The 57,671-nt window shown below is 45.8% G+C and carries 46 protein-coding genes, 1 tRNA gene and 2 pseudogenes (1 of these 49 cut by a window edge); 41 read left to right on the top strand and 8 right to left on the bottom strand.

Features of this window, described 5'->3' with window-relative positions:
• A pseudogene (locus HMPREF0240_RS24960) lies at window positions 1-163 on the bottom strand (ISNCY family transposase); the annotation flags it as partial.
• A 182-nt stretch (window positions 164-345) separates the two neighbouring features.
• Between HMPREF0240_RS24960 and HMPREF0240_RS08555 the strand changes: the two are divergent.
• The 12 genes from HMPREF0240_RS08555 (at window position 346) to HMPREF0240_RS08610 (ending at window position 15,302) form a co-directional block, all read left to right on the top strand.
• Entirely contained in the window at window positions 346-1,371 is a 1,026-nt protein-coding gene (locus HMPREF0240_RS08555; RefSeq protein WP_009003042.1) for an aldo/keto reductase, read from the top strand.
• 70 nt (window positions 1,372-1,441) lie between these two features.
• Window positions 1,442-2,125, top strand: coding sequence for a response regulator transcription factor (locus HMPREF0240_RS08560; RefSeq protein WP_009003043.1), 684 nt, complete (start codon window positions 1,442-1,444; stop codon window positions 2,123-2,125).
• On the top strand, window positions 2,122-3,162 hold the full coding sequence (locus HMPREF0240_RS08565) for a HAMP domain-containing sensor histidine kinase (RefSeq protein WP_009003044.1): 1,041 nt from the start codon (window positions 2,122-2,124) through the stop codon (window positions 3,160-3,162). The genes HMPREF0240_RS08560 and HMPREF0240_RS08565 overlap by 4 nt, the downstream gene beginning before the upstream one ends.
• 133 nt (window positions 3,163-3,295) lie before the next feature.
• Window positions 3,296-3,961, top strand: coding sequence for an ABC transporter ATP-binding protein (locus tag HMPREF0240_RS08570; RefSeq protein ID WP_009003045.1), 666 nt, complete (start codon window positions 3,296-3,298; stop codon window positions 3,959-3,961).
• Between the two features lie 13 nt (window positions 3,962-3,974).
• Window positions 3,975-6,602 carry an ABC transporter permease gene (locus HMPREF0240_RS08575; protein ID WP_009003046.1) on the top strand — a complete coding sequence of 876 codons (2,628 nt, stop codon included), beginning with the start codon at window positions 3,975-3,977 and terminating at the stop codon, window positions 6,600-6,602.
• A 97-nt stretch (window positions 6,603-6,699) separates the two neighbouring features.
• Window positions 6,700-7,494, top strand: coding sequence for an SseB family protein (locus tag HMPREF0240_RS08580; RefSeq protein ID WP_009003047.1), 795 nt, complete (start codon window positions 6,700-6,702; stop codon window positions 7,492-7,494).
• Between the two features lie 427 nt (window positions 7,495-7,921).
• Window positions 7,922-8,881 (top strand): AraC family transcriptional regulator, encoded by a 960-nt coding sequence (locus tag HMPREF0240_RS08585; protein WP_009003048.1) that lies wholly within the window; start codon window positions 7,922-7,924, stop codon window positions 8,879-8,881.
• Between the two features lie 153 nt (window positions 8,882-9,034).
• Window positions 9,035-9,625 carry an MptD family putative ECF transporter S component gene (locus HMPREF0240_RS08590; RefSeq protein WP_035312925.1) on the top strand — a complete coding sequence of 197 codons (591 nt, stop codon included), beginning with the start codon at window positions 9,035-9,037 and terminating at the stop codon, window positions 9,623-9,625.
• A complete protein-coding gene (locus tag HMPREF0240_RS08595) occupies window positions 9,625-10,368 on the top strand; it encodes an energy-coupling factor transporter transmembrane component T (protein ID WP_009003050.1) in 744 nt (247 codons plus the stop codon). Before HMPREF0240_RS08590 ends, HMPREF0240_RS08595 begins: the two co-directional genes overlap by 1 nt.
• The gene (locus HMPREF0240_RS08600; protein ID WP_009003051.1) at window positions 10,365-11,825 is read left to right on the top strand and encodes an energy-coupling factor ABC transporter ATP-binding protein; all 1,461 of its coding nucleotides are present in this window, start codon (window positions 10,365-10,367) and stop codon (window positions 11,823-11,825) included. The genes HMPREF0240_RS08595 and HMPREF0240_RS08600 overlap by 4 nt, the downstream gene beginning before the upstream one ends.
• The gene (locus tag HMPREF0240_RS08605) at window positions 11,791-13,572 is read left to right on the top strand and encodes an ABC transporter ATP-binding protein (RefSeq protein WP_009003052.1); all 1,782 of its coding nucleotides are present in this window, start codon (window positions 11,791-11,793) and stop codon (window positions 13,570-13,572) included. The genes HMPREF0240_RS08600 and HMPREF0240_RS08605 overlap by 35 nt, the downstream gene beginning before the upstream one ends.
• A 2-nt stretch (window positions 13,573-13,574) precedes the next feature.
• Entirely contained in the window at window positions 13,575-15,302 is a 1,728-nt protein-coding gene (locus HMPREF0240_RS08610; RefSeq protein WP_035312928.1) for an ABC transporter ATP-binding protein, read from the top strand.
• 253 nt (window positions 15,303-15,555) lie between these two features.
• On the opposite strand, the gene HMPREF0240_RS08620 is transcribed toward HMPREF0240_RS08610, so the two are convergent.
• Both HMPREF0240_RS08620 and HMPREF0240_RS08625 read right to left on the bottom strand, forming a co-directional pair.
• A tRNA-Ser gene (locus HMPREF0240_RS08620) sits at window positions 15,556-15,641 on the bottom strand.
• Between the two features lie 176 nt (window positions 15,642-15,817).
• Window positions 15,818-17,176, bottom strand: coding sequence for an MATE family efflux transporter (locus tag HMPREF0240_RS08625; protein WP_035312782.1), 1,359 nt, complete (start codon window positions 17,174-17,176; stop codon window positions 15,818-15,820).
• 440 nt (window positions 17,177-17,616) lie between these two features.
• Between HMPREF0240_RS08625 and HMPREF0240_RS08630 the strand changes: the two genes are divergently transcribed.
• The 16 genes and pseudogenes from HMPREF0240_RS08630 to HMPREF0240_RS08700 all read left to right on the top strand — a co-directional run bounded on the left by HMPREF0240_RS08630 (window position 17,617) and on the right by HMPREF0240_RS08700 (window position 36,962).
• The gene (locus HMPREF0240_RS08630) at window positions 17,617-18,171 is read left to right on the top strand and encodes a carbonic anhydrase (RefSeq protein WP_009003055.1); all 555 of its coding nucleotides are present in this window, start codon (window positions 17,617-17,619) and stop codon (window positions 18,169-18,171) included.
• 321 nt (window positions 18,172-18,492) lie between these two features.
• Window positions 18,493-18,837 (top strand): helix-turn-helix transcriptional regulator, encoded by a 345-nt coding sequence (locus HMPREF0240_RS08635; protein ID WP_009003056.1) that lies wholly within the window; start codon window positions 18,493-18,495, stop codon window positions 18,835-18,837.
• Complete coding sequence (locus tag HMPREF0240_RS08640; RefSeq protein WP_009003057.1) at window positions 18,834-19,838, top strand: hypothetical protein; 1,005 nt, start codon at window positions 18,834-18,836, stop codon at window positions 19,836-19,838. The genes HMPREF0240_RS08635 and HMPREF0240_RS08640 overlap by 4 nt, the downstream gene beginning before the upstream one ends.
• Window positions 19,839-19,983: 145 nt before the next feature.
• Window positions 19,984-21,102, top strand: coding sequence for an ROK family transcriptional regulator (locus HMPREF0240_RS08645; protein WP_009003058.1), 1,119 nt, complete (start codon window positions 19,984-19,986; stop codon window positions 21,100-21,102).
• A 25-nt stretch (window positions 21,103-21,127) separates the two neighbouring features.
• A complete protein-coding gene (locus HMPREF0240_RS08650) occupies window positions 21,128-23,809 on the top strand; it encodes a TetM/TetW/TetO/TetS family tetracycline resistance ribosomal protection protein (protein WP_035312791.1) in 2,682 nt (893 codons plus the stop codon).
• 143 nt (window positions 23,810-23,952) lie between these two features.
• Window positions 23,953-24,738 (top strand): annotated as a pseudogene (locus tag HMPREF0240_RS08655) (zinc-binding dehydrogenase); the annotation flags it as partial.
• Window positions 24,739-24,833: 95 nt separating this feature from the next.
• Entirely contained in the window at window positions 24,834-26,285 is a 1,452-nt protein-coding gene (locus HMPREF0240_RS08660; protein ID WP_009003061.1) for an MFS transporter, read from the top strand.
• Between the two features lie 533 nt (window positions 26,286-26,818).
• Complete coding sequence (locus HMPREF0240_RS08665) at window positions 26,819-28,720, top strand: DNA mismatch repair protein MutS (protein ID WP_009003062.1); 1,902 nt, start codon at window positions 26,819-26,821, stop codon at window positions 28,718-28,720.
• Window positions 28,721-28,850: 130 nt separating this feature from the next.
• Window positions 28,851-29,576: a MurR/RpiR family transcriptional regulator gene (locus HMPREF0240_RS08670; RefSeq protein ID WP_009003063.1), complete on the top strand. Its 726-nt coding sequence runs from the start codon at window positions 28,851-28,853 to the stop codon at window positions 29,574-29,576.
• A gap of 270 nt (window positions 29,577-29,846) precedes the next feature.
• Window positions 29,847-31,052, top strand: coding sequence for a PTS transporter subunit EIIC (locus HMPREF0240_RS24965; RefSeq protein WP_242833317.1), 1,206 nt, complete (start codon window positions 29,847-29,849; stop codon window positions 31,050-31,052).
• Between the two features lie 9 nt (window positions 31,053-31,061).
• Window positions 31,062-31,223, top strand: a complete 162-nt coding sequence (locus HMPREF0240_RS24970; RefSeq protein WP_242833318.1) for a hypothetical protein — start codon at window positions 31,062-31,064, stop codon at window positions 31,221-31,223.
• An 87-nt stretch (window positions 31,224-31,310) separates the two neighbouring features.
• Window positions 31,311-31,763: a PTS glucose transporter subunit IIA gene (locus HMPREF0240_RS24975; RefSeq protein WP_083806151.1), complete on the top strand. Its 453-nt coding sequence runs from the start codon at window positions 31,311-31,313 to the stop codon at window positions 31,761-31,763.
• Between the two features lies 1 nt (window position 31,764).
• Window positions 31,765-33,195 (top strand): 6-phospho-beta-glucosidase, encoded by a 1,431-nt coding sequence (locus tag HMPREF0240_RS08685; protein ID WP_009003064.1) that lies wholly within the window; start codon window positions 31,765-31,767, stop codon window positions 33,193-33,195.
• A gap of 216 nt (window positions 33,196-33,411) precedes the next feature.
• Window positions 33,412-34,227 carry an FAD binding domain-containing protein gene (locus HMPREF0240_RS08690; protein WP_009003065.1) on the top strand — a complete coding sequence of 272 codons (816 nt, stop codon included), beginning with the start codon at window positions 33,412-33,414 and terminating at the stop codon, window positions 34,225-34,227.
• Window positions 34,228-34,695, top strand: a complete 468-nt coding sequence (locus tag HMPREF0240_RS08695) for a 2Fe-2S iron-sulfur cluster-binding protein (protein ID WP_009003066.1) — start codon at window positions 34,228-34,230, stop codon at window positions 34,693-34,695. It begins immediately after the preceding gene.
• Complete coding sequence (locus HMPREF0240_RS08700) at window positions 34,692-36,962, top strand: molybdopterin cofactor-binding domain-containing protein (RefSeq protein WP_035312795.1); 2,271 nt, start codon at window positions 34,692-34,694, stop codon at window positions 36,960-36,962. Before HMPREF0240_RS08695 ends, HMPREF0240_RS08700 begins: the two co-directional genes overlap by 4 nt.
• A 172-nt stretch (window positions 36,963-37,134) precedes the next feature.
• Here HMPREF0240_RS08700 and HMPREF0240_RS08705 read toward each other — a convergent pair whose 3' ends face one another.
• Window positions 37,135-38,235, bottom strand: a complete 1,101-nt coding sequence (locus HMPREF0240_RS08705) for a glycerol dehydrogenase (RefSeq protein WP_009003068.1) — start codon at window positions 38,233-38,235, stop codon at window positions 37,135-37,137.
• Window positions 38,236-38,448: 213 nt separating this feature from the next.
• Window positions 38,449-38,937, bottom strand: a complete 489-nt coding sequence (locus HMPREF0240_RS08710; protein ID WP_009003069.1) for an acetyltransferase — start codon at window positions 38,935-38,937, stop codon at window positions 38,449-38,451.
• Between the two features lie 377 nt (window positions 38,938-39,314).
• Between HMPREF0240_RS08710 and HMPREF0240_RS08715 the strand changes: the two genes are divergently transcribed.
• From HMPREF0240_RS08715 to HMPREF0240_RS08730, 4 genes are all read left to right on the top strand, one after another.
• Window positions 39,315-40,712: a peptidoglycan binding domain-containing protein gene (locus HMPREF0240_RS08715; protein ID WP_009003070.1), complete on the top strand. Its 1,398-nt coding sequence runs from the start codon at window positions 39,315-39,317 to the stop codon at window positions 40,710-40,712.
• Between the two features lie 162 nt (window positions 40,713-40,874).
• Entirely contained in the window at window positions 40,875-43,127 is a 2,253-nt protein-coding gene (pflB, locus tag HMPREF0240_RS08720) for a formate C-acetyltransferase (RefSeq protein WP_009003071.1), read from the top strand.
• A 103-nt stretch (window positions 43,128-43,230) separates the two neighbouring features.
• Window positions 43,231-44,004, top strand: a complete 774-nt coding sequence (gene pflA, locus HMPREF0240_RS08725) for a pyruvate formate-lyase-activating protein (protein ID WP_009003072.1) — start codon at window positions 43,231-43,233, stop codon at window positions 44,002-44,004.
• A 357-nt stretch (window positions 44,005-44,361) separates the two neighbouring features.
• Window positions 44,362-44,625, top strand: a complete 264-nt coding sequence (locus HMPREF0240_RS08730) for a CD3324 family protein (RefSeq protein WP_198137778.1) — start codon at window positions 44,362-44,364, stop codon at window positions 44,623-44,625.
• A 238-nt stretch (window positions 44,626-44,863) separates the two neighbouring features.
• Here the strand turns inward: HMPREF0240_RS08730 and HMPREF0240_RS08735 are convergent, their stop codons facing one another.
• The 3 genes from HMPREF0240_RS08735 to HMPREF0240_RS08745 are packed head-to-tail and all read right to left on the bottom strand — an operon-like array spanning window position 44,864 to window position 46,799.
• Window positions 44,864-45,580: an alpha/beta fold hydrolase gene (locus tag HMPREF0240_RS08735; RefSeq protein WP_009003074.1), complete on the bottom strand. Its 717-nt coding sequence runs from the start codon at window positions 45,578-45,580 to the stop codon at window positions 44,864-44,866.
• A 30-nt stretch (window positions 45,581-45,610) separates the two neighbouring features.
• Window positions 45,611-45,781 carry a DUF6440 family protein gene (locus HMPREF0240_RS08740; RefSeq protein WP_035312800.1) on the bottom strand — a complete coding sequence of 57 codons (171 nt, stop codon included), beginning with the start codon at window positions 45,779-45,781 and terminating at the stop codon, window positions 45,611-45,613.
• 52 nt (window positions 45,782-45,833) lie between these two features.
• Entirely contained in the window at window positions 45,834-46,799 is a 966-nt protein-coding gene (locus HMPREF0240_RS08745; RefSeq protein ID WP_009003075.1) for a response regulator transcription factor, read from the bottom strand.
• Window positions 46,800-47,370: 571 nt separating this feature from the next.
• Between HMPREF0240_RS08745 and HMPREF0240_RS08750 the strand changes: the two genes are divergently transcribed.
• The 9 genes from HMPREF0240_RS08750 to HMPREF0240_RS08790 form a co-directional block, all read left to right on the top strand.
• Entirely contained in the window at window positions 47,371-47,997 is a 627-nt protein-coding gene (locus HMPREF0240_RS08750; protein WP_009003076.1) for a CatB-related O-acetyltransferase, read from the top strand.
• A 196-nt stretch (window positions 47,998-48,193) separates the two neighbouring features.
• On the top strand, window positions 48,194-49,654 hold the full coding sequence (locus HMPREF0240_RS08755; RefSeq protein ID WP_009003077.1) for an FAD-dependent oxidoreductase: 1,461 nt from the start codon (window positions 48,194-48,196) through the stop codon (window positions 49,652-49,654).
• Window positions 49,655-50,755, top strand: a complete 1,101-nt coding sequence (locus tag HMPREF0240_RS23400; protein WP_009003078.1) for a hypothetical protein — start codon at window positions 49,655-49,657, stop codon at window positions 50,753-50,755. It begins immediately after the preceding gene.
• Window positions 50,756-50,877: 122 nt separating this feature from the next.
• On the top strand, window positions 50,878-51,543 hold the full coding sequence (locus tag HMPREF0240_RS08765; protein WP_035312802.1) for a response regulator transcription factor: 666 nt from the start codon (window positions 50,878-50,880) through the stop codon (window positions 51,541-51,543).
• Complete coding sequence (locus HMPREF0240_RS08770; RefSeq protein ID WP_009003080.1) at window positions 51,540-52,565, top strand: HAMP domain-containing sensor histidine kinase; 1,026 nt, start codon at window positions 51,540-51,542, stop codon at window positions 52,563-52,565. The genes HMPREF0240_RS08765 and HMPREF0240_RS08770 overlap by 4 nt, the downstream gene beginning before the upstream one ends.
• A 169-nt stretch (window positions 52,566-52,734) precedes the next feature.
• Entirely contained in the window at window positions 52,735-53,487 is a 753-nt protein-coding gene (locus HMPREF0240_RS08775; RefSeq protein WP_009003081.1) for an ABC transporter ATP-binding protein, read from the top strand.
• Entirely contained in the window at window positions 53,488-55,404 is a 1,917-nt protein-coding gene (locus HMPREF0240_RS08780; protein WP_009003082.1) for an ABC transporter permease, read from the top strand. It abuts the gene before it with no gap.
• Between the two features lie 264 nt (window positions 55,405-55,668).
• Complete coding sequence (locus tag HMPREF0240_RS08785; RefSeq protein ID WP_035312937.1) at window positions 55,669-56,340, top strand: vitamin B12 dependent-methionine synthase activation domain-containing protein; 672 nt, start codon at window positions 55,669-55,671, stop codon at window positions 56,338-56,340.
• Window positions 56,341-57,006: 666 nt separating this feature from the next.
• Window positions 57,007-57,671: the 5' portion of an Rpn family recombination-promoting nuclease/putative transposase gene (locus tag HMPREF0240_RS08790; protein ID WP_050794513.1), read on the top strand. It continues 304 nt past the right edge of the window; only the first 665 of its 969 coding nucleotides appear in the window; it begins with the start codon at window positions 57,007-57,009; its stop codon lies off the right edge, out of view.

The following is a 57,671-nucleotide window of genomic DNA, read 5'->3' on the forward strand; positions in this document are numbered from 1 at the left end:
TGCCGGTGACAGCGTGGAAATGAGTAATGAAAGACACCGGGACAATTTCATCAAGGTCAATGGTTTGTGAGAGGGTTTCAAGGAACGCATATTTGTCGTTATCAAATTTATTTTGGCAATCGATAAAAATATCTGCCAAAGAAAGCTGTTTGTGTGGTATCATAAAAGCACAACTCCTTTACTGGTGGATATGGTTAATTGTTATTCGACATCTCAATTTTACCATAAACCAGTGAGGAGTTGTTTTATTTTGTAGTAAATAATTTCCCGCATTTATGCGGGGTGTAGAGTTTCGCAATTACCTAATAACATTATGAGAAAGTAAGGAGTGAACAGAGAATGAAGATGAAAGAAATCACGTTAGGTACAACAGGTATAACTGTCCCGCAGAATGCTTTTGGGGCGCTGCCGATTCAGAGAGTGGACATGGAAACTGCTGTGAAGATTCTGAGAAGAGCTTACGAAGGCGGCATGACATTCTTTGATACAGCCCGTGCATACAGCGACAGTGAGGAAAAGATGGGGGACGCTTTTGCTGGAATTCGCGGGAAAATATACATAGCAAGCAAGACAATGGCACATACGCCGGAAGAATTTGTAAAGCAGCTGGATCAGTCTCTGGAACTGCTTCAGACCGATTATATAGATATTTACCAGTTTCACTGTGTGGATGTCTGTTACCGTCCCGGAGATGGTACAGGTATGTATGAATGCATGTTAAAAGCAAAGGAACAGGGGAAAATCCGCCACATCGGTGTAACATCACATAAGATGGACGTGGCGCGGGAATGTATTGAATCAGGGCTTTATGAGACGCTGCAATATCCATTCAGCTATCTGTCCTCCGAAAAAGAGCTGGAACTGGTGGAGATGTGCAGAGAGAGAAATATGGGCTTTATTGCAATGAAAGGGCTGGCAGGCGGTCTGCTTAATAACTCCCGCGCTGCATCTGCCTTTATGTCAGGATTCGATAATGTGCTTCCGATCTGGGGCGTCCAGAGGATGGAAGAGCTGGAGGAGTGGCTCGCATACATGGAAGATGCCCCGGTTCTGGACGAAGAGATGTCTGCATTTATTGAGAAGGAGAAAAAGGAACTGACCGGAAATTTCTGCCGCGGCTGCGGTTACTGCATGCCATGTCCGGCAGGGATTGTGATTAACAATTGTGCCAGAATGTCTTTGATGGTCAGACGTGCGCCATCCTCAGGCTGGCTGAGTGAGGAGTGGCAGGAGAAGATGAAGAAAATTGAGGGATGCCTGCAGTGCGGACAGTGCAGGAAGAAATGTCCCTATGAACTGGACACACCGAATCTTTTGAAAAGGAATTACGAAGATTATAAAAAAATACTGGCGGGCGAAGTGACGGTCTGACAGGAAAGGTTCTGTCGGGCAACAGGGCGGAGGAAAAAAGGAATGCAGTTATTGAAGGAGTAAGGTTAGAATGGATAGAATATTGGTCGTAGAGGATGACAGGATCTTAAACATGACCCTGACATATAATCTGAAGAGTGCCGGCTATGAAGTGGAATCGGTGACGAATGCAGCGGATGCGAAGGCAATAATAGAGAAAAAGAAATATGAACTGGTTGTGCTGGATGTCAACCTGCCGGACGGGAACGGGTACGAGATATGCAGGGCCGTTAAGGCGAAACAGGACGCGGCCATTATATTTGTAACGGCGCAGGATATGGAGAGCGACATGCTCAAAGGCTACGAATGCGGGGCTGACGATTACGTGACAAAGCCATTTTCTGTGGCAGTATTTCAGAAAAAGGTGGCAGCAATCCTGAGCCGCATCGAGAAAAAAAGTGTATCGGATGTGTTCGAGGACGGGTATTTGGCGATTGATTTTGGAGAGAACAGCTGCACGGCGGGACAGGCAGTGGTGGCGCTTACCCCGAAGGAATGGAAGCTTTTGAAAATTTTTGCCAAAAGCAAAAAGCAGGTTCTTACAAGACAGATCCTGCTGGACAGACTGTGGGATATAGACGGCAATTTCGTAGATGACCATACGCTGACAACAACATTGAGTGCACTGAGGAAGAAGATTGAGAATAAAGAACATTCCTATATACAGACTATTTACGGGATGGGATATATGTGGACGGGCGGTGAGGCACGATGAATTATCACAGTCTGTCGCTTCGAAGAATCCTTCGTCACATCAGCTGCGGCGTGATTCTGACTGATGCGGCCATCGTGGCGGCTGTCTATATTTTAACCGGAAACCGTACCGCTGTTATATGCGGTGCAGTAGTGGCAGCGGGCAGTATATGCTGGGGAATACTGCTGACCGTTATCTTTCAGAAGAAGTTATCTTCATTTACAGTGGAGATCTGTTCTACACTGGAGGAAATGATACAGGATAATGTGCAGGAAAAGCCGTACATGGAAGAAGAAACACTTCTGGCAAGGATCGTGCACAGGCTCAGAGAACTATACCGGGTCATGCTGAGGCAGAAAGAACAGAACGCCAGGGCACGGGAGGCGCTGCAGTCTCTTGTATCAGATATTTCCCACCAGACAAGGACACCGGTCACAAATCTGAAGATGATTCAGGAGACGCTGCAGGAGGAAAATCTCACGGATATTGAGAGAAAAGAATTTCTGAAAGCCCAGGAGTCCCAGATTGACAAGCTGGATTTTCTTGTGGAGGCTATGGTGAAAACTTCCCGTTTGGAGACGGGGGTGATTACGCTCGAAAAGAAAACACAGAATCTGTACGATACACTGGCGGAGGCCCTGGCAGGGATTTTTGCAAAGGCAGATCAGAAGCAGATGGATATCCGGGTGAACTGTCCGGAGACATTTATGATAGCCCATGACAGAAAATGGACCACCGAAGCCATTTTCAATATATTGGATAATGCAGTGAAATATACGCCTCCGGGGGGACGGATCGGTGTGTCGGTGGAACGGTGGGAGGCCTATGCCAAGATAGATATTGCAGATACAGGAAAGGGAATCCCGGAGAACCATTATGCCCTGATTTTCCAGCGTTTTTACCGGGAAAAAGAGGTGCATGACGAGGATGGCGTAGGAATCGGACTGTACCTGGCACGGGAGATTATTTCCCTCCAGGGCGGCTATATCAAGGTCAGTTCAAGTTCGGGAGAGGGCACTGTTTTTTCCATTTTTTTGCCCAACGAATGCGTAATATGATAACAGTTTTATGAAAAGTCCCGAATCCGGGACTTTTTCTATGGGAATTTTTAAATCTGCAGATCCAGCCCGGAGGATTCCCGGACAATTGCCGATTATAATAGGATTCAGAAAGTTGAAGGAGGACAGAGAAATGAACATATTACAAGTGACTGAATTAAAAAAATATTATGGGGAGGAGCCAAACATCACAAAGGCACTGGACGGTGTGGATCTTTGTGTAGAAGAGGGCGAATTCGCGGCAATTGTAGGAACAAGCGGAAGTGGAAAATCCACGCTTTTGAATATGATGGGCGGCCTGGATGTGCCGACATCCGGCAGTGTTACAGTGAGAGGAAAAGAGCTTTCCAAAATGAATGATGAACAGCTTACAGTTTTCCGAAGGAGAAATATCGGATTTATTTTTCAAAATTATAATCTCATTCCGATCCTGAATGCCTATGAAAATATCATAATGCCGGTGGAACTGGACGGGAACCGGGTGAACGTCCGCTATGTGGAGGAAGTGGCAGGGCTGCTGAGCCTCACGGACAGACTGGAATATATGCCGGGCAATCTGTCAGGCGGACAGCAGCAGAGGGTGGCGATTGCACGTGCCCTTGTATCAAAGCCGGCCATCGTCCTGGCCGATGAACCGACCGGGAACCTGGACAGCAAAACAAGCGCCGATGTGATCGGGCTGCTGAAAAGAACCTGTTATGAGCTGAACCAGACGATTGTCATGATTACCCACAATGACCAGATTGCCCAGATGGCGGACAGGATCATACGGATCGAAGACGGCAGAATCACAGCATAGGAGGGCTTGAAAGATGGTATTACCTTTTGAAAATGATAATCTGAAAATTGTAAAGACGCTGGCGAAGAGAAGCTTTCTGGCAAGCCGATTCCGCAATCTGGTGGCAGTACTGGCCATTGCGCTTACGGCGGTTCTGTTTACAACGGTGACTACGATCGGTATGGGGACAATGGAATCCATGCAGATGACACAGCAGATTATGAAAATGAGCAAATCCGATGCAGATATCCGGAATCTGACAAGAGAACAGTATGAGGACTTCAAAGAAAGTGGTATTGCCAGCGAATCAGGACTGCGGATGCCCATCAGTTTTCTGACGAATACAGTGCGGCATTCAATTGAACTGGATCTTGCGGATTCTGTACAGCGTGAGCTGACTTTCTGTCAGCCAAGCCATGGAAAAGAGCCTGTGAAAGCCAATGAAATTGTGGCATCTGATAAAGCGCTGGAGGAGCTTGGCGCATCGCCGGAAGTGGGAGCAGAGGTGACGATAGAGTTTACTGCACACGGAAGGGATTATCAGCTTCCGATGATCGTATCGGGATGGTATGAAAGTTCACACGATGAGTTAAGCGTAATGACTGTATCAGAGGCATTTCAGGAAGAGTATCCGGAAATTTTTGAGTATACTTACCGGGAAGATGCAGAACTGGCAGGAACATACTGGGCCGATTTTATGATGGCAGATAAAACAGATATGGAAGGGCAGCTGGATGAGTTGGTGGAATCCCTGGGCGGTTCCAGAGAAATAGATGCGCCGAACAGCATCCCGGCGATTGTAAACCAGGAGACAAATCCGGGGATGGATGGTAAAATGCTGGCGGCATTTGCAGTATTAGTGATTCTTTTTATCTTCTGCGGTTATCTGCTGATCTATAACGTATTTGATATAGCAGTGATGCAGGAAGTGAGGCGCTACGGGCTGTACAGGACGATTGGAATGTCCAAAAAGCAGGTGAAACAACTGATTAACAGACAGGCGGTGTGGGTGTCCTGCATGGGAATTCCTCTGGGCCTGCTGACAGGATTTTTCGCGGGGAAAATGACGCTGCCGAAAATTATGGATATTCTGTCGACGGAATATAAGAATATTGAGATTTCCGTCTCCCCGAATCCGGTTATCTTTATTGCCGCGGCAGTTCTGACAGCGCTGACCGTATTCATCAGCACAAGAAAACCGGCCAGAGTGGCATCTGATATTTCCCCGATGGAGGCATTTCGGTATGTGGAGGAGAAACGGAAAAAGCGGAAGCATGGAAAAATGAAAAGACGTTCCAGGGGAGTTCATCTGGGACAGATGGCACTTGCCAACCTTGGAAGAAATAAAAGACGTTCGGCATTTATCATAGTCTCTCTGATGCTCAGTGTGGTTATGCTGAATGCGGTGGGCACTGCAGCCGGAAGTGTTGACGTGGAGCGCCAGGTGAACGAAATGGTGCGCACAGATTTCGAAATTGCCCATGTGGATACAGGCAGCAATTTGAAAGGTTATATAAAACGTGATCAGGGTGTTCCTATAGAGGCCGTAGAAGCTATACAGAGAATGCCCGGTGTTACAGGGGGGAGTGTCGTGTATAAAAATACCCTGGAGGACCTGCAGGTTACCTTTGATTACGGAATGAAGATCTCAGATATTGAGGTGTATGATGAGCAGGGAATCGCGCAGAAAGCCGGTGAGGATCCGGACGGACGCCTTGTCTCGGTGGGGGAGGATGACTACCCGATGTGTAATGTATATGGAATGGATAAGGCCGGGCTTGCCCATCTTCAGATTGCAGAAGGCGAGAAGGACTTTGAAAAGCTCTATGAAAAGCTGATGGAAGGCAGCAGCGTGATCCTGGGAATGCAGGCTGACAGAAAAACAAAGGTTTTGGATGAGTACTATAATTACCTGAATGTGGGGGATACCATAACAGCCCGTGTAAACGGGGAAGAAGTTAAGACTTATACAGTCATCGCAAAAGCGGCGCTTACAAGCGATGATGAAGGATTCGGATTCAGTGTGAGCAGTTCCATCCATGTGGGAATCGATGCACCGTACCTCTATTTACCGCAGGAGCAGGTGAAAGAGCTCTATCAGGATCCTGCAATGATGAAATATACTTTCGATGTGGAAGACGGAAACAAAGAAGAGATGCGGGAATTCCTGGACTCGTATATCCAGGAGAATCCATCCATGACTGTTTTGTCAGCGGATAAGGCCAGGGCAAGTGCAGAATCATCCAGGACTATGATTTATGTGGTGGGCGGAATCATTGCCTTTATCTTCGGAATCACAGGTATTCTGAATCTGATCAACATGATGAGTACCAGTATTCTGGCAAGGCGCAGAGAATTTGCCACCATGCAGAGCATCGGAATGACGAAAAAACAGCTTCGTAATCTGCTTATGCTGGAAGGCAGCATGTATGCAGCCGGAGCCGCAGTATTTGGGATCCTGCTGTCGGCAGTCGTAGACCAGACACTGGTAAAAAGTATTCTGTCCAGTCCGTCACTGTGGTCCTTCACTTACCGAATGACTATTGTACCGGCGGTAATCCTCAGTGTCGTGCTGATTGTAATATCCGTACTAATACCGCGGATTGCCATGCGAATGTTCTATAAAGGAAGTGTAGTAGAGCAGCTTAGGATGGCGGAGTAGGCGGGCCTCTCAGGCGGACATCCCCCTCATACTTTTTGATTGCCTTGAGGGGAGTGGTGTAGTATAATTTTAGAAAACGAATGAATCGAGGTCTGACATGGAAAACGAATTTCAAATACAAGTTAAGAAACTGCAGAGGCTGGAAACTACATATGTGATTTTTGGACAGGGTACAAAGATGCCTTATCTGATCTGCGATGAGGAGTCTTTTAATGATCAGATCTGGGTGTTTTCTACTGAGGAGGGGGCCAAGGACTTTGCTCAAAAGCGCAAGGATGAGAATAAGGACTTTATGATGGTAGTGAAACTGGTAAATAAACAGCTTCTGGGATTCTATAGCAGCCTGTATCTTCTGGGCGTGAATGAAGTGGTGTATACGGAGGAGGCTCAGGTATCTAAGATTCCGCTGGAACAGCTGGTGGTACAGAAAGATTATTCCAAGCTTCCCAAGAATAAGCAGCCGCTTTTGAATCCGCAGATGCAGCTGACCGGACTTTATTTTATGCAGGAGGTCCACAGGAGTATCCCCAATAATGAAAAACCGAAACTCCGTGAGCTGGAGGAAGAGATGGCGGTGAACCTGGTGAGGTCCAGATTTTTAATCGGCGTAGAGGTAGAGGGAGAAGAGAGACTGCCTGATGGTTCTAATATCAAGATTCCATGTGTGAAAAATCAGGAGGGTAAGATGTTCCAGCCGATTTTCACGGATTATAACGAGTTTGTAAAGTTCAATGCACAGGGAAAATTCCAGGCGAATATGATCGAATTTGCGAATATTGAAAAGATTCTGGGCAAGAATGTGGAAGGAATTGTGATTAATCCGCAGAGCATGAATATTGTAATATTAAAGAGTAAGATTCCCGGTCTGCTGGGACAGTTTGTGAAAGGGTAATTAAAGTCCTTCTATACATGCAGAACATAGCTATAATACTATCAGCCAATTACTTACATTTCAATTTATAAGTCTTAGAGTTTACTTTAGAGGTCCTTAAGGAAAAGACATAGAATACGGTGACCTGCCATTTTCTATATTTTTTCCTTTAGGGCCTCTTGCTAAACTGAGCGAATTTTTAAAATGAGATATATGCTCCCAGCAAGGGGCAGGCTTCCTAGCTTATAAGTGTCACAGTTCGTCGAAATGTAGAGTGATAAAAATTATCATTTGCCGTGCTTGCCTTATTGGAAAATTATAGATAAACTGTAACTGTTCAGTGGGCTGAACAGTTACAGTAATATATATCAGTTATAATTACATTCATTATGTGTATAAAAACGGCTTGAAATAAAGAAAAGCCGGACCCGTGGAAAGGGGTGGTCTTGTGGTAGCAAGTGAAAGGGAAAAAGAGTATTATGGCAAGCAGGTCATTGTTGCATCCAGGGAAGACGACTGCAGCATATTTCGCCTGGAAGATTCGACAGGATGCGCCATTCTTACAAGATACGAGGTGTTTCCCGGCATCACATTAGTCTACAATGATGTCCATATGCAGGAAATATCAGTTGAAGAAACAGGGAAGTTTCATCAGATATTTGAAATCAATCATTGCAGGGAGGGAAGGATTGAATTTGAAACAATAAAAGGCGAATACATATATGTCAAGAAAGGCGATATGGCAATTAATACAAAGGCCGGTTTGAAAAATTATTCGTATTTTCCGATCTGTCATTATCACGGAGTGACAATTGAAATAGATCTTTCTGCTGCGCAGGAATGTTTGCCAGAGATCATGAAGGATATTAAAATCAGGCTATCTGACATTAAGGACAGATTCTGCACAAAAGACCAATGTTTTGTGTTCAGGGAAAAGGAGCAGTTCGAACATCTTTTTTCTGAACTTTATTGTGTGCCGGAGAAAATCCGCAGAGAATATTATAAAATAAAAATCATAGAGATTCTGCTGTTTCTCTCGGTTGTTGATGCCGAACATGAGTGCATACAAAATAAGTATTATAACAAGAACCAGGTGGCTGTGACGAAAGAAATACGTAATTATATGGTCACGCATCTGGATGAAAAAATTACGATTGATGAGTTATCGCAGCGGTATCATATATCTGCAACCAATTTGAAAAAGCATTTTCGGGAAGTGTATGGAAACAGCGTTTACGCTTATCTGAAAGAATACCGGATGCATTCGGCCGCGGAATTATTACGGAATACGGATATGGAAATCTCCAAAATTGCCGGAATGACAGGGTATGATAATGCAAGTAAATTTGCGCAAAGTTTTAAAAGTATCATTGGAATTAATCCAAATGAATATCGAAAAGGTGTCTGAATGGAGCATTGGCTGCTTTTTGGAGTAGAAAGAGAGGGGAAACTGCACTATAATGATACCTGTGTTTGGCGGGTGCATCATATAAGACCCGCTTTATATTTTACATATAGGTTAGTTAGAACTAACAAAAAGGAAGGAGAATGAAATATGAGTATGGAAAAAAGCGGCAGTATGAAATTACAGGGCAGGGACTTAATGAATATAGGTATTTTTGCTGCAATTTATTTTGTGATTGTATTTGCAATTGCAATGATGGGGTATATACCGGTTATGTTGCCTCTGCTGTGTGTAATTGTCCCGGTGATAGGCGGAATTCCGTTTATGCTGTTTTTGACGAAGGTTAAGAAGTTTGGAATGATCTGGATTATGAGTATCATTATGGGGATTATGATGCTTCTTACCGGTATGGCACATTATGCACTGATTGTTGGCCTGTTTACTGGCTTGATTGCGGAGTTTGTCTATAAAAGCGGCAATTATAAAAGCCAGTCCAAGGCAGTTCTTACCAGCGGGATATTCAGTATGTGGGTATGGGGAAACTTTCTGCCATTGTTCATCGACCGGCAGAATTACTGGTCAAGCAGACAGAGCTTTGGCGAGGAATACATCACAACCCTGAACAGCCTGATGCCGTCCTGGTTATGCCCGATTCTACTGATTGTGGCATTTGCATCTGGTATTGCAGGCGGATTGCTTGGGAAAGCGCTTTTGAAAAAGCACTTCAGGAAAGCGGGAATTGCCTGATGAAGACGGAAATAGTAAGCAGCACGAAGGATAGAAAAGGAATCGGTCTGGATCCAAGAACAAAGATTTTATTACTGCTTATGATTGCCGTATTTGTGCTGGGGGGAGCCGGGGGCAGTGCACTTGTATGGGCGAGAGTTTTGCTTGCATGTGTACCGGTCGGGCTGCTATTTGCCAGCGGAAGAGTAAGAACGTGCGTAATATTTGTATCTGTGTTCGGGGCAGGGTGTTTCCTTCAGTATTTTTTATTGAATAAACTGAATGGTTTTTTAAATTTTATTGTGCTTGCTTCGGCTGGAATGCTGACCCAGTTTCTGCCGGGGCTTGTAATGGGATATTATGCGGTATCAACGACCACGGTCAGCGAATTTGTGGCCGCAATGGAAAGAATGCACGTTCCGGACCAGGTTACCATACCGCTGTCCGTTATGTTCCGGTTTTTCCCCACAGTAGGGGAGGAGGCCGGTAATATCCGGGATGCCATGTCAATGAGGGGAATTTTTTTTAGCGGAAAGCATCCGGGAAAAACGCTGGAATATTGTCTGATACCACTAATGACCTGTTCTGTTAAGATAGGGGAAGAATTATCTGCGGCAGCGCTTACCAGAGGACTTGGAGCACCCGTGAAAAGAACCAATATCTGTAAAATAGGCTTTGGCGTATGGGACATATCATTTTTTGTGATTTGTGCGGTTATTTTGGCATATTGGATTGTGACGATGGGAGGGAATGTGCAGATATGATTGAGCTGAGAAATGTATCCTTTCAATATGGAGAGGAGGACAGCGCAGAAAACAGGGGCGCGCTTTGCAATATCAGCCTTACTATACCAAGAGGCCAGACGGTACTGCTGTGCGGGGAATCGGGATGCGGCAAGACTACTATTACAAGGCTGATAAACGGGCTGGTACCGCATTTTTATGATGGAAAACTGACCGGTGAGGTCAGGATCAACGGGCAGGAAATAAAGGATCAGCCTCTCTATGATACGGCAGAAAATGTGGGGACCGTGTTTCAGAATCCGCGTTCTCAGTTCTTTAATGTAGATACCAGGAGTGAGCTGGCGTTCAGCCTCGAAAACCGTGGAATGAAAGCAGCAGATATTATAGAAAGAGTCCATGATACGGTGGAGGAATATCAGATGGAATATCTGATGAACCGGAGCATCTTTGAACTGTCCGGCGGTGAAAAACAGAAAATAGCGTGCGGCTGTGTTTCTGCCGGTTCACCGGATATTTTTGTCCTGGATGAGCCGTCCGCGAATCTGGATATGAAGTCTATTGCACAGCTTCGCACAATGATAGAAAAATGGAAGCGCCAGGGAAAGACAATCGTCATTGCAGAGCACCGGCTGTTCTACATATGGGAACTGATTGACAGGGCAGTTTACCTGAAAAACGGGAAGATAGAAAAAGACATGAAACCAGACGTTTTCCGCCGGCTTACAGAAAATCAGCTTCATGATATGGGGCTTCGTGCAAGCACAGAGACAAAGCATAATATAAATCATGCGGCTTTTTTGAAATCTGGGGAACCACTTGTATTTAAGGAGTTTGTCTATGGATATAAGAAAAAAGAAAATGTACTGGATATCAGAGAAATGTTGGTTCCGGAAAAAGAAATAACGGCGCTGACCGGCAATAACGGTATTGGAAAAACAACCTTTTTAAGGTGCGTCTGTGGCTTGGAAAAGAAGTGCAAAGGTACCATGGAATATGAAGGGAAGGTCTATAAAAGAAAGAAGCGCCTGGAGGAGATGTTTCTTGTGATGCAGGATGTGAATCACCAGCTCTTTACGGAAAGTGTGCTGGAGGAAGTGCTGATCAGCATGAAGACAGAAGATCAGGAGAAGGCAGAGAAGATTCTGTATGATCTGGATCTTTTGGAATATAAAGACAGACATCCTATTTCACTGTCCGGGGGGCAGAAGCAGAGAGTCGCAGTGGCAACCGCAATTGCTTCAGAGAGAAAGATTCTGTTGTTTGATGAACCCACCAGCGGTCTTGATTACCATCATATGCTGCAGGTAGCCGGGGTGCTGAAACGCCTTAAAAATATGGGGAAAACCATTCTTGTAGTTACCCATGACTGGGAATTCATCCAGGCGATTGATGCACACATAATGAAACTGGATGAACAGACAGCAGAAAGGAGAGTAGAAATCAATGAAAGCGAGAAGTTCCATGCAGCAATTGTTTGAGTATGCGGGAAAATACAAATATCTGACGATCAGTTCCTGGGTATTGTCAGCGCTCAGTGCCTTAGCCGCACTGATTCCATTTTATTATATTTGGAAGATTATACAGGAAGTATTAAGAGTATCACCCGATTTTTCTAAGGCAGAGGGGGTATCACATTACGGATGGATGGCAGTATTGTCTGCAACAGTTTCCATGCTGATTTATATTGGGGCACTGATGTGTTCCCATATTGCGGCATTTCATGTGCAGACAAAGATACGGATCACAGCGATGGAACATATTCTGACACTGCCGCTGGGATTTTTGGACAGTGAAGGAACCGGAAGGATTCGCAAGATCGTCAATGAATCCAGTGAGGCGACAGAAACCTATCTGGCACATCAGCTGCCGGACCGGGCGGGAGCACTGGCGACTCCGTTCGGGCTTTTGGTACTGCTTCTGGTTTTTGACTGGAGGCTGGGGCTTCTGAGCCTGATTCCGGTGATTCTGGCATTTTTGATCATGGGAATGATGACCGGAAACAAGATGAAAAAAAAGATGGAGGAATATCAGAATTCATTAGGGGAAATGTCCAATGAGGCCGTGGAATATGTAAGAGGTATCCCGGTTGTAAAGACTTTTGGACAGTCCGTATTCTCCTTTAAGCGTTTCAAGGCCTCCATTGATAATTATGAAAAATGGGTCATCTCCTATACAAAGGATCTGCGGATACCAATGGTATGCTACACGACAATCATCAATGCAGTCTTTGCCGTACTTATTGGCGCGGCATTTGCTTTTGGCGGCAATGGGGCGGACTCTGCATTTTTACTGAATTTAATGTTTTATATCATCATAACTCCAATCATTACGGTTACCTTGAATAAAATCATGTTTTCCAGTGAAGAGGCCATGATTGTGGAGGATGCCCTGAAAAGAATCAACAGCATTATGGAGCGGAAACCTTTCAGTGTAAGCAGCCGGCCGCAGGAACCGGCGGATTCATCCATTACTTTTAAAAATGTATCATTTTGTTATGAGAATGCCGCAAAGGATGCAGTCCATAATGTAAATCTGGATATCAAGGCCGGTGAGCATGTTGCGTTTGTCGGCCCTTCAGGCGGAGGAAAGACCACACTGGCAAGCCTGGCGGCGAGGTTCTTTGATGTAACAGAGGGGGAGATTACCATTGGGGGAGTTAATGTGAAGGATATCTCCGCCACAAAGCTGATGGATACCGTCTCCTTTGTATTTCAGGACAGTAAGCTCCTTAAAATGTCTATTTTAGAAAATGTGCGGATGGGAAGGCCTGATGCGGACAGGGAGGAAGTTGCACAGGCACTTAAAGATGCACAGTGCTGGGATATTATCGAAAAACTTCCCCAGGGTATGGATACGGTAATCGGTTCAAAAGGCACTTATGTATCGGGCGGTGAAGCCCAGAGAATCTCCATAGCCAGGGCAATGCTGAAAAATGCGCCGATACTGATTCTGGACGAAGCAACTGCCTTTGCCGATCCGGATAATGAATCAAAGGTACAGACTGCCTTTGCGAGACTTTCCGGCAACAAGACGGTCATTATGATTGCCCATAGATTATCAACGATAACGGGGGTCGATACCATTTATGTCTTAAAAGACGGATGTATAGAAGAAGCAGGAAATCATGAACAGCTCCTTGAAAATAAAAAGAGCTATGCACATATGTGGAGTGCATATAACGAGTCTGTTAACTGGAAGATTGGAAAGGAGGCGGTGAAAGCATGAGCATAAAGGAAAAATTGCAGCATAAATACGCGCTCTCTGAACAGGGCGCAAAAGACATGATAAAAGCATTTGTTTCAGTCACCTGTTCTGACCTTGCGTTAATGTTTCCTGTGGGACTTTTATACTCTCTGGTGAAGGATTATATGACTGGAGGAATGGAAGGAAGAATGACATTTTATCTCGCCGGCAGCGTGATATGCCTTCTTCTCATAGCAGCGACTACTTATATACAATATAATACAACCTATTTTGCCACGTATAAAGAAAGCGGAATCAGACGAACAGCCCTGGCAGAAAAACTGCGGAAACTGCCGTTATCTTTCTTTGGAAAAAAGGATTTGTCTGACCTAACCAGCACAATTATGGCAGACTGTGCCAAAATAGAGACTGCGTCTTCACATTGGATTCCGGCACTGGTTGGGTCCATTATCTCAACAGTCATGATTGCAGTCAGCCTGTTCTTCTTTGACTGGCGCATGGCATTGGCAGCGCTCTGGGTGCTCCCGGTATCCTTTGGGATTGTTCTGGCCTCCTCTAAGGTACAGCATAAGCTGGGAAGCCGGCACAATAAATTAAAGATGGAGTGTGCGGATGGAATTCAGGAATGTCTGGAGACGGTAAGAGATCTGAAAGCTAACAATGCACAGGAAACCTATATGCGCGGATTGACCAAAAAAATCGTTGCCATTGAAAAACATGCGATTGTAAATGAACTTGCAACTGCGGTATTTGTATCTTCCGCGCAGATGATACTGAAGCTCGGGATCGCGACTGCTGCGCTTGTAGGCAGTGCGCTTTTGATAGACAAAAGCCTTGATGTGCTGACCTTTTTTATGTTTCTTCTATTAGTGTCCAGATTATATGATCCGATGCAGATGTCACTGCAAAATCTTGCGGCTATCATATCAACGGATGTCCAGTGCAGGCGCATGGATGAAATTCTCTCAAGTGAAGCACAGACCGGTGAAGAAGAATTGGCAAATCAGGGGTGCGATATTGTATTTGAACATGTGAAATTTGCTTACAACAAAAATGAACTTGTCCTTCGGGATGTCTCTTTTACTGCCAGACAGGGGGAAGTTACAGCTTTGATCGGACCCTCCGGGGGCGGAAAGACAACGATTTCCAGACTGGCCGCCAGATTCTGGGATATCAACAGCGGAAAAATTACAGTTGGGGGGATGGAGGTAGGTAAGATTGACCCGGAAACACTGATGTCTTTGTATGCCATTGTTTTTCAGGAGGTCACATTATTCAATAACACGATTATGGAAAATATACGGATCGGCAGAAAAGATGCCAGCGACGAGGAAGTGATCCGCGCTGCAAAGCTTGCGAATTGCGATGAGTTTGTGGAGAAGCTGCCGGACGGCTGGAATACTGTGATTGGTGAAAATGGTTCCGAATTATCGGGCGGGGAGCGGCAGAGGCTGTCCATAGCAAGGGCATTTTTGAAGAATGCGCCAATTATTTTGCTGGATGAGGCAACCGCGTCGCTTGATGTGGACAATGAAACACTGATTCAGGAGTCCCTGTCAGAACTGATCAGAAATAAAACGGTCTTGATTATTGCGCACAGGATGCGTACCGTTGCGAATGCAGATAAAATTGTTGTGTTAAAAGATGGTGTCGTGGCAGAATGCGGAAGCCCGGCAGAACTGAAACAGAGGGCGGGGCTCTATTGCCACATGATGGAAACACAGAAAAAGGCTGAGAAATGGAAATTCTAAGGGAATGAAACTACAAGTACCGGGGCTGTGCGGCAGCACACAGCACCGGTACTTTTAATTGTTTGTGTTTTTTTATATTTACAAGTGTGATGCTGTCCTCTTTTATTGTCAGCGCATACAAAAATAAAACAATGATTCTCAGGTTTTCCTATCCAATTAAACGGCAGAAAATACTGGCTTCCCAGATGCTTGCCGTGTGCATTTTTATCTGTATGCAGTGCAGAGAAAAAAGACTTGTTATGAAATAAGAAAACGCAGCAGGAGGGATTTGAACCCCCGGAGCGTTGCCGCTCTTCTGCTTTCGAGGCAGATGCCATCAGCCAACTCGACCACTGCTGCGTATGGGGTGCGTTATTGATCTGACGCACCTTTGATATTGTAACAAATTTCGTCAGGAAACTCCAGTATTTTTTGAAGGAAATATGTCTTTTTTTAATCATTTTTTTCAAATGTCTGTCTGCACACGTTCACGATATCTCATCCTGGGAGTACACGGGGGCCAGGCGCCCCATGTATCATCTTTCTGGTATACTCCCCCTTTTCTGGAGTCTGGGATACCCCCATTTATAGAACCAGAAGCACAGAATAATCTGGATCACGGTGGAACAGGGCGTTGCCAGTGCAATGTGGAACAAGGATACATCAGCCGCCCGGCTCGCCAGCCAGGATACTGGTATCCGCACACCGAAAGCCCCGATAAGCCCCTGAATCATAACAAAAGTGGTGCAGCCGCAGCCATTAAAATACCCGATGAAGCAGAAAAGGAAGGAAACGAGCAGTGTGTCAATAGCATATCCCTTCAGGTATTCTGCGGAGGCCAGGATAACTGCGCTGTCCTTCGCAAATATCCGTGACAGGGCATCTCCATGGAAGAACGCAAAATAGCTCATGATCAGTCCGAGGAGAAAGGAGGTAAGCATCCCGTAATACATCCCCTTTTTGGCTCTCTGCGGCTGACCTGCACCAATGTTCTGTGCAACATATGCGGACATGGACTGCGTATATGAAGAAGGAACCAGCAGAATGAAGCCGCAGAGTTTTTCTGCTACACCAACACCAGCCGATGCAATAACACCAAGCTGATTAACGATGGCCGTGATTGCCAGAAACGAGATGCTGACAAGCAGATCCTGCAGTGCACAGGGGGCGCCCATTTTACAGATCCTGAGGATTACCTTTTTCTGAAAGCGGATCTGTTTTCTGGAAAACGGAAAAATCAATCCACGTTTTCTAATAATAATAAGCGACAACAGTACGCTGATTGCCTGTGCCGCGACTGTGGCAGCAGCCGCTCCGGCAGCGCCCATATGCAGTACCGCGACAAAGAGCACGTCCAGTACAATATTCGTGACGCAGGCAATTGTCACGGCCAGAAGCGGTGTGCGGGCATCCCCCATCCCGCGGAAGATACTTCCCAGAGTGTTATATGCCGCGATAAACAAGATTCCTCCAGAGCAGACACGGACATACTGAACGGTAAAGTCATAAGCCTCCGGAGGTGCCTGCAAAAGACGTACCAATAACGGTGCAGCCAGCAGCATGACCGCGGTCAGGATTACGGAAAATGCAGCGAAAAGGCAGATTCCGGCCCCTACGGTATTGCCGATTTCATGTTCCTTATGCTGTCCGAACTGCTGTCCTATAATAATCGTCACTCCCATGGAAAGCCCGGTTATAACTACGGTCAGCGTATAAAGAATCTGGCTTCCGGTGGCCACGGCAGATACTGCGGCGGGCGAGGCGAACTGTCCGACAACAAGCAGGTCCACGGCCCCATACAATGTCTGTAGTATCAATGCCGCCATAATGGGCAGCGTAAATTTCATCAGGGGTCCAAGTATCTTCCCCTGTGTCAGATCTGAAGTGTTTTTCATCTCATTCATCCCCTTTAAACTTTAGTAATGTAATATTTTATTCCCGCGGGTAACGAGCCAAAGTCAAGTCTGATTGACCTTGAAGACTGCTGCGAGGGTCAGATTCCCTACAGTCTGCTGTACTGCAAATTTGATGCCTCGCAGCTGATTGCGGGGGCTTTGACTTAACAGGTTAAATTACAGAATTTTCCTGATAAATAAAAAAGGATAAGAAAGCAGACATTTCAGCCTGCCATCTTATCCGGCAAATAATCTTCTTTGAGTATCCGCCCTCCGATGAGCAAGTTTATTTTAGAACAAAAGGCAGGAAATTGTCAACCGATATTTATTTTTATTTTCTTCCATATTTTAAGCCAGGGTATTTACTGGAACAAAATATACGAGTATGATTGAGCAGGACAGGTTACAGAAAAACGTTAGAAAAGAGGCAGAGATAAAAGATGGACATAATAGAAGAAATGCTCAGTTACAACAAAAGTTTTGTAGAAGAGAAAAAGTACGAGGCATACAGTACTGACAAATACCCTGATAAAAAGGTAGCGATACTGACCTGTATGGACACAAGGCTCACAGAACTACTGCCGGCAGCCCTTGGAATTAAAAACGGAGATGCCAAGATCATCAAAAATGCCGGAGGCGTCATAAGCCACCCATACGGAAGCGTAGTTAGAAGTCTCCTGATCGCCATCCTGGAGCTGGGAGTTACAAGCATCATGGTGATCGGCCATACAGACTGCGGCGTGCAGAACATCAGCAGCGCCGAAATGCTGGAAAAACTAAAAGAGTGCGGAATTACCGAAACAGCACTGGAGGCTACTGCCAAATGCGGAGTCAATTACGACAAATGGTTCAAAGGATTCCGCTCCGCAGAAGAGTCCGTCATGGAAACCGTGGATATTTTGAAGAAACATCCGCTCATACCAGCCCAAATCCAAATCCGTGGTTTCGTGATGAATTCTGAGACGGGAGAGGTGGAGGAAGTGAGGACGCGCTGAAATGTAGGTTAAAACCGACAGCGTAATTCCCCTGGCATCCAACTCGATCCGTTTCTCCCGCCGATCCCCACCCAAGTGTCGGCCGTACTTCCGCAAGGATGCACGCAGCCTGCCGAAAGAGGGGGTTCTGCCGGGGGCAGGAAACAGGAAGGGGCCTTTCAGCAAATGGACAGCTTGCAGAAAGGCCCCTTCCTGTTTCCTGCCCCCGGCAGAACCCCCTCTTTCGGCAGGCGGACCTCCTCCAAAACTCCCCCGCCCACTATTATGATATTGACAATAGTGTGCGACATACAGTATAATTTATTTAAAGGAGGATCGACTATGGCAGAAGAGAAAGATTTAATGGCAAACCTGACGTCAGAGCTGCGCAGGGGCACTTTGATTCTGAGTGTTCTGAGCCAGCTGAGTGAAGCCAAGTATGGATATGCACTTGTCCAGAGTCTGGAGGAGAAGGGTGTGGAGATTGATCCGAATACGCTGTATCCTCTGCTGAGACGTCTGGAGAAGCAGGGACTTTTGAGCAGCGAGTGGGATGTGGGAGAGTCGAAACCTAGGAAATATTACAGGAGAACTTTTCTGGGAGATGATATTTACAGAGAGCTGAAAGCTCAGTGGGAGCAGCTTTCGGTTAATATGGAACGGATTTTAAGGGAGGGATCGATATGACAGACAGGGATAGAGAACTGATTAACCGATATGTATATGAAGTTACCAGACGTGTCCCAAAGGAACAGAGGGATGAGATTGAGCTGGAGCTGAGAGAACTGATCGGGGATATGCTGGAAGGGCTGACGCTGGATCAGGTATTTGCAAAACTGGGAGATCCGGCTGTATTTGCCAGAAAGTACAGGGAAGATAAGAACTACGTCATAAGCCCTGAGTATTATGATAATTATGTCTGGGTGATGAAGATTGTGCTAATCTGTGTCTGGGCAGGATTGTTTATATCCATGGTCGTTCAGTGTATTATCGATTACACGAATATATTTTATGAGACAGCGCGTTTTATCAGCGGACTAATGACAGGGTCTGTGGGGGCATTCGGAGCAGTGACACTGGTCTTTGCGTTTATGGAGCGGCAGAAGATAAAGGTGGAATTAAAAAAAGACAAAGCATGGACTCCTGATATGCTGAATCCGATACCGGCTAAGAAGGCCAGGATCAGCAGGGGGGATTGTGTGGCGTCTCTGGTATTTATCATGATTTTCGCCTGCATTCTCATCTTTGTGCCGCAATTTATCGGTGCCTGTTCGACAGACGGTAAGGAAGTTACTTGTATCTCCATCTTTAATATGGACAGATGGGGGATGATACTGCCCGTATTTCTGATTGCCCTGATGGCTGCATTTGTAGATGAGATAATACGTCTGGTTGCAGGATGCTACTGTCGGAGCGTGATGCTGAGCAGCATCATAGCCAATGGGATACAGGTGATACTGTCTGCGCTCGTTTTAAAAGTACTTCCCATCTGGAACCCTGATTTTGTTTTTGAGCTGGAGTTAAACTTAAGCGAGTCATTCCACTGGAAAGAACAGCTGATAAATAGGTGGAATGCGGATTTGGTGTCGGATATTATCCTGGGGATTATCATAATCGCATCGGCCATAGAGGTCGGACTGACTGTTTACAGGACTTTGCGGTACGGGAGAGCGTTAGGGGTACGCTGAGAAAGAGGTGAGTGCATCAAGGCGGAAGAACAATTAGTACTTGCAATATTTGTTGGAAGGGGGTAAGATTCTTTTATAAAACGCTTTATAAAAGCGGTAATTTAGCCCTGATATACGTGCAAGGGCTGTTACAGGAGGGCAGTATATGGGCACAGGTACTGGAATGGATAAGAGAAAAGCAAATTTAGTGAAAGTCGCAAAGTTCATCCTGCACCGCCGCAGCACTTCAAAACCGGAGATTGCGGCGACGCTTGGCCTGAGCATGCCTACGGTTCTGCAGAATGTGAAAGATCTGCTGGAGCAGGGTGTTATTATTGAGAGCGGGGAATACGAATCCACAGGAGGCCGGAAGGCGAAGGCTCTGTCGGTAAATGCAGGCCTGAAATATGCTGTAGGGATTGATATTACTGGGAATCACATCAGCTATGTGATGATTGACCTGACGGGGGAACTGGTAGAAAAACAGCGGATCCGGGCGGTATTTGAGAATTCGCTGGAATATAATGAAAAAGTATATCAGGGTTTTATAGAGTTTGTGGAAAAATCAGGCATTGAGACAAGGCGAATTCTGGGAGTTGGGATTTCTCTTCCCGGAATTATCGACAAGGAACATGAGACCCTGATTATTTCCCATATCCTCAGACTCAAGGATGTCAGCCTGAAGAACCTGAGCCGTTTGTTTGCCTGCGAAGTCTGCTATGAGAACGATGCTAACAGTGCTGCCATGGCAGAGATGTACCGTCTGGAGAAAAATGCGGTATATCTGTCCCTGAGCAATTCGGTGGGCGGTTCTTTCTATATACATAATGGTATTTATGAAGGAGACGATTATCGGAGTTCTGAATTTGGCCATATGATTATTGTGCCGGGAGGAAGGCCGTGTTACTGCGGAAAAAAGGGGTGCGTAGACGCTTACTGTTCCGCCCAGGTTCTGGCGGCGAAGACCAATGATAATCTGGAACAGTTTTTTGAGGGACTTGACAGGGGCAATGAAGATCTGAAGCAGGCTTGGGATGAGTATCTCGAGTATCTGGCGGTAACAGTTACAAATCTGAGGATGGCATACGACTGCGATATCATACTGGGTGGTTATGTAGGCGGCTATCTTGAAAAATATATGGCCGAATTGAGTAAAAGAGTGATAAAATATAATGGCTTTGAAAATGACACGACTTATCTGAAAACATGCAGTTTCCAGAAAGAGGTATCAGCGGTGGGAATTGCGATGAGCTTTGTGGAAAAATATTTTGAATCACTGGAGTAAAAAGGATAAACTGGAGGAACTATTTTTGGAAACAGGTACAAATAGACAGTTGGTAGTGGGAATACTCGCTCATGTGGATGCAGGCAAAACGACACTGTCGGAAAGTATGCTCTATACGGGCGGCAGTATCAGAAAACTGGGGAGGGTAGACCATCAGGATGCTTTTCTGGATACATATGATCTGGAGCGTGCGAGAGGGATTACCATCTTCTCGAAGCAGGCAGTTTTTTCATGGAAAGATATGGATATCACGCTATTGGATACGCCTGGCCATGTGGATTTTTCGGCAGAAATGGAGCGCGCTCTGCAAGTAATGGACTATGCAGTTCTTGTGATCAGTGGAGCAGATGGCGTGCAGGGACATACGGTTACACTCTGGTGCCTTCTGAAACAGTATGAAATTCCAGTATTTTTGTTTATTAACAAGATGGATCAGGAAGGAACTGATCGCAAATTAATTTTAGAAGATCTAAAGAAACGATTGAGTGACGGATGCGTGGATTTTAATGGAATATCCGAACTGGAAAATGCAGAGGACAGCTGTCTGGAGAATCTGGCAATGTGTGAGGAAGGCATGCTGGAGGAATACCTGGAGAAGGGGAGTATTGAAAAGAATTCCATAGTACAGGCAGTACGTGCCAGAAAGGTTTTCCCCTGTTATTTTGGATCTGCACTCAGGCTGGAAGGTGTGGAAGAGTTTATGGAGGGGCTGAGGCTGTATACAGCCGCTACCGACTATCCCGATGCATTCGGAGCGAAAGTCTATAAAATAGCGAGAGATGAGCAGGGGAACCGGCTGACCTATCTCAAAGTGACAGGCGGGACTCTTCATGTGAAGGATATACTGCCTGATACGGAGGAAAAGGTCAATCAGATCCGTATTTATTCAGGCGCAAAATACGATGCGGTTCAGTCTGTTGCCGCGGGCGGCGTATGTGCTGTGGCAGGACCTGTCAGTACATATCCGGGACAGGGGATCGGTGCAGAAAAGGAGCAGGATATGTTCATTTTGGAACCAGTTCTGACCTATCAGATCCAGCTTCCCAGTGACTGTGATGTGCACCAGATGCTGCTGAATCTGAAACAGCTGGAGGAAGAGGAACCTCAGCTGCATATTGTATGGGAGGAGCAGCTTGGCGAGATCCACGCGCAGCTGATGGGGGAAGTGCAGACAGAGATTCTGAAGAGCATTATCTGGGAGCGTTTCAAAGTCCGCGTGGAATTTGGCGAAGGGAATATTGTATATAAAGAAACAATAGAAGAACCAGCAGAGGGAGTCGGTCATTTTGAGCCGCTCCGGCATTATGCGGAGGTTCATCTGCTGTTGGAGCCGGGAGAGCAGGGGTCCGGACTGCAGTTTTTTTCCACCTGCAGTGAGGATGTTCTTGACAGAAACTGGCAGCGGCTGATTTTAACCCATCTGGAGGAAAAAGAACATAAAGGAGTCCTGACTGGTTCCGCTGTCACAGACATGAAAATTACGCTGACGGCGGGGCGGGCACATCTGAAACATACCGAGGGCGGAGACTTCAGGCAGGCTACATACCGCGCAGTACGCCAGGGACTTAAAAAAGCGAAAAGCATTTTGCTGGAGCCGTATTATGAATTCCGACTGGAACTGCCCTCAGATAATATCGGGCGCGCGATGTCTGATATACAGAAGATGTACGGCAGTTTTGAACACCCTGAGATGGATGGGGAGATGTCGGTGCTTACCGGGAAAGTTCCGGTAGCGACGATGCGGGGATACCAGCGGGAGTTTATTTCCTATACAGGCGGACAGGGGCGGATGTTCTGCAGCCTGAAAGGGTATGAGCCGTGCCACGACCAGGAGGAAATGATAGAGGCAGCCGGATATGATTCTGAAGCCGACTTGGAGAATCCGACAGGCTCCGTATTCTGTGCACATGGAGCCGGCTTTGTGGTAAAATGGAATCAGGTGGAAGAGTACATGCATATGGAGAGCACTCTGAAAACGGATGCCCCGGAACAAGATTCATTTGTATATATACCGCCGGTTTCCGGCTCATCTTCCCGGATAGAGCTGACTCAGGAGGAACTGGATGGTATCTACAGACGGACCCCGGATCCGGTAAAAAGAAGGAACCAGAATGGGCCAGTTACCGTAAAGGCGCCGGATAAGAAGCTCTCTGATGGAAAATGGGAGGAGCGGCAGAAGAATAAGAAGAACAGGGAAACCTATCTGCTTGTTGACGGATACAATATTATTTTCGCCTGGGAGGATTTGAGTGAACTGGCGGAGACAAATATTGAGAGTGCCAGAGATAAGCTGATGGATATTCTGTGTAATTATCAGGGGTATAAGCAGTGTACACTGATCCTGGTGTTTGATGCCTATAAGGTGGAAGGAAATCTGGGAGAAGTCCTGAAGTACCACAATATTTATGTAGTTTACACCAAAGAGGCGGAGACTGCTGACCAGTATATAGAAAAGACGGTCCGCCGCATGGGACGGGGGTATGACGTTACGGTTGCCACATCCGACGCACTGGAACAGGTGATTATCCTGGGGCAGGGAGCGCAGAGGATGTCTGCGGATGGATTGAAAGAGGAAGTGGAGCTTATGCAGAAAGAGATCCGCAGCGAGTACCTGAACAGACAGGAAAATGCAAGAAACTATTTGTTTGACCACATGTCTGAGGAAATGGTCAATGAAATGGAGAATGTCCGGTTAGGGAAGAAATAGGCAGAATTAAGGGCTGATTTGAGAAAACACAGATAAATCTAATGATTTTTATTGAAAACCACATCGTTTTGAAAGGATGAATTCCATCTTTCAATCCGATGTGGTTTTAATTTTGGAAGATGTATGAAAGAAGAATGGCAACGGTAACGATTCAGCCCCAGGTAGTCTGTGGAGAGTGTTATCCGTGCCGGCATGGAAAGTACAATTTATGTGAAGAACTGAAGGTCATGGGCTTTCAGACAACAGGTACGGCATCCGAATATTTTGCGGTTGATGCCAGTAAAGTGACTCCGCTTCCGGAAGACATGAGTTACGAGGAGGGAGCCATGATCGAACCATTGGCAGTAGCCGTACACGCTGTAAGGCAGGCCGGTGATGTGAAGGGTATGAAAATTGCCGTTCTGGGGGCCGGTCCGATCGGCAATCTGGTTGCCCAGACAGCACTTGGAATGGGGGCAGAATCTGTATTGATAACAGATGTTAGTAATTTGAGGCTGGAAAAAGCAAAAGAATGCGGTATTCAGTGCACAGCCAACACAAAAGAAGAAGATTTGGGAGATGCGATGCTTCGCTTCTTCGGCCCGGACAAAGCCGATGTGATCTACGACTGCGCGGGGAATAATATAACAATGGGGCAGGCAATTAAGTATGCAAGAAAAGGCAGTACAATAATTCTCGTCGCTGTATTTGCAGGAATGGCAGAGATAGATCTGGCCGTACTCAATGACCATGAGTTAGATCTGAACACAACAATGATGTACCGGAACGAAGATTACATAGAAGGAATTCGTCTTGTAAATGAGGGTAAAGTACATTTACAGCCACTGATATCAAAAACATTTGCATTCCGGGATTATAAGCAGGCTTATCAGTACATTGACGAAAACCGGGAGACTGCTATGAAAGTAATTATCAACGTCCAGAAATAGTTTACAGAACTTCAAAGGGGTCAGACCCCTTTGCCAAGGGGGTCTGACCCCTACGAAGACCCATCGGATATTTCACAAGTAAAGGAGTAATAAAAATGGGAGTTGTAGAGCTGAGCTCAGGTGTTACATCAAGGATACATAGCAATGATATAAAAAACAGCACAGTCTGCAAAAGTTCGTCAAATGCAGAGAAAGCTGATACAAATGTTAAGGTACCACTTATTAGCAAAATCGCCTATGGAATGGGCGATGTGGGATGTAACTTTAGCTGGATGTTTGTTGGTAACTTTTTAATGATATTTTATACGGATGTTTTTGGTATTAGTATGAGTGCTGTAGCCGGTCTTATGCTGTTTTCCCGCTTTTGGGATGCGATTAATGATCCGGTTATCGGGAGTCTGACCGATAAGACAAAGTCACGATGGGGGCGTTACAGGCCATGGCTGTTGATCGCGGCACCGCTTACGGCGATAATACTGATGCTGACATTCTGGGCGCATCCGGATTGGTCATCTACAGCAAAAATCACATATATGGCAGTGACATACTGCGTGTTAGTGCTGGGCTATACTTGTGTAAATATTCCTTATGGGACTTTATGCGGCGCTATGACGCAGAATATTGAGGAAAGAGCGAAGATTAATACGTTTCGTTCCGTAGCGGCCATGATAGCCATCGGCATCATTAATATTATCACAGTGCCCCTGATTTCCAGGCTGGGTGCGGGAGATGATAAGAGAGGCTATCTGATGATAGCAATGATATATGGCTGCATATTTGCCGCCTGTCATATTTTTTGTTTTTCTAAAACAAAGGAAGTTGTGGCAGTGCCTGAGAAGCAGAAGATTTCTATTATTAAGCAGCTGAAGGCGGTTGCTGTAAACAGGCCCTATATCCTTGCATTAATCGGACAAATGTTATTTGGATTTACCTTATATGGGAGAAATGCAGATGCGCTGTATTATTTTACATACGTAGAAGGAAATAAGGCTTTCTTTACCACCTACTCCATGTGTATTATTATTCCGTCTATTATTGGTGCGGCATGTTTTCCGCTGTTATTCAGATGGACGAACAATAAAGGCCGCGCAGCTTCTGTTTTTGCATTGCTGACGGGGATCAGTATGCTGAGCTTATATTTGTTCAGCGTACAGACGTCACCAATATTGTTTTATGGGGTATCCGGGTTAACACAATTTTTCTTCTCCGGATTTAATACGGCAATCTATGCGATTATTCCAGACTGCGTGGAATATGGGGAATGGAAAACAGGACTGCGGAATGATGGGTTTCAGTATGCATTTATATCTCTGGGAAATAAAATTGGCATGGCGTTGGGGACTTCGTTTCTGGCCCTTGTTCTTGGTGCGGCAGGATATGTGGCAAATCAGCAGCAGAATGCGGCAGTGCTGGCTGTTATGAAACATTCTTTTACAACAATACCGGGAGTTCTGTGGGTGGTTACAGGGATAGTACTGATTTTCTACAGATTGAACAAAAAGCGCTATAATGAAATTGTAGAAGAAATTAATTCCAGGGAGAACTAAGCTATATTACACATTATCATAAAAGCGGACATTCAAAAAGCTGTTGCTTTGCGGGTATCCGCTTTGATATGATCATTGGCAGCAGGGTCTGGAAAAGCGATTTTATAGTCACATTACACGCCCGGCGAGTGCAAACAGTAACATTTTATGTGTTTCAAATAACGTCTACTTAAAAATTTCTGTTGACAATCTGCACATGTCCGGGATATAATGAAGAAAATTTTTGAGTGAGGTAAGTGTATGTTACGTGTGGTAGTAATGGAGAATACAGCTAATTAAATAGTTGTGGGGACGCAGCATTGTCGTTTTTACGGGACAGCTGTATCCTTTTATCTGCCTTACAAAATGCGAACATACGCTTCGGATAGATATCTGTGATAGATGAGATTTGAAGAGCATGGCTGTATGGTCATGCTGTTTTTTCTGTTACGGGGATTTTATACGCCACGGAAGAGTATGCCCGAAATGGGCGGGTACTTTTCGTGGCGTTTTTGTTTCATATAAAGGTATAGGATAATTTTCAGGAGGTTAATATGTTAGACACAGAAAAGATACTAGAATTTGATAAAATAAAAGGAAAACTGGCAGATTTAGCATGCACAGAGCGGGCAAAGGAACAGGCAGAAGGACTGAAACCATATTTGTCCGAAATTGAGGTCAGAGCCAGACAGAAGGAGACAACAGAAGCCAGGGATTTGATTGAAAAATGCGGTATGCCGCCGATGACAGCGCTGCAGGGAATCGGAGAATGGATTGAGTTTGCGGGAAAGGGCGGATGTCTCACTGCTGAGCAGCTTGAATACATTGCCCGGACTCTTACTTCTGTAAGAAGACTGAAGTCTTATCTTGAGAGAGGAAAGCAGTATGAGCTGAGCCTGGCTTATTACGAAGAAAACCTGGATTCGCTCGACGAGATCTGCGAGGAGTTGAATCAGAAAATCCGAAATGGTGAAGTGGATGACTATGCCTCAAAGGCTTTGAAATCTCTCAGAGAAGCGATTGACAGGGCAGATGATAAGATGCACCAGAAGGCAGATGCTGCACTGCGGGCGAATAAGGCATATATGTCCGACAGTTTCAGCACTGTAAAAAATGGACATCTGTGCATACCGGTCAGGAAGGAATACCGGCTTAAAATCTCAGGAACAGTGATAGATAAATCCTCTACCGGAAGCACTCTGTTTATGGAACCGGCCGCGGTTGCATTACTATATGATGAACTGCAGGAACTCAGGATTGACGAGGAAAATGAGGTGATCCGGATTCTTTATACATTATCTGCCATGTTGTCCGATAAAGCAGAAATTATCCGAAAAAATAACAGGACAGTAGAAAAACTGGATTTCATTTTCGCAAAAGCAAAGCTTAGTATGGAATATGAAGGAACACAGCCGAAGATTAACACAGAACGTTATATTAAACTGAAGAACGCAAGACATCCGCTAATGGACAGAAAAATCAATGTTCCACTGAACTTTGAGATAGGGAACAGCATAAACGGCGTTATCATCACCGGGCCAAATACAGGCGGTAAGACAGTTGCAATTAAGACTGTGGCACTCAACTGCATGATGGCACAGTGTGGTCTGCATGTCGTATGTGAACATGCGGAGATATGTATGAATAACGCCGTGCTGTGCGATATAGGAGATGGACAGAATTTGTCTGAGAATCTGTCTACGTTTTCCGCACATATTACGAATGTATTGGACATACTAAAAACAGTCAGCCGCGAAAGCCTGGTCATCATGGACGAACTTGGCTCCGGTACAGATCCGGCAGAGGGGATGGGAATAGCCATCGCCATACTGGAGGAACTGAAAAAGAGCGGGGCGTTGTTTCTGGTTACCACACATTATCCGGAAGTAAAAGAATATGCCAGCCGGGAAGAGGGGATCGTAAATGCAAGAATGACCTTTGATAAAGAAAGCCTGAGGCCGTTATACCAGCTGGTTATCGGAAAAGCAGGAGAAAGCTGCGCTTTCTATATTGCAGGAAAACTTGGCATGCCGGGGGAGATGCTCCGAACAGCAGCAAAAGCAGCCTACGGAGAAGATGCAGATCTGGGATTCGAGACAGGGACAGAGAATCGGGAGCTAAAAAGAACCTCCCATTCAAAGATACAAAAAAAGAAAAAGATCGTAAAGCAGGAAGAAGCAATAAAATACCAGCTGGGTGACAGCGTTATGGTAATGCCGGATAGAAAGATTGGGATAATCTGCCAGACAGCGAATGAAAAAGGTGTTCTCCGTGTACAGATGCCGGATAAAAAAATATGGATCAACCACAAACGGATACGTCTTCACGTTCCTGCGGATCAGTTGTATCCGGAAGATTACGACTTTTCCATCATATTTGACAGTATAGAAACCCGGAAGACCAGACATGATATGGAAAGAAAATACATTCAAAAGACATTAAATTGTGACGAGTAGTTCAAAGGGGTCAGACCCCCTCGGCAGAGGGGTCTGACCCCTTTGAGGTCTCTTTGAGGTCCTTTGAAGTTATTGACGCACAGGTACTGCATTGTTATAATAAAACCATGACACATCAGTGAGGTGAAGCATGTTTAGTTATGAGGTTCTGCAATCGTTGAATGATTTGGAAATGCTTGTTTACAGCTACATCATGGAGCACAAGGAAGAAGTACAGTATATGACGATCCGGGAGCTGTCTCAGGCCGTGCATGTTTCTACATCCACGGTGGTGAGGTTTTGTAAGAAAGCAGGCTGCGATGGTTATTCTGAATTCCGTGTACAGTTTAAAATGTTCCTGAAAGAAGAGAAAGAGAGTAGAAAGAAGCTGACTTCGGATGATAATATTGATGAAGTCATGAATTTTTTCCATACCGTCACATCCACTGAATATGAAGAACGGATTTCAAGGGCGGTTCAGGTGATTCAGGATGCGGGACAGCTTATTTTTATCGGGATCGGGACATCTGGTATCTTGGGAAAATACGGAGCGCGGTATTTTTCAAATCTGGGAAAATACAGCCAGTATATTGAAGATCCTTATTACCCTGTCAGGGCGGATCTGGAGGACACCGTGGTGATCGCACTGTCTGAATCGGGGGAGACGCAGGAGATTGTAAAGCTGGCAGGGAGGTTTAAGGAGCATCACTGCAGGCTTGTAAGTATCACCAATGGCTCGGGATGTACACTGGCGAAGATGGCTGACTGTCCTCTGGCATATTATGTGTCAGAGCGTAAGATTAAGGAAGAATATAACATCACCACGCAGGTTCCGGTGCTGTATCTGATAGAGACCATAGGAAGGCGGCTTTCATAGCCGTCTTTTTCTTTATTTCATGGGAAAATGCGTTCTATGAAATTGAAAAAACCTCCCGGCGGGATGCGAACTTCAGCGATGCGGCCGTTGCAGACGAAACTCGGTTTTTTATATCATTAGCAGAAAACACCCTGTATTTTCTCTGAAACAAATTTCTTCCATGCATATAAATTTCTAAAGAACATGAAATACTATGAATTTGAAAGATATTATGTATAATGAAAATTACAAAGCAACCGGTGCGAAAATGAGAAGAAAGGGGTAGCTGAAATGGCTATTGATTATGGGAAAACCGCCAGGGAACTGGTTCAGGAACTGGGCGGCGATGAAAATATTACAAATGTTGCACACTGTGCAACAAGACTTCGTTTTATCTTAAAGGATGAAACGATTGTGGATACTGCAAAAGTATCCAAGATTCCGGGGGTTATCACAACGGTGCAGGCGGGAGGCCAGTTCCAGGTTGTTATCGGAAATCACGTAAAAGATGCATACGAGCAGGTACTGAAACTGGTATCCATTGATGAGAAACAGGCGAAAGATACAGGGAAAAAGGGCGGCATATTCAGCCGGATTATCGACATCATATCCAGTATCTTCGCCCCATTTTTATACACCCTCGCGGCATGTGGTATCCTCCAGGGAATTCTGGGCATATTCGTGGCCATGAATGCGATTGACACAACGGGCGGGACCTATCAGATACTCAATTTCATCTCCTGGACGGCATTTACTTTCCTACCGGTTCTGATTGCAGTAACCGCATCCAAAAAATTCGGGGTAAATACATTCGTGGCAGTCGTGATTGCCTGTGCACTTGTAAGCCCCGACTATATCAATATGGTAAATGCGGGACAGGATGTTTATTTCCTTGGAATTAAAGTACAGCTTTTAAGCTACACATCCTCCGTTATCCCGATTATTCTTTCTATATGGATTGCATCCTATGTACAGAAGTTTTTTGACAAATACCTGCCGATCGTAGTGAGAAATCTGTTTTCGCCCATGTTTACGATCGTGATCATGGTTCCGCTGACGCTGCTGGCATTTGGGCCGATCGGTAATACCATCGGAGGTGCAATTGGCGGGGCATACAATTATCTGTACGGTTTAAGCCCGATTGTGGCAGGTGTAATCGTAGGTGGCCTGTGGGAAGTACTGGTTATCTTCGGCGTGCACTGGGGGATTACACCGGTTACCGTAGGAAATTATGCGAACCTGGGGTACGACACATTTACCGGGCTTCAGGCCTCGGCCGTATTTTCCCAGGCGGGAGCCGCGCTGGGCGTATTCCTGAAGACAAAGGACAAAGACATGAAAGGTGTATCACTTTCTGCAGCGGTAACCGGACTTTTCGGTATCACAGAGCCGGCCATTTACGGTGTAAACCTGCGGCTCAAGAAGCCGATGATCTGCGGATGCGTGGCAGGTGCCGTCGGCGGCGGTATCGCAGGAGCTTTCAATGCCGTATCATGAGGATACAACATGCCGGGTATCGCAACACTTCCGGCCTACTTTAAAGCAGGTCACATGACGCAGTTTACCGGCCTTCTGATTTCCATCGTTGTAGCATTTGTTCTGGGAATTGTACTGACCTATATCGTAGGATTCGATGAGGATGTGCCGGAAAATGCAATCGAAGAATAGAGCGGCGCTTTCTCAAATCAGGCAAAGGAAGAAACAGACAGCGCTTCAAAATTAACAGAAACCAGAATCCAGGGACAGAGGATCGAGATGGGAAGTCCGGTAAAAGGAAGGACAATTCCACTTTCACAGGTAAAAGATGAGGCATTCGCATCTGCAGCAATGGGAGACGGGCTCGCCATCCTCCCATCGGAGGGTAAGATCTATGCCCCCCTCGACGGAACCGCAGAAGCCGTGTTCCCGACCGGACATGCGGTGGGGCTTGTAACCGAGGCAGGAAGAGAAATCCTGATCCATATAGGAATCGACACCGTTCAGCTGGACGGAAAAGGATTCCAGGCACATGTGAAGCAGGGAGACCGTGTGAAAAAAGGCGATCTCCTGGTCGAATTCGATCCGGAACTGATTCGAAAAGAGGGATATGACCCGACCGTAATTTATATCATTACCGACATGGATCAGGTGACGAATCTGGAGGTCAGGACAAACCAGAATATAGAAGCACTGGAAACGGTTATGTTTGCAGAAGGGGAGGAGCATTAAGATGGAAAGATTACCCGATGATTTTCTCTGGGGCGGCGCAGTGGCTGCCCATCAGGTTGAAGGCGGATGGAATGAAGGCGGCAAAGGCGTCAGCATTGTGGATGTACTGACCGGGGGAGCGCACGGTGTAGACCGGAGAATCACAGATAATATACAGCGGGACTGCTACTATCCAAACCATGAAGCAGTGGATTTTTATCATCACTATAAAGAGGACATTAAGCTGTTCGCCGAAATGGGTTTCAAATGTTTCCGAACATCCATTGCCTGGACCAGGATCTTCCCTCTGGGAGATGAAGAGACTCCGAATGAAGCAGGACTCGAATTTTACGATGACCTTTTTGATGAGCTATTAAAATACAACATTCAGCCAGTGGTGACCCTGTCCCATTTTGAAATGCCGTACCATCTTGTAAAAAAATACGGCGGGTGGAAAAACCGTAAACTGATTGATTTCTTTGTAAGATATGCAGTAACTGTTATGGAACGGTATAAGGATAAGGTTAAATACTGGATGACCTTTAATGAGATCAATAACCAGAAAAATTATAAATATCCTCTGTTCGGGTACACCTGCTCCGGAGTGATTTTCACAAAGGAGGAGAACCCGGAGGAATGTATGTACCAGGTAGTGCATCATGAACTGGTGGCCAGCGCGCTTGCAGTCAGGAAGGGTCATGAGATTAACCCGGATTTTCAGATCGGATGTATGGTGGCCTGTGTGCCAGTCTATCCATATTCCTGCCACCCGGACGATATGATGTACTCCGTGGAAGCCATGCATGACCGCTACCTGTTCGGAGACGTCCATGTGCGCGGCGAATATCCTTCCTATATCTACAGGGAATGGAAGAGAAAAGGTTTTTCTATTAAAATGGAGCCGGAAGACGCGGAGATCCTCAAAGAAGGTACAGTCGACTACGTAGGACTGAGCTACTATATGACCAACGCAGTCAAAGCAGATGTGGTCAGGGAAGGAAATGGTCTGGACGGTTTTCCGGGAAGCGTCAGCAACCCGTTTGTAAAAAAGAGTGACTGGGGCTGGCAGATTGATCCAGTCGGCCTGAGGTACGCTCTGAATCTGTTGTATGAGAGATACCAAAAGCCATTATTTATAGTAGAAAATGGTTTTGGCGCTGTGGATGAAGTAAAACCGGACGGAACGATAGAAGATGATTACAGAATTCTCTACTTGAAAGAACATATCCGGGAGATGAAAAAAGCAGTGCTCCAAGATGGCGTGGACTTAATCGGATACACACCGTGGGGGTGCATAGACTGCATATCCTTTACAACCGGGGAGATGAAAAAACGTTATGGCTTTATCTATGTGGATAAGGACAATCAAGGGAACGGTACGCTTGAAAGAAAAAAGAAAAAATCTTTCTCCTGGTATAAAGATGTAATCAAAAGCAACGGAGAAATTTTATAGAGCCAGATAAGGATTCTGGGGTTTGTTGAAACAGCGGCATAACACAACAGAATATTACAGCAGCAAATACAGCGGTACAGCACAGAAATTTTGACAAATTCCGCAGCATATGTTAGAATAAAAAAAGTACGAGGTGTAAATGACAGATAGCATTTGCACCTTTTTTTCGCGCAGAGCGAGAATTTCAGATAACAGAGTGTTGAAAGGAGAACGGTTTTGCTTACGATCAATCATTATATAAAAGCAAAAACACTGGAAGAGGCATACGAGCTGAACCAGGCCAGGAATGCGCGCATCATGGGTGGAATGATGTGGATGCGGCTGGGCAATGCGAAGGTACAGACAATTATAGATATATCAGGCCTGGGGCTGGACCAGATTGAGGAGACGGAGCATGTATTCAGGATCGGGGCTATGTGCAGTCTGCGTCAGCTGGAACTCCACGAGGGGCTAAAGGAGATGTATGGTGATGCAATTGCAGAGTCCGTGCGCCATATAGTAGGAGTGCAGTTTCGGAACCAGGCGACCGTAGGCGGCAGCATTTACGGCAGATTCGGTTTTTCGGACGTGCTGACATGCCTGCTTGCACTGGATACGTTTGTGGAGCTGTATGATGGTGGGACAATCCGTCTGTCCGAATTTGTAAATAAAAAGCGGGACAAAGATATTCTTGTCTCTATTATCATAAGAAAAAGTGACAGGAAACTCCGTTATTCCTCTGTCCGCAGGACGAAAACTGACTTCCCCGTGCTCTCCTGCGCGGTAGTAACCGGACCGGTGCATGGAAAGGAAACCTGGTATTTTTCTGTAGGGGCCAGGCCCATGAAAGCGGCAGTACTGGAAAAAGAGTGGGAGATCCCGGAGGACCTTAAAGAAGTGGAACTGGCTGGATATGCAAAAGAAGCGGCAGCAGGATTTACTTACGGTACCAACATGCGGGGCAGTGCAGGTTACAGGCGCCATCTGGCCGAAGTACTGATCTTGCGTGCCATGCGGTCCATTCTGGCAGACCGGACACAGGAGGGAAAATAGATGGAAGTAAAATTTATTTTAAACGGGAAACAGGCCTGCGTGGAAGCAGCGGGCGATACCATTCTTCTGGATGTATTGAGAGAACTCGGATGCCATAGTGTAAAATGTGGCTGTGAAACAACAAACTGCGGGCTCTGTACCGTATGGATCGACGGAAAATCCCGCCTGTCCTGCTCCATTCTGGCAGCGAGCGTGGAAGGGCAGGAAGTAACAACATTGGAAGGTGTTAAAGAAGAGGCAGAGGAGTTTGGAACATTTCTTGCAAATGAAGGCGCAGAACAGTGTGGCTTCTGTTCCCCCGGTTTTATTATGAATGTGCTGTCTATGGTGCGTGAACTGGAAGATCCGGATACAGAAGAAATCAAAGAATATCTGGCCGGCAATCTGTGCCGGTGTACCGGATATATGGGGCAGCTGCGTGCAATCAGGAAGTATTTACAGTGGAAAAAAGAGGAGGTGCGTTCATGAGAGTCGTTAACCAGCCCGTACCAAAAGTAGATTCACAGGCACTGGTGACCGGAAAAGGCGTATACACGGATGATCTGGCACCGGCTGACTGCCTGATTGTAAAAGTGCTGAGAAGTCCCCATGCACATGCTCTGATCAAGGATATTAACCTCACAAGGGCCGAGGCCGTTCCGGGGATTGAATGTATACTGACTTATAAAGACTGCCCGGACAGGCGTTTCACAATGGCCGGCCAGACGTATCCGGAACCAAGTCCATATGACCGGCTGATTCTGGAGCAGCGTGTCCGTTTTGTGGGAGATGCAGTTGCCATTATAGCAGGTGAAAGCAAAGAAGCAGTCAGTAAAGCCATGAAACTGATCAAGGTCAAATACGAGGTACTGGAGCCTGTTCTGGATTTCAGAAAGGCGAAGGACAATCCAGTTCTTGTGCATCCGGAGGAAAACTGGAAGAGTCTCTGCCCCGTCGGCGCGGACAACAAGAGAAATCTGTGTGCCCACGAGGAGGATTCCCAGGGAGATATTGAGGCAGTGCTTGCGGATTGCGAATACGTTATAGACAGAACCTATCATACCAAAGCAAATCAGCAGGCAATGATGGAGACATTTAGAACATGCACGTATCTGGACACATACGGCAGGCTTAATATACTTTCATCCACCCAGATTCCGTTCCATGTCAGAAGAATTCTGGCCACGGCCCTGGATGTGCCGAAGTCAAAAATACGTGTGATCAAGCCCAGAATCGGCGGCGGTTTTGGCGCAAAGCAGACGGTGGTAACCGAGGTCTATCCGGCTCTGGTAACATGGAAGACCGGGAAACCGGCGAAGATTATCTATACGAGAGAAGAGTCCTTTATTGCGTCTTCACCAAGACATGAGATGGAGGTCCATGTCCGTGTAGGCGCAGATAAGGCGGGGATTATCAAAGGGATTGACGTCTATACACTGTCAAATACGGGGGCATTCGGGGAGCACGGTCCGACTACGGTGGGGCTTTCCGGCCATAAGTCTATCCCTCTCTATGGAAAGGCGGAAGCATTCCGCTTTGTCTATGACGTGGTCTATACAAATGTTATGTCCGCGGGAGCTTATAGGGGATATGGGGCTACCCAGGGGATTTTTGCAGTGGAGTCCGCTGTCAATGAACTTGCGGCAAAACTGGGCATGGACCCGGTTACACTGCGCGAGCTTAATATGGTAAAAGAAGGCCAGAAAATGCCTGCCTATTATGGAGAAACGGCCAACAGCTGTGCACTGGACCGCTGTCTGAAACGGGCAAAAGAGATGATAGACTGGGATAACAAATATCCATGCCGCGATATGGGCAACGGGAAAGTCCGGGGTGTTGGAGTCGCGATGGCAATGCAGGGTTCAGGAATCTCAGCCGTAGACACGGCGTCCGTGGGCATCAGGGTAAATGACGACGGTTTTTACAGCCTCATGATAGGGGCTACGGATATGGGAACCGGATGTGATACCATATTGGCACAGATGGCAGCAGAATGTCTGGAGTGTGAGCTGGAGGACATCATTGTGCATGGAGTCGATACCGATTCTTCTCCATATGACTGCGGTTCTTATGCGTCCAGTACCACCTACGTGACAGGCATGGCAGTCGTAAAGACCTGTGAGACACTGCGGGAGAAGATCTGTGCCAGAGGGGCCGCGTATCTGGGCTGCTCTTTGGAAGATGTCGAATTCGACGGAGAAAAAGTGCTGGATCTGAAGAATGGCAGGAGCATATCAAGAGCAGATATCGGCAATCGGGTTATGTGCAATAACGAGCAAGCGCTCTATGCCAGCGAGGCATTTACCTCACCGGTATCCCCGCCGCCATTTATGGTAGGAATGGCGGAAGTGGAGATCGACAAAGAGACGGGACAGCTGGAGCTGATAGATTATGCCGCAGTAGTAGATTGTGGAACCGTAGTCAATCCAAACCTGGCCAGGATCCAGACAGAAGGAGGAATCGCTCAGGGAATTGGCATGGCCCTCTACGAGGACATTGTTTACAATGAAAAAGGTAAGAATTACAGTAATTCTTTCATGCAGTATAAAATCCCGAGCCGGCTGGATGTCGGCGACATCCGGGTGGAGTTCGAGAGCAGCTATGAGCCGACCGGACCTTTCGGGGCGAAATCCATAGGCGAGATCGTTATTAATACACCGCCGCCGGCGATTGCAAACGCAGTGCAGAATGCGACGGGAGTCATCGTGCGTGAACTGCCTATAGATGCGGAAAAGATTTACAGGGGGATGCGGTAAGTCAGGCAGCCAGAGAGCGCCTGCCCTGAGAGGTGAACCTGCCCCAGTGCGGGAAACAGGGGATGCCCTTTTCCTGAGTACATTACTTATAGAAAACGGCTAAATGGAGATCCAATCGGATATCCATTTAACCGTTTTTTAATTATATTTTATGCTTTCAAACAGGGGAGCTCTAATCTTCTCCTAAAAAGTAACGTCCGTATGCGTCTGCCGCTTTGATTGCTGCACATACACTTTCCGGAGTGACTTCAAAAGGCATGTTATGTAAAGTGTCTGTCTCTGCGCATGCTGCCGCTGCAACTGCCATGAGCTTTTCATCGGTTACTTCTTTGAGCCCAAGTTCTTTTAATGTTACAGGAAGTCCCAGTTCGATGCAGAAATCAATGATTTCCTGCAGCTCTTCTGCCGGAATATTTTCGAGTACAAGCTGAGTGATTGTTCCGAATGCTACTTTTTCACCGTGGTACATGTGGTGGCAGTCTTCCAGTACTGTCAGGCCGTTGTGGATCGCATGTGCTCCGGCAAGTCCGCCGCTCTCAAAGCCGATTCCGCTCAGCAGGGTGTTGGCCTCAATTACTTTTTCTACGGCTGTGGTGCATGCTCCGGCTTCCAGGGCAAGTTTAGCTTTTACACCTTCCTCCATCAAAGTGTCAAAACATAATCTGGCCAGAGCCATTGCTGCGGAAGTTACTTTGCCGCCTGCGCAGGTGGATGCTCCCTTTGCCTGTACGGCTCTTGCCTCAAAATATGTAGCGAGAGCATCTCCCATACCGGATACTGTTAAACGCACCGGAGATTTGGAGATGATATCTGTATCCATCAATACCATGTTCGGATTGGCCGGAAGGAATAAGTACTCCTCAAATACGCCTTCGTCTGTGTAGATAACAGAAAGCGCGCTGCATGGAGCATCTGTGGATGCGATGGTGGGGCAGACGAGAACCGGTGTATGTCCATAATATGCAACTGCTTTAGCCGTATCCAGAATCTTGCCGCCGCCGATCCCGATTACAAGATCACAATGTTCCTTTTTCAGTATCTCTGTCAGGCGGTTGATCTCATTTTTGCTGCATTCACCGTTAAAATAATCGTATATGATTTCAAAATCCTGACCTGCAAAGCTGCTGTCAATAATATTCCCGATACGTTTGTAGCCGGATGCTGTAATAAGAACCAATGCTTTTTTCCCATATACCTTTGCGTAGCTGCAGAGCTTTGCCATTTCTTTAGAACCCTGTACGTATTTACCTGGGCTGATTAAAATATTAGCCATTTGTATACCTCCTGTTATAACCAAGTGTGTTATTTTTTTGACAATCATATTATGCACTGATTCTTTTATAATGTCAATCCAATGCAAAAAAAAATCTCTAATATAAACACCTTCCGAATGGAATGTACACGCAGTGAGGCGGGCAGATACCATGCTGTGCATTCCATTCGGTAGGCGTGGATTTTGTGAGCTGCCCTGTCTGCAGGCGGCTGATTACTGTAATTTTTTTTGATAGGCCAGGCGCTCGCTTCCATCCTCCAGAAAGATGACCCCGCAGTATTTAAACCCGTTTTTATCCAGCATATGCTGCATAACTACATTGTCTCTGTGCGTGTCTATGCGAAGATTCGAGCACTGTTCAAGCGCCCAGTTCAGACAGAAAGATGCGGCTCCGCGAATGGTGCCATCAGAAGTGATCCTGTGTACAACTCCATAGGGGGATTCATCCAGCCATTGGCCGTTGTATATTTTGGTATAGGTATCATCACGCCCCATTCTGTAATAGAAGGCGGCAATGATTTTGCCGTGTTCTTCACAGACGTAACTGTTTCCATTATCAATATCCTGTGCCAGCAGCGCTTTTGGGGGATAGGTGTTGCCCCATTGGGTGGGATTTCCGTGGCTTGTCATAAACATTCTTGCATTCTCATACATATTCAGCAGTATATCCAGGTCTGCCAGTTTCGTTTTTCTTATTTCCATAATTGTTATTACCTTTCAATAGCGATAAAATCTATAAAATTTAAATTGCATACTATGTAAAATATCTGCAATTTTAGTGACGGTATTGATGCGCTTGGAATAAATTACACACATATTTTATTTTAAAACGTTTCGAATAATTTAGCAATTAGAAAAAATACTGAAAATTTGCATCCTTTTGCCTTGAAAATCCGTCTATTTAATGTAATGATATTATCATATAACCAAGGGCACCCCGTAATCCATGCCTTTTAGGTGGGGCTGCGGCTAAGCGGCAGAATAGTGTATACCAGGGGGAATCCCGTAACACATGCCTTTTGGGCGGATCTGCAGCTTGACTGCAGAATAAAATATTACTTAAGAGGAGGGCACATAAGATGAGCGGCAAAAAGAAGGCGTTGCTTGCAGTGGGGATAGCAGCTGGCATTATAATTTGTATTTACGGTGGTATATCTATTTATTTCATGAGTCATTTCTTCCATAACACCAGGATCAATGGTGTAGATTTTTCCATGAAAACGGCAGATGAGGCCGAACGGTATTTTGCGGGGCAGATTGACGGGTATGCGTTGAAGGTCACTCCAAAAGAGGGTGACAGCGAGGAGATCAGCGGGGCATCCATATCCATGAAGTATAAGAAGAGCAAAGAGCTGGAAAAAGCACTGAAGAAGCAGGGGGCGTTTCTCTGGCCGTCTATGTTCTGGAAAGATCACACGGTAAAGCTGGATCTGGGCTTCGATTACGATCATAAACAGCTGGAGGAAAAGATTCAGGAGCTGAAATGTTTCCAGAATGAAGAAAAGATCGATCCGGAAAGTGCAAAGCCGGAGTTTAACGGGGATAAATTTGTCGTAAAGCCGGAAGTGCTGGGAACAAAAGTGGATCAGGATCCGCTGAAGGAAAAACTGATTCAGGCAGTGCAGGGGCTGGAGACCGAGTTCAGCCTGGAGAAGGAAGAATGTTATCTGAAGCCAAAGTATACTGCGGACTCAAAAGAGGTTGCTGCGGCGTGCGACACTCTGAATAAGTACTGTGGGGCAAGTATTACCTACGACATGGCTCCGCAGAAAGAAGTGGTGGACAAGCAGCTGATTTCCACGTGGCTGTCCTGGGATGAGAACATGAACGTTACCTTCCATGAGGATAAAGTCAGGGAATATATGAATGGATTTGCTGCAAAATACGAGACACTTTACGGGACGCGCCCGCTGACCACCCCATGGGGGAAAGCAACAGAGGTGAGCGGTGGTACTTACGGCTGGGCAATTGATGAGGCATCTGAGGCAGAAGCTCTGATTGCAGGGATCAAGGCCGGAGAACAGACGACGAAAGAACCGGTTTATGAACAGCGCGGGGCAACACATGAGGCCCAGGACTGGGGGAAGACATTTATTGAGGTGGATTTGAGTGCACAATATATGTGGTACATTGTGGACGGCAATGTCGCCTTCGAGACAGCCGTGGTAACCGGGAAGCCTTATGAGCACTCCACGCCGGCGGGAGTATATGATATCCTATGGATGACAAAAGGCACCACCCTTGTGGGAAATATTGTGCCGGAGACTGGTGAGCCGGAATACCGGACATGGGTGGATTACTGGATGCAGGTGACTTACGGCGGCGTTGGATTTCATGACGCCACATGGCAGCCCGCATTCGGCGGCGATCTGTACTGGAGCATCGGTTCTCACGGATGTATTAATATGCCGCTGGACGGCGCTGCAACATTATTCAGCATGATATCAAGCGGCACACCGGTGGTAATGCACTACTGATGCACATGAGCACTAGAAAAAACACTAGATATTGTATAAAATTAGATACAAGGCCTCAAATGAAAAGTATTCTCATTTATCCTCTTGTCTTTTATTTAACACGATGTTATACTAGGCGGGAACTAAAAGATAACCTGGTATATCAAAGGAGGATTTTATAATATGGTACAGTATGAACAGTGGGAAGGATTCAGGGGAAGACTTTGGAAGGACGATATCAATGTCCGGGATTTTATTCAGAATAACTATACTCCTTATGACGGAGATGAGAGCTTTCTGGAAGATCCTACAGAAGCCACAGATAAACTTTGGGGAAAATTGCAGGAACTGCAGAAAGAAGAACGCGCAAAGGGCGGCGTCCTGGATATGGAGACGGAGATTGTTTCCAGCCTGACGGCTTACGGCCCGGGATACATTGACGAAGAAATGAAAGACCTGGAGGCGGTAGTAGGCCTTCAGACAGATAAGCCTCTTAAGAGGGCATTCATGCCGTACGGCGGTATCAAGATGGCAGAACAGGCATGTACGACTTATGGATATCAGCCGAGCGAAAAGCTGCATGAGATTTTTACTAAGTATCATAAAACTCATAATCAGGGGATTTTTGATATCTATACCCCTGAGATGAAAAAGGCTCGTCACAATAAGATTATAACAGGGCTTCCGGATACATACGGAAGGGGCCGTATTGTCGGTGATTACCGCCGTGTGGCTCTTTATGGGATTGACCGCCTGATAGAACAGAAAATGGTGGATTATAATGAAACCGAAAGACACGGCATGAAGGGAACAGATTTCCGCCTCAGGGAAGAAGTTGCAGATCAGTTAAAAGCACTCAAAGAGATGAAAGAAATGGCTGCTGTCTATGGATTTGACATTTCCAGGCCGGCGAAAGATGCAAAGGAAGCGGCGCAGTGGCTGTACTTTGGTTATCTTGCGGCGATTAAGACACAGAACGGCGCCGCTATGAGTGTTGGAAGAATTTCTACGTTCCTGGATATTTATATTCAGAGAGATATGGAGAAGGGAGTTCTGACAGAGGCTAAGGCACAGGAACTGATTGACCACATGGTTATGAAGTTCAGAATGGTGAAGTTTGCCAGAGTTCCTTCTTACAATGAACTGTTTTCCGGTGATCCGGTATGGGCAACGCTGGAAGTTGCAGGTCTGGGACAGGACGGGCGCTCTATGGTGACAAAGAACGACTATCGTTTCCTGCATACACTGGAGAACATGGGACCGTCACCGGAGCCGAACCTGACGGTATTGTATTCCTCCCGTCTGCCGGAGGCTTTTAAGAATTATGTATCCCATATCTCTATTACCACGAGTTCCATCCAGTATGAGAACGATGACGTGATGCGTCCGGTATGGGGAGACGACTATTCTATCTGCTGCTGTGTATCTGCAACGCAGACAGGCAAGGAGATCCAGTTCTTCGGCGCCCGGGCCAATCTTGCAAAATGCCTGCTGTACGCAATCAACGGCGGTGTGGATGTAAAGACGAGAGAACAGGTGGCGCCTGCATACAAGCCGGTCACCACAGACTATCTGGATTACGACGATGTAATGGACAAATATGACAAGATGATGGACTGGCTGTCCAAACTGTATGTGGATACCCTGAATATGATCCATTATATGCATGATAAGTACTATTATGAGGCGGCAGAGATGGCTCTTATTGATACCGATGTAAGAAGAACATTTGCAACAGGTATCGCAGGTTTTTCACATGTAGTAGACTCTTTAAGTGCTGTAAAATATGCCAAAGTCAAAGTGATCCGCGATGAGACGGGAATGGCTGTTGATTATGAGACAGAGGGCGATTTCCCGAGATACGGAAACGATGACGACCGCGCGGACGACATTGCAATCTGGCTGCTTAAGACGTTCATGGGCAAACTGAAGAAATGCCATACATACAGAAATTCGGAGCCTACAACATCGATCCTTACCATCACGTCCAATGTGGTATACGGAAAAGCGACTGGCTCCATGCCGGACGGCAGAAAAGCAGGGGAACCGCTTGCGCCAGGAGCAAATCCTTCTTATGGTGCAGAGAAAAATGGACTGCTGGCATCCCTGAACTCTGTTGCAAAGCTTCCTTATGAGGAGGCACTGGACGGAATCTCCAACACCCAGACGATTAATCCGGGAGCGCTGGGAAATGACGATGCAGAGAGAATTGAGAATCTGACCCGTGTGCTGGACGGATATTTTGAGCAGGGGGCACACCATCTGAATGTCAATGTATTTGGAAAAGAAAAGCTGATCGATGCCATGGAGCATCCGGAAAAAGAAGAGTATGCCAACTTTACAATCCGTGTATCAGGATACGCGGTTAAGTTTATTGACCTGACACGCGAACAGCAGATGGACGTAATCTCCAGAACATGCCACGCAGATATGTAATCGGAAACTTACCGGCCCGCATACAAAAGGTTTTATAACCGGCGGGCCGATAAATATAGAAAGAAAAAATAATTTGGAAAGTTTCATTTTAGAGGTGATTAAGATGACAGAGCAGAACAATCTGAAAGGATATATCCATTCTCTTGAAAGCTTTGGTTCTGTAGACGGACCCGGCGTAAGATATATTATTTTCATGAGCGGATGCGCCATGCGCTGCCAGTTCTGCCATAATCCGGATACCTGGAATATGCAGTCGGGGACACAGTATACGGCTGACGAGCTGCTGAAACAGGCTGTGAAATACCGTTCTTACTGGGGGAGTAAGGGCGGTATTACCGTAAGCGGGGGAGAGCCGCTTCTTCAGATTGATTTTCTGACGGAATTGTTTCAAAAAGCAAAAGCAGAGGGAATCCATACGACACTGGACACAAGCGGGAACCCATTTACCAGGGAAGAACCATTTTTCAGTAAGTTTCAAGAGCTGATGAAGTATACAGATCTGGTTCTGCTGGATATCAAGCACATGGATGAGAAGGAGCATGAGGTTCTGACAGGATGCACGAACCGGAATATTCTGGATCTGGCGGTCTGTCTGTCAGATATGGGGAAACCTGTCTGGATCAGGCATGTCCTTGTGCCGGGAAGAAGCGATAACGATGAGTATCTGCGAAAGCTGGATACGTTTATCGGGACGCTGAAGAATGTGGAGAAGGTGGAAGTGCTGCCCTATCATACGCTGGGGGTATTCAAGTGGAAAGAACTGGGGATAACATATCCGCTGGAGGGGGTGGAGCCGCCTTCACAGGAGCGCATAAAGAATGCGGAAGAGCTTTTGCATGTGCATGGGGGAGGCCGACAGCCGGAAGCTTCTGAATGAGGCCAGGGAAACGCCGGCCGGCGGCTTTCTGCATGAATCACAGTGACGCCAGCCGGGAACTCCTACGAAAAAGGAGTGGCAGATTATTGGTGAATCGGCAGGTTTTAACTTTTGGTAAAGGGCTTCGATATGTAAAAATCCGGATAGTTGATTTGTAAATACTGTGATGGTATACTGACAGCATAATGTTATGTTTTGGTGGTGATGAATGTGTGTTTGAATAAGAATCGGAAAAACGATGCAGGGCTCTGTGCAAAGCCGGATTTATGAGCGACATTTGCATGGAGTAGTTTTTAAGTCGCTGGATTAATAATGATGGCTTTGCTGCTTGACTATAAAATCAAGGAGGAAGCCTGTATGAAATATATGAATGCAAATACAATTCTTCCGGATGCTTTGGTCGAGGAGCTGCAGAAGTATGTGCAGGCAGGCTATATCTATATACCTGCAAAAGACGAACAGCATAAGAATTGGGGAGAGTTGTCCGGATATCGGAAGGAACTTGCAGAACGCAATGAGGTGATTGCCAGGGAATACCGCCAGGGTACTTCAATAGAAGAACTGGCCGCGCGCTTTTCGCTTTCCGTATACGCCATAAGAAAGATTATATATCAGAAGTGATATAGCATCACATGAAATCAATAAAACCGCAGCCAGCAGATCATAATCGTACGATTATGAATTACAGCTGCGGTTTTTGTATTTAGTTTTAAGCGATATGAGTTTGATAACCATTCATTAAACTGAGTAAACAGCTATCCATTTTCACTGCAGTAAACGGTCATATCATCTACTGTTGGTACGTTTTGTTTGTTGAGCACTCTTTCTATCTGCCTCCGTATTTGACGGCTTCTCTGAGTTATTTAACAGGAGGTATACCCGGACCAAGAAACTGATTCTCCCACTTTTTCATAACTTCGAGCTGTTCAGGTGTATGGAACCAGTGCTCACCATGTTCCATAACGGTAAGCCCGGCGTTGAATTTTTTGACAAATGTATCTACGGTTTCACGCCGTACCATGTTATCTTTACCTGCATATAATATCGTTGTCGGTGCCTTCCACATCAGAATCGGGTGCTGCCTGGTATAAGTCAGATAATCCCATGAAAGGGTCTGCCCAAAATCTGTTGGAATTTCCCGTTCTTTTTGCAGCTGTTCTTCGGTTACCGCAGCCCACATCATCATATCTGTAATTAATTGTTCCATGTCTAAAACAGGGGAGACGAAGAGGCATTTCTCAAAATCATATTCAGCAAATGCAAGCATGCTGAACCATGCTCCGATACTGTTTGCGCGCAATGCGATGTGGCCCCACCCCTTTTTCAGGTATTCTCCGATATCGGTCAGTTCCGGAATCACATTCCAGGGCAGCAGTGCCTTATCATCTGTCCGCTCGCCGTGGTTTGGCAAGTCAATCCCAAGGACCTGGTATCCGCGTTGTACTGCGGTTTCCGCGAAACTGACGGCTTCTTCTTTATTGCCTCCCTGTCCATGGACAAAAAGAATAATTTTATCCGATGGTTTACCGAGCAATATCACCGGAATTTGATCTATCAAAAATTTTTCCTGTTCCATATTTGTTCTCCTGTTATAGATCCATATCGATTATTTCGTTACTACGGGTTTTCCGTCCGCATCGAGCAGAGGTGTAAATCCGGCTGCATTTCCATCCCTGTGGAATAAATAATTAACACCTGTTAAAGTATCTATCCATATTTCAACGACTGAAAGTGTGCCCTGTGAATAAATTTTCTGAAATCTGCTGTCATTTGACATCATCAAATCCTCCTTTATTTTATAATAGCATTGATAATACTGCTCGTTTTACTTACTTCCTCACTGGTCTGATATACTTCCAGAACCGCTCCGGATTAAAATAAAAGTAGATTAATCTGCCGGGTGTTGTGTCATAGCAATACCCGGTGCCTGTAAAATCAAAGGATGACATTGCCTTTTCAACCATTTCCTCTACACTGCGGTTTTCCTGTTCATAGTCAAATGGCCCGTGTTCAAAAACAAGATACTCTGCCTCGGGAACATCAACCATAAGCATCTGCGGCGGCACTTCTCCCTTGTAATCAGCAGGGAGGCGTGCGCCGTAACACTCTGTACGCGGAATTCCCCAATCGCAGAGTCTGCCGTCCGGGTCATTCATGTAAGCCATGAGCTGGCCGCTGCTGCTGTTAGTTTCGCTTCCGCCATCGTCATCCAGCTTGCCCTTGATACTATCGAGTAAGCCGCAGATTGTTTCGCAGTCCTGTCCCGGGATGTGGCTTTGCTTTTCCCAAAAATCCCAATACCCATTACTTTCATAGTTTTTAATGTGCAAAAACTTGTGTGCCGGAATGGTTACAAAATAAATTTTAACGTCTTCTGTAGATTTCATCATACCAATCTCTCCAAATCCTAAAAAGTAGCGGTCGAAGGGGTTTATTTTAGTACGAAGAACGACTGGCCTGGGCCTTTTTCGGTATTCACTTGGGGTTACACCATATGTTTTCTTAAAAGCCCTGGTAAAAGCTTCATGCGATGAAAAACCATAATCAAAAGCAATATCCAGAAAACTTTTATCACTGTCACGCACCTCTTTTAGTGCAAAGGCTAATTTTCTATGCCGCAGATAATCCCGAAACTGCATGCCTGATATTTCCTTGAACTTTCTCGTTGTATAAAATTCGGAATAACCCAGTCTGCGTGAAAGAAAACGCAGTGTCAATGCTTCATCATTATAATTCTTAATACATCTGTCAATTTCATCTACGATGATTTGAATCTGTTTCTGCCACTCGTACATTCGTCCGTTCACCTCACTTCAATCACCCTGTATTTATTATAGAAGAACTGAGAGACCACTGCTTGATTCTACTTGCTGTATTTTATGTTCTTTTTTTTAGCTCCGCTGCTTCACGGCTCCTCCTTCCCGGGCAGCCGTGCTTTGTGTTATGTTTATCAGTATAAGCATTTAACATCCGAAAATCAAGGCACGGATATATGATTTATAAAATGTGATGTTTTAGCAAGAAATGTGAAAATGATTCGTCGAAAATGCAGTACAATACTCTCAGGAGGTCAGAATGAAAACAAATAATATTGATATGATTCGCGAGGGAATTAATTACATTGAGAACTGTAATGCGTGTCCTTTGGTGATACTACATTCCGCAGCTTTGTTATAGATCCACATGCAGGGCATGAATTAGGGGGCGTCCTTTGTTTATACTAAATACTGCGGTATTATTTGGTATATTGAGATGATTATTTTCTGAAGGTATGATAATAATAAGCAGACGTTGGAGATACTGATATGAAGAAAGAGCGCCTGCAAAAAGAGAGAGAACGATTTATCCAGGACAGGAGGAGTTCAAATGGCAGCATCAGAAAAAATACATCCCAGGACAGGGGATAAGCAGACCATCTATCTGAAAAATGTAATTACCAGTCCCAATATTGAGGTGGGAGACTATACGATGTATAACGATTTTGTCAACGACCCCGCGGCGTTCGAAAAAAACAATGTATTATATCATTATCCGATCAACGGAGATCATTTAAACATCGGAAAGTTTTGTTCCATTGCCTGTGGGGCAAAGTTTCTTTTTAACAGTGCGAATCATAAAATGGATTCTCTGTCAACTTATCCTTTCCCCCTTTTTTTCGAAGAATGGGGACTCGACGGGAAAGACGTGGCAGATTCCTGGGACAATAAGGGCAATATTACAGTCGGCAATGATGTCTGGATCGGATATGAGGCTGTTATACTTGCAGGAGTTACCGTCGGTGATGGTGCGATTATAGGTGCCAGGGCCGTAGTGACAAAAGATGTTCCGCCATACGCAATTGTGGGCGGAGTTCCGGCAAAGCTGATTAAAAAAAGATTTTCAGAGGAAACAATTGCTTCCCTGCTGGAAATACAATGGTGGAACTGGTCCAAAGAAAAGATTGCGGAAAATATAGCCGCAATCAAATCCGGAAGTCTTGAACATTTAAAATAGTCATGAAATCTGGGGTGGAGGACACAGGACGGGGGCAGTGGATCAATTCGCATAAACATACATTTACTGTCCCCCGCCTCTCAATTCCCGCCCACAGCCCACTTCGCGCCCTTCCCTCCCACAAATCTACCATTTTCTGTATAATCCAGGTGCATCCGACGCATCCTATTGAGAAGAATGTATTGAGGTGAATGGTATGGTTGAAAAGTCAATTTGGGATATTTCTGCAGCATCAGCTAAAAGACCCCCGCTGCAGGGGGATATCGAGACGGATACGGTGATTATCGGCGGCGGGATGGCCGGGATTCTGACGGCTCATTTTCTGGAGCAGGCGGGGATGAAATGTGTTGTTTTGGAAGCGGATCGGATTGGGAGCGGACAGACAAGGAATACGACAGCTAAGGTGACTTCCCAGCATGGGATGATTTATGACAGGCTGCTGCAGAGTGAAGGCGCAGAAAAGGCGGGGCTGTATGCTGCGGCTAATCAGGAGGCGGTTGAGCGTTACCGGATACTGGCCAAAAAGTATCAGGGGGATATCGGGTGGAGTCAGTGTCCAGCCTATTTGTATACCACAGAGGATACAGGGGCGATCCGGCGGGAACATGAGGCTGTGAAACGGCTGGGACTTCCCATGCAGCTGACCGAGAAGACAGAGCTTCCTTTTCAGGTAAAGCTGGCGTTGAAAATGGAAGGGCAGGGACAGTTTCATCCTCTTCGGTTTTTGTACATGCTTGCGGAGGAACTGACCATATTTGAGCATACAAAAGTAACACATGTGGAGGGGAATGCGGCTGTTACAGCGCAGGGAACAGTACGTGCCCAAAAAGTTGTATTTGCCTGTCATTATCCTTTTCTGAACAGCCCGGGATATTATTTTATGCGTATGCACCAGGAGAGAAGCTATGTGCTCGCTGTAAAGAAAGCCGCCTCGCTGGATGGGATGTATTATGGCATTGATGAAGACGGATTATCCTTTCGGAGCGCCGGGGAATATCTGCTGCTCGGGGGCGGGGGACACCGAACCGGGAAAAATACAACCGGGACCTCTTATGAATACCTGAGCAGCAGGGCGGAAGCTTACTGGCCGGGATGCAAAGAAATGGCGCGCTGGTCGGCGCAGGATTGCATGACGCTGGATGGGATTCCCTATATTGGCCAGTACAGCAAAAGCAGTCCTGACTGGTATGTAGCTACAGGGTTTGGAAAATGGGGGATGACCAGCTCCATGGTTTCGGCTATGATTCTCTCTGACCTGATCTGCGGACGGCAGAGCCAGTACGCGGAGGTGTTTACACCAAGGCGGTTCCATCTGCAGTCTTCTGTGGGGACGCTGATCAAAGAAGGCGGATATGCAGTTTCAGGCCTTATCAGGCAGGCCGCGTCAATACCGAAAGAAAAGTTGGAAGATCTGCGTCCGGGTCATGGCGGGATCGTGGAGCATGATGGAAATAAATTCGGAGTATACAGGGAAGAAACCGGGAAAATCTATGCGATTTCCACTCGGTGTCCGCATCTGGGATGCCAGCTTGCATGGAATCCGGACGAAAAAAGCTGGGACTGCCCGTGCCACGGGTCACGGTTTGATTACCGGGGAAAACGGCTGGACGGGCCGGCACAGAATGATCTGGAATGTCATATCAGGAGGGAGAACTAGATGAAGGAAAAGTATTTTCACGGGGTGGGAAAAAAGGGCCCTTATTTTGAGGGCTGGTATCTGAAACACCAGAATCAGGGGAAAACCATTGCATTTATTCCGGCAGTGCATGCGGACAAGAACGGAAACTGGACGGCGTCTATCCAGGTGGTTCTGGATCATGGGGCATGGAATTTTACGTATCCAATCGAGATGTGCCTGATTCATGATAATGAATTTCAGGTTAATATCGGTGATAATTTATTTTCAGAAAAAGGGATTTCCGTCAGTATACACACGGACGAACTATCAGTAGAGGGAAAGATAGCCTATTCAGGTTTTCATAAGATCAGAGGAGATATCATGGGACCTTTCCGTTTTTTCCCGTTTATGCAGTGCAGCCACGGTGTGTTAAGTATGGCGCATAATCTGAAAGGTTCTCTGACTGTGAACGGAAAACAGATGGATTTTACCGGCGGCAGAGGTTATATCGAGACTGACAGGGGAGAATCATTTCCGGAGACGTACCTGTGGACCCAGTGCGGGTTTGGAGAAGTAAAGGATACGGACAGGAAGAAGCGCGGCAGTGCAGGGAAAAGACCACGTAATTATCAAAAAGCAAAGTTCGGGGCCGGAAAAAGACTGAATAAATTTGGAAACATGAAAAAGGCCAGAAAAAAACGGTACGGACTGGAAACAACGCATTGTGAGGTCGGAAAAAAACATAACGACTTCAGAAGGAGAGAAAATGCTGACCGTAAGAATGAGATGAACAGTATTATGGCGTCTGTTGCAGACATTCCGTTTCTGGGAATGCATTTCAGGGGCTGTATCTGTGCGGTTCATTACCAGGGGCGGGAATACCGTATGGGAACTTATTTTGGCGCGCGGATTACAGAATACCGTGAGGGGGCAGTGACACTGAAGCAGGGAAAACTGCTTTTGAAAGTCGCGAAGCTCGGGGAAAAGTCTCACGGGCTCAGGGCTCCTTATGAGGGGAGTATGGACCGGATTATAAAAGAAAGTCCGGCCTGCAGTATGGAATATCAGTTGTGGAAGGGAAAGAAGCAGATCTTCCATCTGATATCGGAGCAGGCATCCTACGAACAGGAATTTTCATAAAGTAATAGACTGGGCATTTCTAACATTTTTGTAATATAAGCCGGTTCTTCGAAAAAAATATGATACAATATCACCAGACGGCAGACTTCTGCTGTCTGATGTTGTATTCAGGAGTGGTGAAAATGAAAATTATGATTGTAGAAGACGATATGACATTGGCGAAGGAGCTGGTGCTGCTGTGCAGACGGTGGGGATTTGACGCGGTTTATACGGAACAGTTCGGTGATATTACAAATGAATATATCAGATGTCAGCCGGATCTGATTCTAATGGACATTAATCTGCCCTGTTACGACGGGTTCTATTGGTGTGAAAAGATACGCCAGATCTCCAATGTGCCGCTTCTGTATCTTTCCAGCAGAGACCAGAATGCGGACAAGGTAATGGCAATGGCAGCGGGAGGGGACGATTATGTGGAAAAGCCGTTCGATCCGGAGCTGCTTCTGCTGAAAATCCGTGCTATGCTGCGGCGGGCCTATGAATATACCACCAGTGAGCGTACATATCTCAATGGCGGTATGTATTACGAAAACGGGCAGTTTGCATGCGGCGGGCACACCGTGGATCTTACAAAATCTGAGAGCAAGATTATGGCTGCGCTCCTCGCCAGAAGAGGAAATGTGGTCAGCAGGGAAAAACTCATGCAGCAGCTGTGGAACACGGATGAATTCGTGACAGATGCTTCGCTGAGCGTTCTTATTTCACGCCTCCGCTCGAAACTGAATGATGTTACGGGCGGAAGCGATATTATTGTAACGAAAAAGGGCATGGGGTATTATATAGAATGAAAAATTATCTGAAAGAGAAGCTTGGGGGTATTCTGACCTGTGTGATGGTCCTGGCTGTTATAAATCTGTACTTTGGGGTGCTGTGTGCAGATAGTGTATACTTTGCGGATCTTCTGTATCTGGATGGAATCCTTCTGGCCGCAGGGCTGTTTTACCTTGCACTTGGATACAGAAAATGGAAACAGATAACCCGCATTCTGGATGATGAGATACATAAGAACAGAGAAGAAGCCAGTCGTTTGCTCGGCAGCAGGGTTACAGATGTGCTGTGCAGGATGGAGAAGGAAAATGCCGAGGATATCAGCATATTGCTGGAGGAGCGGGACGGACTGACAGATTATATTACAAGATGGGCACACGAAGTCAAGCTGCCGCTTTCTGCGCTGGGCCTGATGAATGAGAGAAATCCGGACGGGGAACTGCAGGGCGAGATGCAGGGATGCCTGGAGCGGATACAGCAGCTTCTGAACACCATGATGATGAGCAGCAAGCTGAAAAATATGGAAAATGATGTGCGCTATGAGAAGGTTTATCTGGAGGAAGCGGTGAATGAGGCCCTGAAGAATCAGTCTTATTTTCTGATCCGGGAACATTTCCAGATTGAAAAGATACTGGAGGGTGCCACGGTGTATAGCGACAGGCGGTGGCTTGTCTATATGTTGGATCAGCTCATTGGAAATGCGGTAAAATACAGGGCGCAGCAGCCGTCGCTTACCTTTGAAGCAAAATGTATTTCAGCGGATGAAGTGAAGCTTACAGTGAAAGACAACGGGATCGGAATCGCAGAAGGCGAGATTCCTTATATTTTTGACAGAGGTTATATTGGAAGCAACCTGAGAAGCGGGGATTATCGTTCTACCGGGATGGGGCTTTATTTCGTGAAGGAGACGGCCGGGCATCTTGGTATCCGGCTGGAGGCATATTCCAGGCAGGGGGAGGGCACACGGTTTGAACTTCGGTTTTTTAACAACACGGCATATTTTAATATGGACATTGATGCAAAGAGGCAGGCAGAAGAATAAACATTGCGGAGGGATTCTGGCTAAATCTCAATGTGTCAGTACACTAGTATTGCAATGATACGGCAATCTTGCAGAAATGTTAGATATAAGAGGGGACTGTTATCCGAATGAAAGGATTTCCGACCCTCTTTTTGTTACAATTTTAGTGATAAAAGGAGGTATTCGTAATATGAAGAAAATAATGGAAATCAGAAATCTTGTAAAAAGTTTTGGAAGAAGGGAATATGAATCCCAGGTTCTGAAAGGGATTAACCTGGATATTCAGGAGCAGGACTTTGTGGCCATCATGGGGCCAAGCGGTGCCGGGAAGTCAACGCTTTTAAATATGCTCTCCACACTGGACAAACCGACCAGGGGGCAGATCTTTTTGGACGGGGAGGACGTGACAAAGGCGGACAATAAGCGTCTGTCAGTGATACGCAGGGATAAAATCGGTTTCATTTTCCAGGAGTATAATCTGCTTGACAATATGACTCTGGAAGACAATATTGCTCTTCCGTTGTCCCTGAACGGGGTAAAGAGCCGTGAGGTGCAGAAACGGGTCCAGAACATGGCAAAGCTTTTCCAGCTGGAGGAACATCTTTCCAAATACCCATATCAGCTGTCGGGAGGACAGAAGCAGAGAGGTGCGAGTGCCCGGGCATTGATCACAGAACCGAAGATTATCTTTGCTGATGAGCCGACCGGAGCGCTTGACTCCAGGTCCAGCCGGGATCTGCTTATGAGTCTGAAAGCGGCAAATGACTCCGGGCGCGCTACGATTCTGATGGTGACACATGATGCCTATACGGCAAGTTACGCAAAGCAGGTCTACATGCTCTCCGACGGCCAGGTACAGTGCAGGCTGAACAGTATGGGGGACAGAAAAGTCTTTTACGAAGAGATTATGGAACTGCTTGCGTCCATGGGAGGTGAGCGGTAGATGAGTTTGTGCAGACTGGCATTTTCCAACTTTAAAAGAAGCGTGCGGGAATATGCGGCATTGATTATATCCCTCGCATTTTCCGTTTTTATATTTTTTAACTTTCAGAATATTCTTTATTCTGACTCGATGGATGTTCTGAACAGCATGAAAAAAGACTACATTGACATGGTCGTACATGCGGCATCCGTAGTTTTTGGGGTATTCTTATTCTTCTTTATCTGGTATGCCACAAATGTATTTCTGAATCAGCGGAAAAAAGAGATCGGGATCTATACATTTATGGGGCTGGATAACGTGCGTATTGGGAAAATGTATGCGCTGGAGGCGTTATTTATCGGCATATTCTCTCTGCTGGCAGGACTGCTGACAGGGGCTGTATTTTCAAAATTATTTCAAATGCTGCTGATGAAACTTTCGGAAATCAGCGTAGATATCCGTTTTTCTTTTTCTGTAAAACCTATACTGATCACATCGGCTGTATTTTTTGTTATATTCGGTCTGATGATACTGAAAGGTTATGTGTCAATTACAAGAAGCAGCGTGCTGAACATGCTTTCTGGCGCAAAACAGGAAGAAATGAAACCGGAAAAGGGAGGGCTGGCCGCCTTGAAATCTGTGGCAGGTGTGGCTGTTCTGGCAGCAGGTTATGTATGTGCAATAAAAACAGGTGATCTGGATACCCTGGGGTATACACTGATGGCAGTCATACTGGTAATTGTAGGGGTATACCTGCTGTTTGGCGGTGCAATTCCGTTTTTTATCAGAAGGTTGACCAGGAACAAGCATTTCCTGTATCATAAGCAGCGGAGTCTCTGGGTGAATAATCTGGCATTCAGGATCCGGAGAAATTACCGCACATATGCCATGGTAACGATTCTGATGATTTGTTCCGTGACGGTACTGGGGACAGCCATTGCCATGAAACAGCGCTACGATAAGATGGTGCACTTTCAAGATACTTTCACATATCAGGTAGTTAGTTCACATGAGATGGATATGGAAGAGATCGAAGCGGGAATATCTCAGAATAATAAGGTGGAATACAAGGCGGAGGCGTCCTATCTGATTCTGGACCCCAGTATGTTCCATACCAAATATACAAACTTTACGTACGGTATCATACCTTTTTCCCAGGTAAAAAATATTGCTGAACAGGCAGGCCTTCCTTTCGAATACACCGAATTGAAAAAGGATGAAGCGATCAAGCTTTCGCACATTATACTGATGAGTCTTGCAGGGCAGGATGCAAAGGATGTACAGATCGGGGATTCCACTTACCGTGTTATCGCAGAAGAGGATACAGCGTTCCTGGGTACCATGCAGGAACAGATGGATATTTATGTACTTAATGACGAGGTATATAAAGAACTGGAACCCATGGGTACACTTCTGCACATGTATAACTATAAGATTGAGGATACTTCCAATGCTGACGCATCCCGGCCTTATCTGAAGAGTCTCGCTGAAACAGATGAAAACGGACAGATGCAGGTAGGGGTCAACTTTTCCGGCTCTGAGAACAACACAGAGGCCTGGATCCGCGTCATGTACTCTCTTTGCGTGTTCATGTTTGTAACACTGATCCTTGCAGGAGGCAGCATTATCTTCATCAAACTGAATAATGATGCCTACGAAGACGGCGAGAGGTACCGGGTTCTGCGCAAACTTGGGATCGGCGAGGACACACTGTACAAGTCTATGAAAAACGAGATTCGTTTCACTTATTATTGTCCTTTCGTACTCATGGCAGTGTCCTCCTGGTTTGCGATCCGGGCGCTGGGAAATGTAATGAAAGAAGATTTGCTCCGCGTGAATCTGTATAGCGCAGCGTCCATACTGGTTGTATTCACACTGATCTATCTGGTGTCGGTACGGGTGTTCAGGAGAAAGGTCCTGGATAAGCAGGAAAAATAATAAGGAAAAGGTATATCCTTCATTACTCTTTAAACAAAGAAAAGCATCAGGGCGTGTTTGACAATTCTTGTATATAGCCAATTGGGAGAAGTAGTTACGGTTCAGACCATGCTGTGCATGTACTGTACAGCATCGGAGCCACAACGAAAAGCAGCCAATGAACCATATACATAAATTATCAAACACGTCCTAATTTTATTTAGGATTTGTGTTAAAATGGGAACAGATAAACCAGTAGAAAACAAAAAACAGGAGGTACTTAAAATGGAACGCTTTATAATGGACGGTTTTCAAATCCAGATTCCGTTAGATGAGCTGACAAAAAGGCTGTGTCTTGCTGATGAAGAAGATGTGGAACTGATGCGGAAGAAACTGGCTGAGGCTCTGGCAATTGCATGCCCCAAGGCTCTGTACAGAATATGCAAGGTGAACGGGATAGAAGACGATACTGTTCAGATTGAGGGAAAGGAATTCCATAGTAAGGTTCTTGCTGCGCGTCTGAAAGATGTACATCATGTATTTGCCTATGTTGTAACGTGCGGAACAGAAGTGGATGAGTGGAGCCGTAAGGAAAAAGACTACATAGTCAATCTATGGCTGGATATTTTAAAGGAGATGATTCTGGGGGAAGCCCGGATACAATTTCAGACAGCTTTATGTGAACGCTATGGGATTCCAAAACTATCTTCCATGGGTCCCGGTTCAGGGAATCTGGATACCTGGCCCATTGCCCAGCAAAGACCGCTGTTCGAATTGCTGGAAAATGTGACCGAAGACACGGGAGTCGTACTGACGGCCAGTTATCTGATGCATCCTACGAAATCAGTGTCTGGTGTTTTGTTTCCTTCGGATAAAGAATTTGTGACCTGCTCTTTGTGTAAACGAACGAACTGCCAGAACAGGCGGGAGCCATATAAGGAGCATACAGATATTTAAATAGAAGCTCTGTTAAATGAAAGCGGAGGTGTTACTAACTATTCGGTAAATGAAATTCTATTCTTTTGCTTAAAAGCCTGCTCAATAATAAGTGTATCGATAGGCCTATACTAAGAAAAAGAACATAATTCTATAAATCGTCAGATAGAGAGATTCCTTTCTATCTCTGGCAAAAGTTTTTGGAGCAGTGCCTAGTACATCGTCTAATAATTAACTGCCACTTAAGCAGACCTAAATTTTCGATAGCACTGCTCCCCAAGCCTCAGCGTAGCCCACTACGCCTGCGTTTGTGAAGCAGCACTCTCAAAAATTTATCTCAGCTTAAGAGTCAGTTACTTATTTTACGATGTACTAGTACATCCAAAAACTGTATTAGAGCATATAATGTGCGTATTTATAGATATTTTATTTGTAACAAAATAAAAAATATGATAAAGTAAACATACCCAGAAAACAATCATGGGGGTACATTTCAAACATTCTTTATATTCATTAACAGATGAGATTATCAATCTCATTCTTTCAGGCAGATTCGCCGGATAATTCATGTTTGAAAAAGAAAAATATAAAAAAGTAACAGGAAGGTGATACGTATTGGAAGAGTGATACTTGTCGATGGTATCAAGCGTTTTCAACGGAGAAAGACTGACAAGGAGAAAATTGAATATGGGGAAAAATAATGTATATATGAAACACTGGCTCTCAGATAAGGGACGCTTCGCTGATTTAATAAACGGTTCTCTTTATCAGGGAAGGCAGGTCTTTACAGCAGAAAATATATCGCTTGAAGATGGGGACCAGGGGCTGGTCCTTAAGAAAACAGATGGGAAAGAAATTGCGGTTCAGAGATACCGCGACATTATGATGAGAGCGGTTGACGGCACAAGGATTGTGGTGCTGGCGTGTGAGAACCAGGATGAGATTCATTATGCTATGCCTGTGCGGGAGATGCTGTATGATGCCTTGAGCTATGTGGATCAGGTCAATGCCCTGCGGAAAAATCACAGGGAAAAGAAGGATATAAAAGAATCAGCCGAGTTTATTTCCGGGATGAAAAAGATGGATTTATTGTCGCCTGTCTTGAATATTGTTTTTTATTATGGAGAAGATGAATGGGACGGGAGCCTGGATTTGCATGGACTTCTGGGACTGGATCGGATAGACTACAGAATGCTGAAAAAATATGTGCCAAATTACAGGATTAACCTGATAGATCCAAAGAAACTGGAAAACCTGGAGTGTTTTCAAACAGATTTACAGATCATATTCGGCATGTTAAAATATAGAAAAAACAAAGAGGGAATGAGAAGCTATGTGCAGAATAACAGATC

Origin of the sequence: Clostridium sp. D5 (assembly GCF_000190355.1) — a bacterium.
GTDB lineage: Bacteria > Bacillota > Clostridia > Lachnospirales > Lachnospiraceae > Faecalicatena > Faecalicatena fissicatena_A.

Coding starts and splice junctions, on each gene's coding strand:
- HMPREF0240_RS08780 (WP_009003082.1), top strand. CDS start 53,488: ATGAGTTTGTGCAGACTGGCATTTTCCAACTTTAAAAGAAGCGTGCGG.
- HMPREF0240_RS08685 (WP_009003064.1), top strand. CDS start 31,765: ATGGAAAGATTACCCGATGATTTTCTCTGGGGCGGCGCAGTGGCTGCC.
- HMPREF0240_RS08660 (WP_009003061.1), top strand. CDS start 24,834: ATGGGAGTTGTAGAGCTGAGCTCAGGTGTTACATCAAGGATACATAGC.
- HMPREF0240_RS08750 (WP_009003076.1), top strand. CDS start 47,371: ATGGCAGCATCAGAAAAAATACATCCCAGGACAGGGGATAAGCAGACC.
- HMPREF0240_RS08785 (WP_035312937.1), top strand. CDS start 55,669: ATGGAACGCTTTATAATGGACGGTTTTCAAATCCAGATTCCGTTAGAT.
- HMPREF0240_RS08595 (WP_009003050.1), top strand. CDS start 9,625: ATGAAGACGGAAATAGTAAGCAGCACGAAGGATAGAAAAGGAATCGGT.
- HMPREF0240_RS08740 (WP_035312800.1), bottom strand. CDS start 45,781: ATGTCAAATGACAGCAGATTTCAGAAAATTTATTCACAGGGCACACTT.
- HMPREF0240_RS08560 (WP_009003043.1), top strand. CDS start 1,442: ATGGATAGAATATTGGTCGTAGAGGATGACAGGATCTTAAACATGACC.
- HMPREF0240_RS08775 (WP_009003081.1), top strand. CDS start 52,735: ATGAAGAAAATAATGGAAATCAGAAATCTTGTAAAAAGTTTTGGAAGA.
- HMPREF0240_RS08575 (WP_009003046.1), top strand. CDS start 3,975: ATGGTATTACCTTTTGAAAATGATAATCTGAAAATTGTAAAGACGCTG.
- HMPREF0240_RS08745 (WP_009003075.1), bottom strand. CDS start 46,799: ATGTACGAGTGGCAGAAACAGATTCAAATCATCGTAGATGAAATTGAC.
- HMPREF0240_RS08590 (WP_035312925.1), top strand. CDS start 9,035: ATGGAAAAAAGCGGCAGTATGAAATTACAGGGCAGGGACTTAATGAAT.
- HMPREF0240_RS08765 (WP_035312802.1), top strand. CDS start 50,878: ATGAAAATTATGATTGTAGAAGACGATATGACATTGGCGAAGGAGCTG.
- HMPREF0240_RS08710 (WP_009003069.1), bottom strand. CDS start 38,937: ATGGAAATAAGAAAAACGAAACTGGCAGACCTGGATATACTGCTGAAT.
- HMPREF0240_RS08645 (WP_009003058.1), top strand. CDS start 19,984: ATGGGCACAGGTACTGGAATGGATAAGAGAAAAGCAAATTTAGTGAAA.
- HMPREF0240_RS08715 (WP_009003070.1), top strand. CDS start 39,315: ATGAGCGGCAAAAAGAAGGCGTTGCTTGCAGTGGGGATAGCAGCTGGC.
- pflA (WP_009003072.1), top strand. CDS start 43,231: ATGACAGAGCAGAACAATCTGAAAGGATATATCCATTCTCTTGAAAGC.
- HMPREF0240_RS24975 (WP_083806151.1), top strand. CDS start 31,311: ATGGGAAGTCCGGTAAAAGGAAGGACAATTCCACTTTCACAGGTAAAA.
- HMPREF0240_RS08695 (WP_009003066.1), top strand. CDS start 34,228: ATGGAAGTAAAATTTATTTTAAACGGGAAACAGGCCTGCGTGGAAGCA.
- HMPREF0240_RS08635 (WP_009003056.1), top strand. CDS start 18,493: ATGGCAGAAGAGAAAGATTTAATGGCAAACCTGACGTCAGAGCTGCGC.
- HMPREF0240_RS08755 (WP_009003077.1), top strand. CDS start 48,194: ATGGTTGAAAAGTCAATTTGGGATATTTCTGCAGCATCAGCTAAAAGA.
- HMPREF0240_RS08665 (WP_009003062.1), top strand. CDS start 26,819: ATGTTAGACACAGAAAAGATACTAGAATTTGATAAAATAAAAGGAAAA.
- HMPREF0240_RS08605 (WP_009003052.1), top strand. CDS start 11,791: ATGAAAGCGAGAAGTTCCATGCAGCAATTGTTTGAGTATGCGGGAAAA.
- HMPREF0240_RS08700 (WP_035312795.1), top strand. CDS start 34,692: ATGAGAGTCGTTAACCAGCCCGTACCAAAAGTAGATTCACAGGCACTG.
- HMPREF0240_RS08570 (WP_009003045.1), top strand. CDS start 3,296: ATGAACATATTACAAGTGACTGAATTAAAAAAATATTATGGGGAGGAG.
- HMPREF0240_RS08630 (WP_009003055.1), top strand. CDS start 17,617: ATGGACATAATAGAAGAAATGCTCAGTTACAACAAAAGTTTTGTAGAA.
- HMPREF0240_RS24970 (WP_242833318.1), top strand. CDS start 31,062: ATGCCGGGTATCGCAACACTTCCGGCCTACTTTAAAGCAGGTCACATG.
- HMPREF0240_RS08600 (WP_009003051.1), top strand. CDS start 10,365: ATGATTGAGCTGAGAAATGTATCCTTTCAATATGGAGAGGAGGACAGC.
- HMPREF0240_RS08670 (WP_009003063.1), top strand. CDS start 28,851: ATGTTTAGTTATGAGGTTCTGCAATCGTTGAATGATTTGGAAATGCTT.
- pflB (WP_009003071.1), top strand. CDS start 40,875: ATGGTACAGTATGAACAGTGGGAAGGATTCAGGGGAAGACTTTGGAAG.
- HMPREF0240_RS08735 (WP_009003074.1), bottom strand. CDS start 45,580: ATGGAACAGGAAAAATTTTTGATAGATCAAATTCCGGTGATATTGCTC.
- HMPREF0240_RS23400 (WP_009003078.1), top strand. CDS start 49,655: ATGAAGGAAAAGTATTTTCACGGGGTGGGAAAAAAGGGCCCTTATTTT.
- HMPREF0240_RS24965 (WP_242833317.1), top strand. CDS start 29,847: ATGGCTATTGATTATGGGAAAACCGCCAGGGAACTGGTTCAGGAACTG.
- HMPREF0240_RS08625 (WP_035312782.1), bottom strand. CDS start 17,176: ATGAAAAACACTTCAGATCTGACACAGGGGAAGATACTTGGACCCCTG.
- HMPREF0240_RS08565 (WP_009003044.1), top strand. CDS start 2,122: ATGAATTATCACAGTCTGTCGCTTCGAAGAATCCTTCGTCACATCAGC.
- HMPREF0240_RS08580 (WP_009003047.1), top strand. CDS start 6,700: ATGGAAAACGAATTTCAAATACAAGTTAAGAAACTGCAGAGGCTGGAA.
- HMPREF0240_RS08730 (WP_198137778.1), top strand. CDS start 44,362: ATGAAATATATGAATGCAAATACAATTCTTCCGGATGCTTTGGTCGAG.
- HMPREF0240_RS08555 (WP_009003042.1), top strand. CDS start 346: ATGAAAGAAATCACGTTAGGTACAACAGGTATAACTGTCCCGCAGAAT.
- HMPREF0240_RS08770 (WP_009003080.1), top strand. CDS start 51,540: ATGAAAAATTATCTGAAAGAGAAGCTTGGGGGTATTCTGACCTGTGTG.
- HMPREF0240_RS08705 (WP_009003068.1), bottom strand. CDS start 38,235: ATGGCTAATATTTTAATCAGCCCAGGTAAATACGTACAGGGTTCTAAA.
- HMPREF0240_RS08640 (WP_009003057.1), top strand. CDS start 18,834: ATGACAGACAGGGATAGAGAACTGATTAACCGATATGTATATGAAGTT.